Genomic DNA, 57,671 nt, shown 5'->3' with positions numbered 1-57,671 from the left:
ATAAAAGTATCAATGTCAATATTTTAATATAATTATTTTCTAATTCCTAATTTTTCAATAATTTCTTTATATCTATTAACATCTTTTTTAACTAGATAATCTAAAAAGTGTCTTCTTTGAGCAACTTTTTTTAATAAACTTCTTCTTGTAGGAATATCTTTTTTATGCATTTTTAAATGTTCAGTCATATTAGAAATTTCAGCTGTTAAAATAGCAATTTGCACTTCTGCTAAACCTGTATTTTTTTCTGAACCACCAAACTCTTTAATTAATGCTTGTTTTTGTTCTTTAGAAATCATATTTTTCTCCTTGAATTGTATTTAAATGTCTATCAAAGGCATATTTGAGAAAGAATAATGTCTTTGGTAAACTACTAACTTTTAAATATTATCATAAACTAACTATTTTGTCTTAGTTATTAAACGTTTTTTAAAAAAATATAAAAATTGTAAAATCATTAAATAATTTTTATAAAATAACAATTAGAGAGTCTAGGATTACAAAATGAAAAAAACTATTATTTTCTTAACACCAATTTTATCATTATTATTAGTAAGTTGTAAACCAGGTATGCTAAATACTATCAATCAAAATAATTCAAATAATAAACTAAACAATAAAACTTTTAATAATAAAAATAATGATAAACAATCTAATTTAAATAATATTAACTCAATAAAAAAAGATAAAGCTAATAACTCATCAACTAATAGCAAAAATAATGATTTTAAAAATCTATTAGATGAATCTAATAAAAAAAGAATAACAAAACAAACTAATAGTTTTAAAGTATCAAATACGCCTTATAAAGTAAGTGATTTAACAAATTTAACAATTCTTACAAAAAATACAATTAATCTAACAAAATATCAAGATATAGATTATATTGATTTAGATCAATTTTTAGATTTATTTAAAGATATTTTAGAAATTAATCAAAAAACTGAAGAAGTAATTTATAACAATAATTCATATTTATTAAATAAAGAGCTTAAAAAAGAAATTAATAATAACTTAATTACTATTAAATTAATTAATAAATATCAATCAAAAGATAAAAATAAAACAAATGATTTTATAATAAGTGAGTTTATTAAATTTGATTTTTTAAACAAAAAAATAATCATATCTAGTGTTAATTTTTATAACTTAATAAATTCTTATCAAAATGAAACTAACTTAAAGTATCATTATTTTAAAACACTAGAATCTAAACCTTTAATCATAGATTTAAATAAATACAATATTTATATGTTTCATACTAATAACAACTTATATTTACCATTAATTGTTTTAAATCAAATATTTTTAAGTGAATCAGAAAAACAAATTTATTTTAATAATAAAAATCTTTTTATATTTGAAGTTTTTGACCTTTATCAACATAACAATAATGAAACTAAGAAAAAACTAAGTTCTAATAAACAAGACATTAAATTATCAAATAAGTTAAAAGAGTTTCAATATAACTATTTATGATTTTTATTAGATAATTTTTATCCTTTAAAACTAGAAAATAATAAATCTTATAAAGATTATTTAACAAAATATAAAACTAGTTTATTAAAAGATAATTTAGAACATTTTAAAACAACTAATTTATTAATAAGAGATTTAAATGATATTCATACAAAAGTATTATTACAATCTCCACTTTATGATTTAAAAATTAATGATAGTGATTTATTTGTAAATGAAAATAATAGAAATGATAGAATTGCTAAATTTAGAAAATATGAAAAAGAATTATTTAGACTATCTAGTAAATTAAATGAAAAAGATATTAGATATACTAAAGATAATAAAACAGCTATTATTAAAATAGATCTGATTACAAGAGATACTATAAAAGGTGTTAAAAATCAACTTGAACAAATTAAAAACAAAAAAGAAGTTAAAAATGTTGTTTTTGATTTAACTTTAAATAAAGGAGGGAGTCTACTTGCAACTTTTATAATTATTGGTTTTTTAACAAATCAAAGTTTTAAATATCATAAATTATATCCAAACACAAATAATAAAGAAATCATAAATATTACATCAAATATAGGTAAATTTGATTTTAATTATTACATATTAAATTCACCTATTAATTATTCAGCAGGTAACACATTTGCATCAATTATTAAAACGAATAAATTAGCAAAAAATATTGGTTATAAAAGCGGGGGGGGAGCTAGTGAGGTTAGACTAGCTATTTTACCAACCGGTACAATAATAAGAAAAAGTTCTTTGTATACTTTAACTGATAATAATTGAAATTCTTATGAACTAGGTGTTGATCCTGATATAGAGTTTAAAAAAGATAAAAATTATAATTTTAATAATTTATTTGATTTAGAATATATTCAAAACATTATAAATAATGATCAAAAAGTAAAATAAAAGGAATTATTATGAAATTACTTTTAACAAGTTTATTTTTATTATCAAATACAATAGCTCCAGTTTTAACTAATAGTGTAAATATCATAGAAAATACAACAAACACACTTAGTTTAAAAGAATATAAACTTAATTCATTAACTAAAGATGTTAAAACTATGAAAAAAAAGAACATTAGTCTACATTTACACAAAGATGTTGGTTATGTTTCTATAAAAGAATTTTTAGATAGTATAGAACCAATTATTAAATTTAATGATATTAAACACGAATTTAAAAATAATAAAACAATAGTAACTTTAACTTCTAAAATTCCTAATTTAAAAATAGAATTTGATTATAAAACTCAAGATATTATAGTTTCTAATAATAATATATTTACTGAAATATTAAAAAATAAAGAGCGCGGAGAAGAAAAATTAAATTTAGAATTTCAGAATTTAAAAAATGAAAATCCAAATACACAATTTAAATATCATTTAAAAGATTATGATATTGAAATGCTAAAAGATCAAAAAGATATTTATTTACCTATAGTTTTACTAAACCAAATCTTTTTAAATGAATCAAATATTCAAGTTTATTTTAATGATGATGAAGTAAGCATTTTTAGATTTGCTGAGACATTAAGTAATTTTATAAATATTGTTAATCTTAAAGGGCTAAAATCTAGTCAAAAAACAACTATTCCTAAAACTTTAAAAGAATTTCAATATAAATATTTTGCATTTTTATTTGATCATTATTATGGAATCAAATTAAAAGATAATAGATTTTATAAAAATTATTTTCAAAATTATAAAAGCCAAATTACTTCAGATTCAAATGATAAACATTACTTAGCAACAAAACAATTGATTGAAGATCTTGATGATCCTCATTCAGCTTTTACTATGGATGGTTATTTTAATAAAGGTGAAGAATATAATAAAACTAAAATAGAAAGTAAAAGCAAAGTCAAAAGATACAAAAAGTGAAATGATACACTTCATTTATTAGCTCAACACGATCCAAGTAAAATTGAATATCAAAATAGGTTTCTTTCTGATAATAAAACTTCTGTAATTTCTTTTAAAAAATTTGAAATAGATACAGCTAAACAAATTGAAAAAAGTTTAAAAGAAGCTCAAAATAGAGGCATTAAAAACATTATTTTTAATGTAACTCAAAATGGTGGAGGATTTATTGGAGCTGCTTATGAAATTATGGGATTTTTAACTGATAAACCATTTAATGTTTATAATTATAATCCACTTTCAAAAGAACAAAAAGTTGAAACTATTAAATCAAAATATAATAAATATAATTTTAATTATTACATTTTAACTTCTCCTTATTCATTTTCAGCTGGAAATATTTTTCCTCAAATAACAAAAGATAATAAAGTAGCTAAAATAATAGGATATAAGACTTTTGGTGGAGCTAGTTCAATTGGTTATTTTATTTTACCAACTGGAGATATTATTCAACTAAGCACAAACAATGTTTTTACAAATAACAAGTTTAGAAGTTTAGAGTTTGGTGTAAAACCTGATGTTATGTTAAATGGTAGTGTTGAAACTAATGCTAAAGATTTATATGATGATAATAAACTTTTAGAACTAATAAATAAAGCTGATAAGATATCATTTAAAAATGATGATGATTCAACAATTAAACCAATTGACACTATTCCATTAAAACCAGATAAACCAAATAAAAATGAAATAAAACCAAAAATAAGTTTATCTAAACTAATTAAAAATAAAAATATAAAAATTTCAAAAAATGATCCAATAACTTTATTAAAAGAACTTTTTAAAAATAATCCTGATATTAATTTTGATCAAGAAATAAGAATTAGTTTAAAACAACCTAATAAAGCTGAAATTTATTTAGAAAATAACCCAAATGATAAAATAATAATAAATTTTTCTATTGTTAAAGATATATCTGAACAAAATCAAAACCTTAAAAATAATAAAACTAAATTAATTATCATAATTTCATCATCATTATTAGTAGTAATAGTTAGTTTATTATTAACATTTTTAATCATTAAAAAACTAAAAAATAAAAAATAGTACTTATATAAGTACTATTTTAACTTTAAATCTATTCCTAATAATTCTTGAGCTTTATCTACTAGATTTTCATCTAGTAGTTTTTTTATTTTTGTTGAAGAAATATCATTATCTCTTTTAAAAATAATAACATTTTTTTTACTAAAAGCTTTAATTAAATCATCAATATTTCCTTGTGATAAATAACCAAATTTAAAGTCCTGTCCTTCAACTATTTTTATAACATTTAATTTATTAATTAAAACATCAATAAACTGATCTTTAGTAGTTTTGATTAAACTATCATCAACTTTAATATCAAAAAAATAATCTAAATCAGATAAATTATTATTAATAAAATCTAATTTTTGCTTTTTTGTTGCTAAATTAGTATAAGTTATATTATCTTTAATTTTTTTATCAAAAGACATTACTATACTAGTTAAATTTTCTTGTTTTGCAATTTGAATTACTTTATTAATAATTTTTTGATGATAAATATGAAAACCATCAAAATTTCCTATTGTTATAATTGATTTTTTAATATTTAGTTTTTCTAATTTATTAAAAGGTTTATTAATATATATCATTATTTAATCCACCTCTTTTAATTTTAAAGATATTATTTTCATATTTTTGATAAACAGCTAGAATATTATTTTGATCATCACTAATAAAGACTAATTGATCTTTAATATCATTTAAAACTATTTTTTTACCTTGTTTAACATCTAAACTATTACAATAGTTAACAACTTTAAAATCATTAATTTTAACAGAATCATTTATTGAAATTAAGTGATTTCAACTTAAATCTTTTATATTAATTGCATTAGTTATATTAAAATTACCAGATAAAGTTCTATTAAGTTCAACTACATATCCAATTGTGTTTAAATCTTTACAAATATCAACGGCTAAACTTCTAATATAAGTTCCTTTACTACATTTAACATCTAAAAAAATTTCGTAGTTTTTTTGATCATAATTTAATAATGTAGTTTTAAAAATAGTCACTTTTCTACTTTTTATTTCAACATTTTGATTAGTTAAGGCATATTGATAAAGTTTTTTACCATTAACTTTTATAGATGAATAAATTGGTGGATATTGTTCATAAGAATAATTATTATATTTACTAATTACTTTATTTATTTGATCTAAACTAATATCAAAAGGAGTTTGAGTTTGAATTATATTTCCTTCACTATCATAACTATCAGTTAGTGTAAATAATTTGATTTTTACTTGATAAGCTTTATTAGCATTTAATAAATAATCACTAATTTTAGTAGCATTATTTACTAAACAAATAACAACCCCAGTTGCTAGTAAATCTAAAGTGCCACAATGACCAACTTTTTTAATGTTTAGCTTTTTTTTAGCTTGATTAATTAATTGATAAGTTGATATATTTTTTGGTTTATTTAAAATAAAAATACCTGATTGTTGCATAACTTAGTTTCTATTTAAAAATCCAAGTATAAAACTTGGAAATTTAATATTATTTGCTTTTTTCTTCTTTTAAAATTTTATCAATTTGATTAACTCTATCTAAACTATTATCATAAACAAAAGTTAATTCAGGAACAGTTCTTCAATCTAGTTTGCTTGCTAATATCATTCTAATTTCTTTTAAATTATTTTCTAATTCTTCTTCAATAGTTTGTATTGTTAAATCTTCAAAAATTGGAATAAATTGATAAAAAATTTTAACATGACTATTGTCAGTAGATAATCTAGTTTCAACAACTGAAATTGATTTTAAAATTTCGCTTTTCATTTCACGTTGCAAAATTAAGTTTAATTCTCTTAAAAGCAATGATTCTTTTCTTTTTTGAGTTTTTATATTTGCCATAAAATTCTCCTTTTGTTATTTAAATTATACCACTTACAAAAATTATAAATTTTATAAAAAATACAACCTAGTTTTATTTTATATAAGAATTTATCTATAATAATAAATTAGTGCTATTTGAATAATATTAAAAAATAAAAAAGCTGTTTAGTTTATAATTTAATTAATATAGAAAAGGACATAGTTTATGTTACAAAAACCTCGTGGAACTCAAGACTTTTTTTTAGATGAAACAAAATTATGAATTAAAGTTGAAAACAAATTAAGAGAAATTTTAAATAAGTTTAATTATAGTGAAATAAGAACTCCAATTTTTGAATCAAAAGAACTATTTATTAGAAGTATTGGTTCAACTAGTGATATTGTTTCAAAAGAAATGTATGAATTTGTTGATAAAAAAAATCGTAGTTTAGTTTTAAAACCAGAAGGAACAGCTAGTGTTGTTAGAGCTGTTGTTGAAAATAAACTATATGCTGAAGACTATTTACCTTTTAAAACTTATTATATTAGTCCAATGTTTAGATACGAAAGACCACAAAATGGAAGATATCGTCAATTTCATCAATTAGGAATTGAAGTTTATGGAAGCGATTCAATTCAACAAGATTATGAAGTTTTAAATATAGCTAACAATATCATTAATGATTTTAAATTAAATAAAAATATTAAAATTTATACAAACTATTTAATAACTGGAAAAAATAGAGAACAATACATTTTAGAATTAAAAAAATATTTAACTGATTTTAAATTATGTTCTGATTGTAATATTAGGATTGAAAAAAATCCTTTAAGAGTACTAGATTGCAAAATTGATGACAAACAATTTAAAAATGTTCCTAGTATGAAAGACTTTTTAACTGATGAAGAACAAAAAAGATATCAACAAACACTTGATTTATTTAAAGAAATGAATATTTTAACTATTCATGATGATAAATTAGTTAGAGGTTTAGATTATTACACTGGATTTATTTTTGAAATAAAATATGAATCTAAAAATATTGAACAAACTATTATAGCTGGTGGTAGATATAATAATTTAGTCTATGAAATTGGAAATATTAACTTACCAGCTTGTGGTTTTGGGATGGGATTAGAAAGATTTATAAATATTATAAAAGAACAAAATAACGAGCTAAATAGAAATGATCAAAACATTGATCTTTATACAATATGTTTAGATCAATCAGCTATAAAATTAAATCAACAAATTTTAGAATTATCTAGATCTATTGGTTTAATATCTGATAGTAACTACTATAATCTTTCTTTAAAATCTGCATTAAAAAAATCAGATAAACTGAATCCAAAATATCTAATTATTCTTGGTGAAAAAGAAGCAACATCTAATCAATTTATAATTAAAAATGAAATTAATAAAACTGAAATTAAAACAACATTAACTAATTTTGTTAATGATCTAAAATAAGGAGATATATGAAAAGAACACATACTTGTGGCGAATTAACATTGCAAAATGTTGATCAAAAAGTTATTCTACAAGGTTGAGTAAAAAAAATTAGAAAACTAGGAGCTATGGTTTTTATTGATTTAAAAGATAGATATGGAGTTACTCAATTAGTTATTGAACAAGAAAATATTAATTTAATTAATAATCTTAAAAATGAATATGTAATTGAAATTAGTGGAATTGTTGTTAAAAGAAAATCAGTTAATAAAGAATTAAGTACTGGAGATATTGAAGTTATTGTTAAAGATCTTTTAGTAATTAATAAATCTGAACTAACTCCTTTTGTTTTAGAAAATGATGTTAATGTTAATGAAGATACTAGATTAACTTATAGATATTTAGATCTAAGAAGACAAATTATGCAAAATAATTTAATTACTAGAGCAAAGATTAATCATATTATTAGAAACTATTTAACTGATTTAAATTTTTTAGAAGTAGAAACTCCTTATTTTGCAAAATCAACTCCAGAAGGTGCACGTGATTTTTTAGTACCATCAAGATTAAATAAAAATAAATTTTATGCTTTACCTCAATCGCCGCAATTATTTAAACAATTATTAATGATTTCTGGAATTGATAGATATTATCAAATTGTTAGATGTTTTAGAGATGAAGATTTAAGAATTGATCGTCAACCTGAATTTACTCAATTAGATTTAGAAATGAGTTTTGCAACTAGTGAAGATGTAATGCAAATTAGTGAATCTTTAATTAAAAAAATCTTAAAAGAAGTTAAAAACTTTGAAATTAAAGAACCTTTATTAAGATTAAGTTATAAAGATGCTATTGATTTATATGGTAGTGATAAACCAGATCTAAGATATGATTTAAAAATTCATACCTTAAATGATATTTTTAAAAATAGTGATATTAAAATGTTTTTAGATTCACAAAATAAATATATAAGAGCTGTTTGTATTGATCAATTATTAACCAAAAAACAACTTGAAGAACTTAATCAACAAGCAAAACAATTTCACTTTAATTCAATAGCTTTTATTAAAGTAGAAAATAATGCTTGATCAGGAAGTTTAGCTAGTCAACTAACTGAAATACAAAAAGAACAATTAATAAAAGAATTTGATATCAAAAATAAAGCTACTATTATTTTAAATATTGGAAAATATGAAGAAATTTCTCAATTAATGGGAGCTATTAGAATTAATTTAGCTAAAATGTTTAATTTAGAAACTAAAGATGATTTTAAATTATTATGAGTTGTTGATTTTCCTTTATTTGAATTTAGCGAACAAGAAAATAGATATGTAGCAGCTCATCACCCATTTACAAGTCCAAAAGAAGAATCATTAGCTGATTTTGATACTAATAAAAAAGATGCATTAGCTTGTGCTTATGATTTGGTTATGAATGGATTTGAAATAGGTGGTGGAAGTCAGCGTATTACTAATTCTGAAATTCAACAAAGAATGTTTGATGCTGTTGAACTAAGTCAAAAGCAAGTAGAAGCTAATTTTGGTTGATTTATGAACGCTTATAAATATGGTGCTCCTTATCATGCAGGAATTGCTTGAGGATTAGATAGAATTAGTATGATTCTAACTGATTCAAATTCTATTAGAGATGTAATTGCTTTTCCAAAAAACTCACTAGGAGTTGATATGATGAGTAATGCTCCTGATTTAGTAAGTGACAAACAATTAGATGAGCTAAACATAAAAACAATTGAATAAAAATAAAAAGTAGGCTTAGCCTACTTTTTTCCTGTCATATAATCATCAAAATTTCGATCTCAATCAAGTCGTTCCATTCTTTCTGAATAATATAACTTATTATTATAATCATATATGCCAATACTTGCTAATTGTTCAAATTCTAAAGTTTCAAATAACAATATTGAATAATATAAAAATGATTGAAAAATTATAAGAAATTTTAAAAATTTATTAGCTATTTCTAATTGTTCTGGATAAACTAAAAATCCATCTTCATTAATATCTTCCATAAAATCACTTATAGTTTCATCTAACATATAAATGTAATCTATATATTTTTCTTCATCTTTAAACTTAAGTGCTCTTGTTATTTTATTAATAAGGGTTTTTTGAACTTCTTTAAAATCAGCAATATCAACTACAATTTTTAAATCATAAAGTTCTTTTAAAAAATCTGGCAAAGCAGCTTTTGTATATGCTATATAAGCCTCTTTAATATTTAAATCTATGCCTGTTTCTTTTAAAAATCCAGATTTACTATCAATTTTTTTATAAAAAGTAGAAAAATTATCAAAAACATTTAACAATTCATGAAGTTCAATTATAAAAATTTCATAAAAATCTCGTTTAATATATCTCTTAAAATCAGCTATTACAAATGTTGGTATAACTTTCAAATACATTTCTTCAATTCATTTTTTAAAAGCTGAAATTTCTGGGTTTTTTGTTCATTCTTCAATTGCTTTTTTTGAAAATTCAGTTGTTAATTTACCTGATTCTTGAGAAATTGAATAAATCTCATCAACTAGTATTTTTAAAAAACTATAATCGTACTTAAACATATTTTCTTCCTTTCTATAATTAGGCAATATAATTTAATCATCTATTTTTAAAATTGCAACAAAAGCCTCTTGCGGAACTTCTACAGTTCCAATTTCTTTCATTTTTTTCTTGCCTTCTTTTTGCTTTTCTAATAATTTCTTTCTTCTAGATTTATCTGCAGCATGAAGTTTTCAAGTAACATCTTTTCTATAAGCTTTTATAGTTTCTCTTGAAATTACTTTATTTCCAATTGTTGCTTGTACTGGCACTTCAAAATTTTGTCTTGGAATTAATTCTTTTAGTTTTAAAGTTAAAGCACTTCCTCTTTGATAAGCAAACTTTTGATTAACTATCATTGAAAATGCATCAACCATTTCTCCATTTAATTTAATATCCATTCTCACTAATTTTGATTCTTTATAACCAATAAGCTCATACTCAAAAGAAGCATATCCTTTAGATATAGATTTTAATTTATTAAAAAAATCAAAAATAATTTCTGCTAATGGCATTTGATAAATTAAAATTCGCCTATTATTGTCAATCACTTCCATATTTTTATAAATACCAAGTTTGTTTTGGCATAAATTCATCAAATCTCCAATATATTCACTTGGTGTTGCTATTTTAATTTCAACAAATGGCTCTTCAATTTTTGAAATTTTTTGAGCTTCAGGTAGTAGTGCAGGATTATCTAATTCTATTACCTGTTTATTTGTTAAATGAACTTTATAAACTACACTAGGAGCAGTTGCAATCAACTCAAGATTATATTCTCTTTCTAGTCTTTCTTGAATTACTTCCATATGTAATAACCCTAAAAAACCACATCTAAAACCAAATCCTAAAGCTTGACTAGTTTCTGGTTCATAAACTAAAGAAGAATCAGATAATTCAATTTTTTCTAAAGCTTCTTTAAAATCTTGATATTTATTAGTATCAATTGGATAAATTCCACAATATACCATTGGCTTTAATTTTTTATAACCGTCAAGTGGTTCACTAGCAGGATTTAAAACACTTGTAATAGTATCTCCAACATTAACATCTTTAATAGTTTTAATTGAAGCAGCAACTCAACCAACTTCACCAGCTTCTAAAAAATCTTTTTTAACAATTTTTGGAGTTTTTATTCCTAAAGAAGTAACTTCATATTCAGCATTAGTAGACATTAGTTTGATTTTATCACCAACTCTTAGCATCCCTTGTTTTAATCTTATTGACATAACAACACCTAAATATTTATCATAATAAGAATCAAAAATTAAAGCTTTTAAAGGGGCATTGTCAATAGCATCGCTTGGTGATGGAATTTTTTCAACTATTGCTTGTAAAACATCTTGAACATTTAATCCAGTTTTTGCTGAAATTAAAGGGGCATTACTACAATCTAATCCTATAATTTCTTCAATCTCTTGTTTAACTTTATCAACATCAGCACTAGGTAAATCAATTTTATTAATTACTGGAATTATTTCTAAATTACTATCTATTGCTAAATAAACATTAGCTAAAGTTTGAGCCTCAACTCCTTGAGAAGCATCAACAACTAAAATAGCACCTTCACAAGCTGCTAAACTTCTTGAAACTTCATAAGTAAAATCCACATGACCTGGAGTATCAATTAAATTAAAAATATAATCTTGGTCATCTTTTGAATGATATTTTAGCTGAACTGAGTTTAATTTAATTGTAATTCCTCTTTCTCTTTCAATATCCATTGAATCTAATAATTGATCTTGCATTTCTCTTTTTTCAACTGTATTTGTTAGTTCTAAAATACGGTCAGCTAGTGTAGATTTACCATGATCAATATGAGCAATAATACTAAAATTTCTGATTTTAGATTTATCCATATAAAACCTTTCTTTAAATATGTATTGAGTGTGTATTAATAAAAGTAATTACTTGATTTTCTAGTTTTAAATTAGAATTACTAAACATCTTATTTTTAAGATCATCAATATAACTCAAACTTATATGATAATCTTTTTTTAAAAGTTGTTTTAATAACTTATATGATGAGTTTAAATATTTTTGTTCTTCTTGATAATTATTATCATTAACAATAATTAAAATAGGTAAACGCTTTTTTATTAAATTATTTTTTTTTCTTTTTAAACTAAAATACATTGTTTTATAAACATCTAACAGACTAATAATATCAAACTTTTTAGAAACAAAATCATCTTCTAAAATATCTAAATATCTATTTAATTTATTTACTAAAAAATTATTATTTTGATTAAACTTATTTAAAAATTTTTTAATAAAACTATATTGATGAAAACTACATTGATTTTTATTTTTAAAAAACAATTTAATAAATATTAATTTAAATATTTGTTTAATAATTGTTTTTTTATTTAACTCTAAATAATTAGATAAAATTAACCCATTTATAGTTTCAGAATATTTAATACTATAAGCTTTACTAAAAGCACAAGAAACTGAATGAGAAAACATGAAAATAGGTAACTTATATTGCTTTCTTATAAAATGATTAATTTCTTTTAAATCTTCAAGATTAATTTTTCAATTATTATTTAATATTCTAGCTTGTTTTCTAATATTTAAAGAGTTTTGAATTGAATTACAAACAACTATAATCTGATTATTATTAAGTACTTTAAAAAAGTTCTTATAAAAATCTATGATATTTAAATTACTACTTATAATATGTAAAACTGCCTTAGGTTTTTTAACTTTATCAAAAACATAAGTTTTAACTTGATGATCATCAATTGTTTGAATATCAATTTGTTTCATTTTAAACCTCTTTAAAAACAAATTCTAAAGTTGCTTGCTTTGCTAATTTATCAGCTAAATCATTATACTTATTATTAGTATGTGATTTTATTCATTTAAATTCAACACTAATTTGATCTTTATATTTATTAAAAAAATCTTTATATTCTTTTGTAAAATCTAAATTAGCTTTTCACTGATTTAAAGCTCATTTACTAACCCCTTGATAATCATGATAAATAATAACTTTTGAAATTTTATTAGCTATACAAAACATGATTGTTTGTTTAACAGCCATTATTTCTCCTGCTACATTTCTTAAATTAGCTAAATTAGAATCATTAAATCGTTGACTCAAATGAAATTCTCTATTTTTTAAAAAAACAACAACACCATAAGAAAAAGTATTATTTAAAGTATCATAACTACCATCAGTGTATGCTATACAACTATTTTTATCATTAGTAAAATTTTTTAATGGTTTTTGATCAGTATCATTTAAAAAATCTTTAGCTTGTTTTGAAGTTGAAAAAGATTTATAAACAGCATTAGAATAATTTTCAACTTGTTTTTTAGCTTCATCTCAAGTTGTATAAATACCAGTATTTCAACCTTTTTTTACAGCATAATACTTTTTAATCATAACTTTTCCTTTCTAATAAGCTCTTGCAAATATTACTTGTAAACAAGTGTCTTTTTTACAATTAAAACATTTTGCTTTAATTTCTTTTTTATCAAAAGGAATACATCTTGAGTTAGTTAAAGTTTTTGTTTTAATATCTTCTTCACATTCAACTCTTCCACAAAATGGAACTAATACAAAACCTTGATTTTGTTTTAAAATTTCAATATATTCTTCAATTGTATTAGCTTTAAAAGTTCTATTTTTTCTATTTTCTAAAGCATTATTATAAAGTGATAAATCATAATCTTTGATCATTTGATCAACTACTTTTTTGACATCTTTATAATCAATTTTAATTTTATTTTCTTGTTGATCTCTTCTTGAAATTGTAATTTGATTATTTTCTAAATCACGAGGTCCTATTTCAATTCTAATTGGTATTCCTTTAATTTCTGCTTCACTAATTTTAAACCCAAAGCTTTTATCACTATTATCTACATCTATTCTATAATCAGATAATTTTTCTTTAATATTTTCAACAACTTGATCAATTTGTTCGATATTTTTAATTTGAATAATTTGGATTTGAATTGGAGCTATTTTACTTGGTAAGACTAAACCATTATCATCACTATGAGTCATAATAAGAGCACCAATTAATCTTGTTGAAACTCCTCAACTTGTTGAATAAGCATGTTCTAACTTATTTTCTTTGTTTTGGAATTTAATATCATAAACTTTTGTAAAGTTATCAGCAAAAAAATGAGAAGTACCACACTGTAAAGCTTGACCATCAAACATTAAAGATTCAATGGTATAAGTATCTTTTGCTCCTGCAAATTTTTCTTTTTCAGTTTTTTTACCACAAATTACAGGTAGTAACAAAACTTCTTTTGCAAACTTTTCATAAATATCTAATATCTTTAAACAAAAATTTTCTGCTTCATTATAAGAACTATGAACAGTGTGACCTTCTTGTCATAAAAACTCAATAGTTCTTAAAAAAGGACGAGTAGTTTTTTCTCATCTCATCACATTACATCATTGGTTATAAATTAAAGGTAAATCACGATAAGAATTTATTTCATTACTAAAATAATCCATCATTAAAACTTCACTAGTTGGTCTTATAAATAAATTTTCTTCTAATTTTTTTTGTCCAACTCTAGTAACAGTTGCAATTTCTGGAGAAAATCCATCAATATGATCTTTTTCTTTATTAAACAATGATTCAGGAATTAATAATGGAAAATAAACATTATCTACATTTACTTTTTTAAATTCTTCATCTAAATACTTTTGAATTAATTCTCAAATTCTATATCCATATGGTCTAAAAATCATAGTTCCTTTAACAGAACCATAACTAGCTAATTTTGTATTTAAAACAATATCTGTATATCATTGTGAAAAGTCAATATTTCTTGGAGTTATTTTATCTAGTTGCTTTTTCATTATCATTATTACTTTCTATTTGATCTATTTCATTTTCATTTTTATAATATATTCTTATTCTATTATTTAACATAACTTCTTCAACATATTTTTTAGCTTGTTGATATGTTTGATAATCTCTAAATAATAATCATTCAATACTATCTATTTCAATTTTTTGATTAATAAATACTATAGATAAAGTTTTATCTCAAACTCAATCTTTACTAGTGCGTGTGTATAAACTATAAGGATTTATTCCAATTGTTAAAAAATTGTCATAATTAAATTTTTGATCATCTATTGATTCTTTTATTCACTTTCAAAATTGAGCTCTTGATGAAACATCAAATTCTAATCCAATTAAAAAATCTTTTTGCTGATATGATCAAACAATATATTCTTCATTAGATTCTAAATTAATGTTTTTAACTGGACAAATACCATGCTGTAAAATGTTTAATCAATTTTTAGAATTTGTATAAAATAAAAAATATTGAATATCTTGTTTTTTTATAAAGTCTAAAACATTTTTCTTTTCATTTTCTTTAGTAATAAAAAAAGGATATAAAATATTTTCAAAATAATTATGTTGAATTAAATCATTATCAGTTTTTCAAAATATTAATTTTGATCAAATAGATTTTTTGCTTTTTGATTTATTTTTAATATTTTTATCTACTTTTTTATTCATCATAACTCCATTTATTATTCTTAATATATTATATATTGTTTTAAATTGTTTAAATTAAAAGTTAATTTCTACTATATTAAATTAAAAATAAAAAAAGACTACTTAAGTAGTCTATTTAATTTCTAATGGCGGGTTAAGAGGGACTCGAACCCTCGCGCCGGAGACCGACCTAACACCTTAGCAGGGTGTCCTCTTCACCAACTTGAGTATTAACCCATAAAGTAATACTTTTTAATTATACACAAAAATATTAATAATTTAAATTAGATTCAATAAAGCTATTATGTTTTAGATAATAAAAACTATTTATCAAATAAAATACAAAAATTAGATAAAAATAGCTATTCTGATAAATAACTTTAGTAAAAATCAAACAAGATTGATTTAGTAAACTTTACTTAATATTTAGAATTACTTTTAATAAATTAACTTTTGGTTCTGCAAATTATTAATAAACTAAAAGCTAGTATAACTCGAAAAATAAAGCAAATACAGCAGTTCTAATCACTAATGCTCTATTATTTCTTAGGTTTGTTAATAAACACAAAGTTGAAAAAATAAATGTAACAATAAGTACTAGTAATCAAAATAAAATATTATTTTTTATTTATCATTCAAAGAATGTTAAAAAATCAATTTAGTAATAAATATCGAATTATTAATAATCTATAATCCTTAGTCATACAAATAGACTTTCATTTGAAAGTCTATTTTTGAGTTTTATTATTTTAATTTAATAACTTTCAAATATTATTTTCTTCTTTTTCATAATTAGTAACAGCTTCGTCAAATTCTCTATATAAAGCTTCATTTGCAGATTTAGGTAATAATTTTGATTCAAATTCTTCTATATTTTTGTATTGTGCTATTTATTAGGTATCAGTTCCCTATAAAGACTAGTAATTTTTCCAATTAAAGTAGATAAGACAGGATTGCTTTTTAGTTTTTCATCCTTTTCTGGTTTTTGAAATATAGAATCAACAAGTTTTAAACCATATTTTTTAATTGAATCAAAATTTTCTTTATTGCCTCTTTTGAATACATATTCTTTATTTTCTTTTGGTTGGTCAGATTGTATTTCATTTTTCTGATCTTTTTCTTCTTTTTTAGATTCTTCTGTATTTTCTATTTTTTCATTTTTACTTTTTTCTTCATTTTTTTGAGTATTATTGGTAGGATTTGCTATTTTAATGTCAATTTGTTTTGATATTTTACAAACAATCACTAAAAAAATAGTTGTAATTATTATTGCTGTAGTTTCTAATATATTCAGCACATAAATCTTTCTCCTAATTATTTTTTTCATATAAAGCGTTTTTAGGGTAAATAAGTAGTATTCTTGTGATCTAAACTATATTATTGCTTTAATATCTTTAAAATACTATCTTTTTGTTTTTCATATTCTGTAACAGTCTTATCTCATTGTTCAAACAACTCTTTTGAAAATTCATCAAATGATTTACTTGAACCTTTATTTTTTCATTTATCAGAATTAAATTCATTTTTAAATTCATCTATTGTTTTAAAACGACCTATTTTTTTATAAAGGTCTGATATATTTTTTACTAATCTTAATAATTCAGAATTTTCTAGTTTACTTAAATGTTCGTTATTTTCTAAAGATAGTAATAAATCATGAACTTCTGTACCATATTTTTTAATTAACTCAAAATTTTCTTCTTTTGTTCTTTTAGGTTGTTCAGAATTTTCAGGTTGATCAGCTTGTTCAGAATTTTCTTTAGGTTCTTTATTATCATCAGCTTGTTTATTTTTATCTTCTTCTTTATCTTCTTTTCTAGTTTCTTCACTAGGTTTAGTTTTATCACTTTCAGGAGTTTTTGGAGTTCTGTCGGGTTTAGATCGTTCTTCTTTTTTTGATTTATTTATATTTTTACAAGCAATTGATGTAATACTAGTCATACTAATTAAACTAATAGAACCAAATATTGTTAATAATTTTTTCATATAATGTCCTTTACAATTGGCTTTTATCTTTTGGCAAGACACATTATATATATATATATATATATAATGTCAAGTGTATTTTTACGATTGAGTTGGCTCGCCTAGTTTATGGTTAAACTGTCAGAATGAGATTTATTATCTTTTTAATCAACATTTATAGTATTTAGATTAAGAAAATAATTTAAGGTATAATGGTTATTTGCAAGTAAACATTTATTTCAAATAATAAAAACTTTTTCCTAATTATCTTTAAAAAATATTCAAAAAAACATTTAGAACATTAAATAATTGAAAAGTGTGTTAAATTGTTACTACTTTAAAACAAAAAAGTCTCTAGACTTCATATGCTAGAGACTTTTAAATATTACTTTTTCATTTATTTTGTATCATTGGAAGAAAATTTAAAAGCTAATGTACCAGAAAATTTTGTAGAACGAACAGTTCCAGTGTCATTGGTGTTAACATCTAACTCCTTTAATTCATCTTGCTTAACACCCATTTTTTTAGCTATTGTTTCTTTAATTTTTTTGATATTTGTATAAGATCTTCCATTCTTAATAGTGTTTTGAATTTTTCCTAAGTCAAGAAAACTAGTAAATGTGAACTCTATTTCTTGATTGTTTGATTTAGATGATATTACCTTAACTATTTTCTTTTCATAATCAACTTCAAATTTTTGTAACTCTGATGGAGAAATACTTTTTTTAGTTACTGCTTCTCTAATTGTTGCTTGAGGCAAAATATTTCTCTTATCTGGTTCAAAATTCCCTAAATTTTTGTCATTTTTTGGAGAATCTATTTTTTCTTCAGATTTTTATTATTTTTTAGATTCTTCTTTAGTCTTTTCTTATTTTTTTCATATAAAGCGTTTTTAGGGTAAATAAGTAGTATTCTTGTGATCTAAACTATATTATTGCTTTAATATCTTTAAAATACTATCTTTTTGTTTTTCATATTCTGTAACAGTCTTATCTCATTGTTCAAACAACTTATTTAAAAATTCTTCAGATGATTTACTTGAACCTTTATTTTTTCATTTATCAGAATTAAATTCATTTTTAAATTCATCTATTGTTTTAAAACGACCTAATCCTTTATAAAGTTCTGATATATCTTTTACTAATCTTAATAATTCAGAATTTTCTGGTTTACTTAAATGTTCGTCATTTTTTAAAGATAGTAATAAATTATAAACTTCTATACCATATTTTTTAATTAACTCAAAATTTTCTTCTTTTGTTCTTTTAGGTTGTTCAGAATTTTCAGGTTGATCAGCTTGTTCAGAATTTTCTTTAGGTTCTTTATTATCATCAGGTTGTTTATTTTTATCTTCTTCTTTATCTTCTTTTCTAGTTTCTTCACTAGGTTTAGTTTTATCACTTTCAGGAGTTTTTGGAGTTCTGTCGGGTTTAGATCGTTCTTCTTTTTTTGATTTATTTATATTTTTACAAGCAATTGATGTAATACTAGTCATACTAATTAAACTAATAGAACCAAATATTGTTAATAATTTTTTCATATAATGTCCTTTACAATTGGCTTTTATCTTTTGGCAAGACACATTATATATATATATATATATAATGTCAAGTGTATTTTTACGATTGAGTTGGCTCGCCTAGTTTATGGTTAAACTGTCAGAATGAGATTTATTATCTTTTTAATCAACATTTATAGTATTTAGATTAAGAAAATAATTTAAGGTATAATGGTTATTTGCAAGTAAACATTTATTTCAAATAATAAAAACTTTTTCCTAATTATCTTTAAAAAATATTCAAAAAAACATTTAGAACATTAAATAATTGAAAAGTGTGTTAAATTGTTACTACTTTAAAACAAAAAAGTCTCTAGACTTCATATGCTAGAGACTTTTAAATATTACTTTTTCATTTATTTTGTATCATTGGAAGAAAATTTAAAAGCTAATGTACCAGAAAATTTTGTAGAACGAACAGTTCCAGTGTCATTGGTGTTAACATCTAACTCCTTTAATTCATCTTGCTTAACACCCATTTTTTTAGCTATTGTTTCTTTAATTTTTTTGATATTTGTATAAGATCTTCCATTCTTAATAGTGTTTTGAATTTTTCCTAAGTCAAGAAAACTAGTAAATGTGAACTCTATTTCTTGATTGTTTGATTTAGATGATATTACCTTAACTATTTTCTTTTCATAATCAACTTCAAATTTTTGTAACTCTGATGGAGAAATACTTTTTTTAGTTACTGCTTCTCTAATTGTTGCTTGAGGCAAAATATTTCTCTTATCTGGTTCAAAATTCCCTAAATTTTTGTCATTTTTTGGAGAATCTATTTTTTCTTCAGATTTTTATTATTTTTTAGATTCTTCTTTAGTCTTTTCTTATTTTTTTCATATAAAGCGTTTTTAGGGTAAATAAGTAGTATTCTTGTGATCTAAACTATATTATTGCTTTAATATCTTTAAAATACTATCTTTTTGTTTTTCATATTCTGTAACAGTCTTATCTCATTGTTCAAACAACTCTTTTGAAAATTCATCAAATGATTTACTTGAACCTTTATTTTTTCATTTATCAGAATTAAATTCATTTTTAAATTCATCTATTGTTTTAAAACGACCTAATCCTTTATAAAGGTCTGATATATTTTTTACTAATCTTAATAATTCAGAATTTTCTAGTTTACTTAAATGTTCGTTATTTTCTAAAGATAGTAATAAATCATGAACTTCTGTACCATATTTTTTAATTAACTCAAAATTTTCTTCTTTTGTTCTTTTAGGTTGTTCAGAATTTTCAGGTTGATCAGCTTGTTCAGAATTTTCTTTAGGTTCTTTATTATCATCAGGTTGTTTATTTTTATCTTCTTCTTTATCTTCTTTTCTAGTTTCTTCACTAGGTTTAGTTTTATCACTTTCAGGAGTTTTTGGAGTTCTGTCGGGTTTAGATCGTTCTTCTTTTTTTGATTTATTTATATTTTTACAAGCAATTGATGTAATACTAGTCATACTAATTAAACTAATAGAACCAAATATTGTTAATAATTTTTTCATATAATGTCCTTTACAATTGGCTTTTATCTTTTGGCAAGACACATTATATATATATATATATATATATAATGTCAAGTGTATTTTTACGATTGAGTTGGCTCGCCTAGTTTATGGTTAAACTGTCAGAATGAGATTTATTATCTTTTTAATCAACATTTATAGTATTTAGATTAAGAAAATAATTTAAGGTATAATGGTTATTTGCAAGTAAACATTTATTTCAAATAATAAAAACTTTTTCCTAATTATCTTTAAAAAATATTCAAAAAAACATTTAGAACATTAAATAATTGAAAAGTGTGTTAAATTGTTACTACTTTAAAACAAAAAAGTCTCTAGACTTCATATGCTAGAGACTTTTAAATATTACTTTTTCATTTATTTTGTATCATTGGAAGAAAATTTAAAAGCTAATGTACCAGAAAATTTTGTAGAACGAACAGTTCCAGTGTCATTGGTGTTAACATCTAACTCCTTTAATTCATCTTGCTTAACACCCATTTTTTTAGCTATTGTTTCTTTAATTTTTTTGATATTTGTATAAGATCTTCCATTCTTAATAGTGTTTTGAATTTTTCCTAAGTCAAGAAAACTAGTAAATGTGAACTCTATTTCTTGATTGTTTGATTTAGATGATATTACCTTAACTATTTTCTTTTCATAATCAACTTCAAATTTTTGTAACTCTGATGGAGAAATACTTTTTTTAGTTACTGCTTCTCTAATTGTTGCTTGAGGCAAAATATTTCTCTTATCTGGTTCAAAATTCCCTAAATTTTTGTCATTTTTTAGAGAATCTATTCTTTCTTCAGATTTTTTTTCTTTTTTAGATTCTTCTTTAGTCTTTTCTTATTTTTTTCATATAAAGCGTTTTTAGGGTAAATAAGTAGTATTCTTGTGATTTAAACTATACTATTGCTTTAATATCTTTAAAATACTATCTTTTTGTTTTTCATATTCTGTAACAGTCTTATCTCATTGTTCAAACAACTTATTTAAAAATTCTTCAGATGATTTACTTGAACCTTTATTTTTTCATTTATCAGAATTAAATTCATTTTTAAATTCATCTATTGTTTTAAAACGACCTAATCCTTTATAAAGTTCTGATATATCTTTTACTAATCTTAATAATTCAGAATTTTCTGGTTTACTTAAATGTTCGTCATTTTTTAAAGATAGTAATAAATTATAAACTTCTATACCATATTTTTTAATTAACTCAAAATTTTCTTCTTTTGTTCTTTTAGGTTGTTCAGAATTTTCTTTAGGTTCTTTATTATCATCAGCTTGTTTGTTTTTTTCTTTTTCTTTATTAGATGGTTCTTCTTTTTTTGATTTATTTATATTTTTACAAGCAATTGATGTAATACTAGTCATACTAATTAAACTAATAGAACCAAATATTGTTAATAAGTTTTTCATATATTTCTCCACTGTCAACTAATGTTTATAATCTAAAGCTATGATATTTGATATTTTTCAATAAGAAGTGTTTTGATCGTTTGTTAGTGTTATTTCAAAACGTTTTCCTACTTTTTTATTAATTTCATTATCTGAAGTTAGTTTTCTAATTAAATAATATTTAATTTCTTTATCATTACTACTAATTAATTGAGTTTGTCATGAATCTTTTTTATAATAAACTCCAGCTTTTTTATATTCTAAATCTTTTAAAATAGATTGATAATTTTTTAAAGTAAAGTTTAAAATTGAAAAAATAGTTATTACTGATTTTTTATTTTCATTAGCTAATTGATAGTTTTCATCAGTTTTAGTTAATCCACCAATTAATGTAGCTAAAGCATAACCAATAGTATTTTTAATATATTGAGCTTTATTTAAATCAATTCCTAAAAGTAAATGTAAAGGCGAGTATGAAAAGTCACTTTTAATTTGTTTTAAATCAATAGTTTTATTATCTGTTTCACTAAACTTAAAAGTAATTGAGTCTCAATTATAAAAAGATGCTTCTGGTCTTCCTTTGTTATTTTCATCATTTTTATGATCAAAAGAATCTAAATCATCATATAAAGCTTTAATTAAATTCTTTTTTTCAACTTTTTTATTATTAGAATAAGTAATATCAACTGTAGTACTTAAAGCTTGTAAGAAATATCCAATTGAAGATAGATCAAAACTCAATGATTCATTTTGATTATGATTAATAAACTCATTAATGTATTTACTAATAATTTGTAATAACTCTAATATAGTTAAATTCTTTAAGTTTTCTATACCTAAATGTTGTAAAACAATATCTGGTAATTCAATTTTAAAATCTCTAATGTTAATAAGATTTTTAAATAGTGATTCTTTAGAAATAATTTTTTTTGAATAATCAGCAAGCGCTTGTTTTATCTGACTAACACTAGTAATTTTTTTATTTCTATCATATCTAACTAATCTAATAACTGGTAATAAAAGCTTATCATCATCAGCTTGATTTGTTTTTGGAAATAAAAATTCAGCTAGTTTAGTTGTAAAATCGTTAGCAAAATTAGTGGTAGTAGAATTTTTAGGATAAATATTTGAAATTAAATCATAATTTAAAAGAGTATTAACACTTTGATATTTTTTGGGTAAATATTCAATTATTTTTTTTACATACTCATCAAATTGTTTTAAAAATTCTTTAGTATCATTAATAAAACCAAATTCTTTTAAAAGATCTAAAATGTCTTGTAATGGTTTTACTCCATCTTCAACTTTTTTAATAAATGAACTAAGTCCAAATGTTTTTAAGAAATCTTTAAGTGAATCTAATTCATTTGGTAAATTAATAACTCCATAAATACCTTTAATATTTGCAATTTGTTTTAAAAATGTTATTCGTAAATCAATATTTAACATTTTTTGATTACTAAATAGTTCATTACCAATATCTATAAGTTTTGTAATTTCTTCAAAATTACCTTTAAAGTCAATCACTGGACTTGAATCTCTATATAAAACATACTTTAAATAATTAAATGTATTAGAACTAGTAGCTGAAATAGAGTTTCCAATTTGTTTGAACAAATCAAAAATTTTTGTAATTAAACCATCTTTTCCAAAAATATAAATATTAGCATCTACATAATACAATTTAGTAAAAAACGCTCTGGTAAATATTTGAACAGTTAATCTATTATATTCTTCTTTATTTGGAATGTAGCCAAAATCTACTGAATGCGAAAATGAATTAACATTCTTTTTTAAAAAATTCATTATTGTATCTCTAATTTTATTTCTTAACTGATACATATTTTTTTCAATATAATCTTCTAAACCTTCAATTGTATCTTTAATTAACTTATTAGTTTTTAAAATAGTTTTTTGTACAAAATTTATAAGATCTAGTATAAGACTACTTGTTCCAACATTTTCTGGAATTTTGTGATGATCAAAATAAATCTTAGATTTATCTGCTCTTTTAAATAAAAAATCTAATAGTCTAGTTGTATATTTTTGACTTTCTAAAACTTTAGTCAAACCATTAATTAATAAACTAAAATCTAATTTATTATTAACTAAAGTTTCAAATTTTTTATCTTCTATTTTTTGATTTAACAACTGATTTGGATCTGTTAAGTCTTCGTTAACTACATAATACATAGTAAAATACAATTCAGACTGAACATATCTAAATAAATTGTCAACTATTTTTAAATAATCAAATTTAAAAAAATAATCTTTTAATCTATTAAAAATATTTTTAAATTTATCTATAATTTCAATTTTGTCCTGTTTGTTTCATTCTTCTTTAACTATTTTAGTAACATTTTGAATTACAAAATCACTTAAATCATCAGCAAAATGATCTTCATTATGTTTTTCATAAGATTTATTAGTTAAACTAGTACTAATTAAATTAATATTCTTATTAAAAGCTTGTTTAATAGTTAAATCTTTATAATAGTCTTTTTCTATTTTTTTAGTTGAAAAAATCTTTGTTAGTAATTTGATAAGTGGTTGATTATTGTTAGTAAAATCAACAATTTGTTTAAGAAATTGGTTATTTTTTATTTTATTTAAATTATCTTGATTTTTTATTACTTGAGATTGAAATAAAGATAACCCTAAAGAAGCAAAAGAAGGAGAAAACCCATTTAAAAAATCTTCTGAAGATTTACTTAAAGCTGTAATTTTATCAATATTTTTAGGAATAAACTCTCCATTTTTTAAATCTGAAATATCAGTTAAACTTTTATCATCATTTCTATATTGTAGCTTTAAATCTTTTTCAATAACATCAATTGATTTTCCAAAATAAGTTCGATAAATATCTGATACTTTATTTTTTAAACTAGTATTGCTATTTTCTGGTTTTCAAATAAAATTTTTACCAAATTCTTGTTCTAAATATTGTTCACTTAATTTTTAATTAACATAATCTTCATTTAAATCTTCAACATTTTTTAAGATTTTACTTTTAGCTAAATAAGAACTTGCATCAATATAGTTTTGAATTTTATTAAGATAATTTTGCTTTGATGAATCTACATAAGATTTAATAAAAATAAAAAATCCGCTAACAAAAGCAAAAACCACTATTAAACTAATTATTAACGGTTTTGCTTTTTTAACAGATTTTTTCATATTACCCCTACATAAAATTTTTTTTCACAGATAGTTTATATAGTGCTAAATTACTTATCAATACTTGATTTTTTAAATAATAATCTATATAATTAATTACTATTATTTTTATTTTTATTTTTTTATTTTTAAAAAATAACTCATTAATATTTGTATTTTGAATAAATACTTATAAAATCTTATCGATATTATTTTATAAATAATTAGATATGGACAAGCAATAGATGGGTAATTTATTTTTAATGCTTAAACAAGGCTTAAAATGAATCTTAAAATTTAAATTACAACTAATTATCATTATTTTTTTAACTTTTATAGCTTCTAGTATTTTAACAATCTCTTTTACAACTAACAAACGTTTAAAAATTGCATATGATCAAATAGTTAATAATTCTAAAAGTCAAAAATTTGATTCAACTTATCAAATAGTTGTAGGAAATAAAGCAAAACCAGAAAATGGTGATCCTTTATTTATTCCTATTTTTGATTTTATAAACAAAGAATATACTGGATTTAATGATGAAGGTTTTAGTAATTTTAATTTATATTTCAATAAGTTTTATGGACAAGAAACTTTATTAACTAAAGTAATTAGTTCAGATGAGTTTAAAAAAATTTGAACTAGTGAAAAAAATAAAAATTTATTTTTAAAAGATCAAGAAGATGAAGAAGTAGCTAAAAATCAAGAAGACTTTGATTTTGAAATCAATGACTTATTATTTAGTACAATGATTGATTTATTAAATAAAAATGATCAAGCAATTAATAACACAGTTATTAGTAAATATACTAAAACTAATCCAAATTGATTTACATACTTTTTAAAAGATAATAAAGCATTTACTTGATTAGAATTTTTAAATAATAAACAATTAATTAGTAAATTAGAAAAAGAACATCCTGAAGAATTAAAAATTTATTATTATTCTTATTATGCTTTTGAATCTTTTTCTCAATATTTATTTAAAACAATTAGAACTTTTATAAGACATGATAAATGAAAAGATCAAAAAGATAATATATCTAAAATTGTGTATGAGTTTTTATTTGGAATTAAATTTGAAGAAAATTTAAATTATTTATTTAGAGAAAAATACATTACTACAAATCAAAATAAATACACTACTCATTTTAATAAAACTGTTTTAAAAACAGAATTTGAAAAAATGAATTTTTTAAATAAAAACAAAGAAGATAATTTTTTTAATGACATTATTGATAAAGGTTTTAAAGGAATTTTAAGGCCACTAATTGTTTTTATAAAAGAAGAAAATAAAAATATTGAGATTGAAAAAGTAGTTCAATATAGTGAAACAAATGAATTAAGAGGTTTTTTATCAGGTTCTAATATTTACACACAAAATGTTGATAAACTACCTGAAATTTTTAAAAATAATGATTTAGTTGATTTATTAGTTTTAAATACTAATCCTTTTTTAAATATTACTAATAAAGCTTCTGGTTTTTTTATTTCTAATCAAGATATTAATAACTCTACAAGTAAAGAGTTTTTAATAACTAGTGCATTTTTAACTCATCACAAATTAATTGCAATTGCTAATGGATATGATTTATATATAAGACCTGAAGTAATTTTTAATGATCCAATTACTAAAAAAACTTTTAGAATTGTTAATATTTCAAATCAAGATCATACAAATTATTTAGTTTTAAATGGAGCTAATTCTTTAAATGCTAGTCAAATTACTATTAGTAGACAATTTGCTAAGGCTAATAAAATAAAAATTGGTTCTAGTCTTAATTTAGGTCAAGCAGTTGGATTAGTAGTTTCAGGATATGCTGTTGATACATATTCATTTTTTCCAACTTCAGATCCAAATGTTCCTTTACCAAAATCTGATTCAGGAGGATTGGTTTATGCTAGTGATAAAACAATTAATCAAATTATTGGTGATCAAACCGATCCAAGTAATAATGACCAAACAACAATTTATAATTTCTTTTTAATTAAAAAAAATAATAAAGCTAATTTAAAAAATGTTTATTTAGATCATTTTTCAAAATCTAGTAAAATTAGAGAAAATATCAAAGCTTATAATGATCAAAATCAAGCAGATACTTTTTATAAAACTTTAAGTTTTGATAAGTCTTGATATTCATTAAATTGAACTTTATATCAAAAAACTACTTTTTGATATTCTTTAGCTACTTTTTTAACTTCTAGTTTAATTGCTCTTATTTCCGCTTTAGCTGTATTTGTTGGAGTTATTAAATCAGTTCAAGCTAATGCAAAACAAATAGGTATTTTAAAAGCAAATGGAGTGTATAGTAAAACTATAGCTATTTCTTATGTTTGATATGCTTTAATTTTAGTTTTTATTCCTATTCCAATAGGTTGAATGTTAGGAACAATTTTACAAGTACCATTTGTTGGAATTTTTAAAGATTATTTTAGTTTAAAAGTTGAAGTAATTGAATTTGATTGAATCTCAATCATAATTAGTGTTATTGTTTTTGGAGTTTTAATTGGATTATTTTCATTTATTGTTGCTGTAATTAATATTAATAAACCAGTATTAGAAGTTATTAATCATACTAAAAAATGAGCAAAACCAAAATTTACTGATTGATTATCTAAATATTTATTTAAAAGGTTAAGATTTAATACTTTATTAATGTTAAAACTAACTGAATCTGGAAAAAAACCTTTTAGTTTACTACTAATATTATTATTTATAGCAACTTTATTTACTTCAGTAGGAATTGCAATTCCATCAATTGCAATACATACTAAAGATACTTATTTTAAAAATATTAATTATAATAATGAGTATCAAATTTTTAATAACGTTACTAATACTCCGTTAGGAAAAGATGTTATTAATCTTTGAAATGGACATCAAAATTTAGATAATAGTTATAAAACAATTAAAACAACTCATCAAAACATTAGTTATTATGATGATCCAAATAGTTATACTTTATCAGTACAAAACTCTTCAATACTACCTAATTTAATTTATAAAATAGATAATAAAAATTCTAACAAAGCTGAAATTTTAACTCCTTATAAATCATTTATTAAAAATTATTTAGAAAGTGGTATTTCTGATTTATATACTAATTTATTAGATTGAGTAGTTTATCAGTTAAGTATTGCAAATAGTAGAAGTATTTCAATTGGAACTATTGAACAATTATATGCATATATTTTAAATGATGCAGATCTTAACAAACATTTTGAAAATGATAAAGCAAAATTAGATTTTTTAAATATCACAACTCAACCTTTAACTCAATTTGTTTCAAGAATATTAGAAGTTGTTTTTGATAATAAAGTTCAAAAAGACACTGAATGAAAAGAAAAAATTTTAAATTTAGTTTTAGGTTATGCCCCACCTTTTATTAAATCTTATTTAACAAATGACTCTAGAAAAACACAACTAGCTTTTGGTTTTCAATCTCAAAATGTTATTAGTCAAAAAGATCAATTAGCAACTAGTTTTATACCATTTATAAATGATAAAAAAACTAATTATCAAATTTTAGGATTAGATAAAACTCAAAATAGTTTTAAAATAGAACAAAAGCTAAAAGATCAAGTTTTTTTATCAAATAATGATATTCAAAATATTTATCAAATTATTAATTCTCCTTATACAAATAATGGAGCTGATCTAGTTTCAAATAAAACTAAACAAGTTCTTTATAATAGAAAAACTAATACTTTAATAGTTCCAACTATTTTAAATCAAACTTTAAATCAAAATCTAAAACATAATCAAAATATTTTAGAAAATATTAGTTCTAAAAATTATCAATTAATGTATAAAACTAAATCTAATGATTTTAAAGTTCTACCAAAACAAGCTTGATTGTATGATGATTCTGATTATTTACAAACTAAGTATGTAACTAAACATAATAATTGAATAGATCAACCAATTCAAAGTATTAATACTAAAAATAATTATTCATCTTATGGTTATGAAGTAGTTGATTTTAATAACACTAAAAGTTATTATTTAAACCCTTATAATTTAGATGTTAATAAGTTTACTCAAAGACAAGTTATAGATCTTTATTCAGATAAATTAGAAAATAATAACGATTTGAGTATAGAAAAACAAGTTGATAATATTGTTGAAAATTCTCCAATATTTGGTGATTTTGCTATTAATAATAATGGAGAAATTATAAAGTCATTTTTAAGACCATATTATCAGTTAAGAAATTTAAAATTATTTATTCCTATTTCAAATGAAATTAGTTGAGAAGATTTTGCAAAATATAGTTTAGGTTGAGGAAATAATAAAGAACCAAATGATGATTGAAAAGCTAATTTAGATAAAACTGATCAAAAAACTAGAGAATACATTCAACCAGCTTTAAAAAAATTGAAGTCTGAACAAGTTCCGCTTTCAGTCAAAAATGCTTGAAACTCAATTTTAACTAATAATCAAATAACTGAATATTTAGAAATAAGACCTTATGATTTTTCAATAGAACAAGAAAGAAGAATTAATAGGCGTCATATTTATTTTGCATTTACAAACAATTATGAAAAAATTAAAGGTGTTTTAAAATCTTCTCCAACTATTGCATTAGATAATTTAATTTTAAATGGTAGTGCATTATTTTATAGAAGAGCATTAGGTAAAAGACAAAACATACCAGCTATTTTAAAACTAGAAAATATTAAAGTAAATTATGTTAATAAAAATCTTAAAATTAAATTAAAAAATGTTGGAGTTAGTGATATATATGGTAAGTCATATGCTATTGTTGATTCAGATTTAGCAAATATGATTTATGGTTATGATATTAGTAGGTCTATAAATTATGATTATAAACCATTTAATACTTCTAAAATAATTGCAAAAAACCAATTATTTAATACTTATAAAACAACAACTTGACAAAAACAAAATAATTTAGATCCTTGAAATAATACTTATTTAAAAACAAAGGATGTATTTAATTATTCACCACATTACTATTACAATACAATTTTGTCAAATACAACTGAACCTTTAACAATTACAAGTTCAGTTTCTATTATTCCTGAAAAAAGATTAGGATTAGCAATTATTGATTTATTAAATTTAAGTGATTATAAAACTGCAATTTCTAACATTAATCTTATAACCCAAACTAAACAATTAATTGACCAATTGACTAAAACTTCAATTTATATAGCAATTATTATAATTACTGCTATTGTTTTATCTTCTTCATTATTAATTATCTTAATAACCGGAATATATGTAAGTCAGTATAAATCATTTATGATAATGTTAAGATCAATTGGTTATACAAATAGTCAAACGATTTGATATGTGTTAGGTATTACTAAAATCTTTAATATCCTAATTATTCTTTTAACAATAAGTATTATTTTTATATCAATTATAATTTTTAATAAGTTATTTATTAATGATATTTCTATACCTATTGGAACACAATGATGAACACCATTAATTTGTGTAATTTTAATTCTTTGTTCATTTTTTGTTTCAATTTGAATTTCAACTAGAAAAATTAGAAAAACTCAACCAAATGTTGTTTTAAATGAAATTGAATAACATTTATTAATTAAATTAAAATTTAATTTCTTTTAATAAATAGATCTTTAAAAAGGTCTATTTTTTATTTTTTATAAATAATAAAAAAATAATTTAGCTACATTTTTTACAAAATTCATTAAATATATATATAACTGTTTAGTTGTGTGAATATTAGATAAAAAAGCAACAAATTGAAAGGCCATTTAATGAAAAAACTATTAACAGTTTTGGGTTCAGTGACATTAATTGCTACAATTGGAACTAGTGTAATTGCATGTAAAACAACTGATAGTACAATTAGTGAAACTCAATTAGCTCAAAAAGTTCAAAATATTTGAAACGATAATTTTAAAGATAAAATAACTAGTGCTAAAAATTATTCAATGATTGTTGAAATGGTTAAAGATAAATTAAATAATCCTAAAGAAAAAGAATTAATTGATTTATCTAATAAAGATGAATCTAGAAATAGACCTATTAAAAAACAAGGAAATCAAAAAATTAATATTAAAATTGGTGAAAGAAATATTAGTTTAGATTTTGGTGAGGTTAAAGAGGGTAAAAAATTAACAAAATATAGAGATCCAAAAACTAATGAAATAAAAACTACAGACGCAAAAGATTTTTCAGATAAATCAAACACAGAATTAAATGAAGTAAAAGAAATTATTGAAATAGGATATTATGAGCATAAAGACAATCATGATGCAGATAAATTACATATAAGAGCTGTTGCTATGCCAACTTCTATTCAAATTGTTCCAAAAGAGTTACCAAAAGAAATTACTTCAACTAGATCTATGTTCTGAGATGCAAAAGAATTCAATCAAGATATATCAATGTGAGATACCTCAAACTTAGAAACTATTGATCAAATGTTTGTTGGTGCTAAAAAATTCAATCAAGATATATCAAAATGAGATGTATCAAATGTAAGAATAATGGAGTATACTTTTTCTGAAACTGAAGATTTTAATCAAGATTTATCTAATTGAAATGTAAGTAATGTAACAAGTACATTAAATATGTTCTCTAGAACAAAAAAATTTAATAATGGTAATAAACCACTATTGTGAGGAAAAAAAACAAGCAAATTAGAAAATGCAAATGAAATGTTCTTGCTAGCTAAGGAATTTAACCAAAGTGTTAATGATTGAGATGTAAGTAATGTTAAAAAGATGAGAAGCATGTTTCGTGAAACTGAAAAATTTAATCAACCTTTAGATAAGTGAAAAACAACAAACGTTGAAGATATGGGTAATATGTTTATGAAAACTAAAGAATTTGATCAAGATATTTCAAATTGAGACATTTCAAAATTAAAAAACATAGAAGCAATGTTTTTAGGAGCAGAAAAATTTAATCAAAACTTATCTAACTGAAAAACTGATAATATAAAGGTTTATGCCGGTTATCATAATGGTGCTAAAGTGTGAAAAAAGGAAAACAAATTAAAATTCAACAGCACTTCTACTTCTATTAATTCAACACATAAGAAAAAATAATTTTAATGAGTTTTACAAACTCATTTTTTTATGCTCTAAAACTTATTTTATTAAATAAAGCTTTTAATATATAAAGGATTTAATTGGTTATCATCTTTTATATTAATAAAATACTTTTTTAAATCTAAATAGTGTTTAATGTAATCAAATTGATAATCATTTACTAATTTAAAATCTTTGTATTTAGAAATTAAATTATCAATTTGATTTTGTTCTATTAAACTAATATCTAATAATTGTTTGGCATTATTATAAACACTTATATAATATTTATTACTTCTAGCGTCAATACATGAAATAACATTATCTAATCCAGCTTGATATAATAAAGAATTTATTATAAAAACTTCAAAATTATTATTTAAGACTTTTAAAGTTTTAACTATTGTTAAACCAACTCTAACTCCTGTATAACTACCAGGACCAATTGTTAAATAAAAAGCTTTAAGATCTTTTATAGTTATTTGATTTTTTAATAAGAACTCATTTAGTTTTAAAATAGCAATATCTGAAAGTTTTTTATTATTTGAAATAATTAAAGAATCAATAATTTGATGATCTTTTTCTAAAATATAAATTAACTTTCAATTAGTAGTATCTATAAACAAATTCATTTTATTCTCCTATAAAAAATAAACGTTTATTTTCATCTATAATTTTAATTTCAATAATTAGCTTATTAATAGTATTTAAATCTAAGTTTAAATTTTCATATCATTCAATAATATTTAAACTATCTAAAAATTCATCTAAATACATTTCTAATTCACTATCATTATTTAATCTATAAGCGTCCATATGATTGATTTTTAAATCATTTACAAAATATTGGTTCATAATTACAAAACTTGGAGATGTAATATTTTGTTTTACTTCAAATTGTTCTAATAAAGCTTTTGTAAAAGTAGTTTTACCACTTCCTAAATCTCCTTTTAATAAAACATAAAAAGGAATTTGTTTGTTTTGAATTATTTTTTTTATTTTTTTAGCTAATTTATAAGTTTGTTCTAAATTATTGATTTTAACTTTCATATAAACCTCATTACTATTTATTATAAAACTCTTTTTTAACACTATTTTAGTATTTTTAACTTACTAAACATTTTTTATTTTTTTCTAATACATTAATAGGAGATGGTTAAAATGTTTTTAGCTTTATTATCAAGTATGAACTTATCTAATAATAGTGATAATCTAAATACTCAAAAATATATTAAAATTGAAAATTTTAGATCTGAATTTAATCTAGTTGAACAAGTTAATATAACTAGAACTATCAAAGCATCAGATACACCTAGTAAAAATAGTGATTCTAATTTTTATTTATCTAAAGGCTTAGCTAATTTTTATAATGAAAATGTTGAAAATATTTTAAAGAGTTTTAATTTTAAACTATCTGATGAATATATTTCATTTATAAAAGATGGAATGAAACTTGAAATTAGTTTAACAGTTAATTTAGATGTTATTACTACAAATGATCAATATCTAAATAATAAATATGATCTAACTTTTTATTTATCAAATGATAGTTTTATAAATCAAAGTACAAAAAATACAACTTGGAAAAATATTAGATATCAAACTATAGATAAAAATATTACTAATTATATTGATACAAATAATCATTGACAATTTTCTTTTAATAAAGATTTGTACTTATTTAACTTAAAACACGTGTTTAATAAAAAGCAAAACTTTAGATTTATTGATTTTAACAACTTACATAGTTTTAATTCACTCAAATATAGTATTAATGATATAAAATACCGCTTTTATACTCCTATTTCTTTATATAAAACAATAAGAGAGTTTGACTTTAACATTAATAAAGGTAATGTAAGTATTGATGATATTAAAAAACAAATTTATTTACAACAAACTAATTTTAAAAACTCTGAATTTTATAAACAAAACAAAGTTTTATGAGATGGATTATATGATAATTTAAAACTAGAGCACCAACAAGAAAAAAAGTTAAAACGTTTTATTTGAGATGATAAAGTTAATCTTAAAATAACATTACCAGTAAAACAAAAATACAAAAAATATCTTAAAGATATTTATTTTATAACCAAATATTTTAAAAAAATTGATTTAAATTGATTAATTGAAGTTGATGAACTATTAGTAAGTAAAAATGATTTAAAAAATATTAATAGACTTTTTCCTGATTTAAATTTATTATTTTTAACTGCTTTACAAACTGAAGTTAAAAATAATTTATTAATTATTAAACCCAAACAAGAATATAAAAATAAATTTTATAATCAAAAAGAAATTCGTTTAAATTTTAAAGATGAAAATATAACTGAAATAAAAAAAGACAATAGCATATATAATAAACCAAATACTTTAAATCAAAATCAGCAATTAGATATTAAAAATAATTTCACAACCTCAGTTAATAATTTTGATCAAACTAAATTAATCTATAAAAACCCTTATTTATACATTATTATTGCTATTATTTTATTAGTACTAATTTGTTTATTATTTTTATTAAATAAAATTATTGCAAAATCTTTGAATAAAAAAAGTAAAAGTACTTAAATGATAAAATAATATTTATAGGTAGGTTTATGAAAATAAAAGCAGTAGGTCTTTCAGAAAAAGGTAATTTTAGAAAAGAAAATCAAGACTATTTAAATTATTATAAAAACAGTGATGGTTCATTTTTAGCAATTATTTGTGATGGTATGGGTGGTCATAAATGTGGTGAAATTGCTTCAAGACTAGCAGTTAATACTTTTGTTGATCTTTTTAAAAAATCTAATTTTAAACAAAAAGAAAGTAAAGAAATTTTTTCATGATTAGAAAATAGTATTTCTTATATTATTAATGTAATGAAAAAATATGTAGAAAGCTTTATTGAAGCAAAAGATATGGGAACTACATTATCTGCTATTTTAATAGCAAATAATAATGCTCATATTATTAATATTGGAGATTCAAGAATTTATCATTTAAAAGATCAACATTTTAACCAAGTAACAATTGATCAAAATCTAATGAATTCTAATTATGATATGCAAAAAATCAAAAAACAAGATCAAAAATATTATGGAACTAAATTTAATGAAAATACTTATTGAAAAAGTTTAACTAGTGCTTTAGGACCAACAAAAAAACTAAAAATAGATAGTTACTTTTTAAAAGATAGTAATGGTTTATTTTGTTTAACAACTGATGGTATATATGATTTTATTGATATAAAAACTTTTAAAGATTATTTAGATTTAAAATCTTCACTAAGAGCTAAAGCTAAAAACATTATTAAATATTCTATTAATAATTTATCAACAGATAATTTATCAATAATTTTATTAGAGGTTGTGTAATGCAAAAAACTAAAAAAGATCTTGGAATAGATAAAGACGCATTATTAAATCAAATTGTAAACAATCGATACAAATTAGTTAAATACTTAAACTCTGGTGCTTTTGCAGTTGTTTTTAAAGCACTTGATTTAGATGCTTCTGTTTTAGAAAAAAAAGATGTTTTTGTAGCAATAAAAATTATTTTAAAAGCTAAAAATAAAAATATTGAAGCTATTAAAAAACGTTTATTTTTAGAAACAAGTACTTTTGCAAAATTATCCTTTTCTAAAAATATTGTTAAGACGAAAGATGTTTTTAGTTGACAAAATTATTATGTAATTGTAATGGAATTGATTGATGGTGCTGATTTAAGTAAAAAATTTAATGCTTATAATAATGTTTTATCTAACAAAGAATTTATTTATTATTTTTTACAAATTACTAAAGGTTTAAAAGAAATTCATGATAATGATATTATTCATAGAGATGTTAAACCAGCAAACATTTTAATTGGAAATGACTCAAGAGTAAAAATTTCTGATTTTGGAATTTCTAAAATTAAAAGTATTATTTTAGATGATAGTCAAAATCATATTTCACCAGGAACTCCAAGATATACAGCACCAGAACAGTTTTTAAATTTTGAATCAAGAAAAGATGCCTTTTATTTTGAATCAGATATTTATTCAATTGGTGTGATTATGTATGAGTTTTTAACAGGTGGTATGTTATTTTTAAACTATGGATCTAATACTGCTAGTTCTAAAGAAAGAGAAAGAGCTAATTTTCAACAACATATTTTAAAAGAAGTTGTTAGACCTAGAGAAATTAACCCAAATATTTCTCAAGCATTAGAAAATATTATTATGAAATGCTTAGCTAAAGATTATAAGAATAGATATCGTTCATTTGATCAAGTTATTGAAGATCTTGAACAAGCAAAACAAGAACAAAATGTTAATCTTGATTTTCCAAATATGTGGTGAGAAAATGAGAGTTCTTTAAATATTAAAAACAACAATACCTTAAAATATCAATATTTTTTTAAAAATACTAATTCTAAATATTTTATTTTTTGAATTTTAATAGTTATGAGTATTTTTATTATTTTTTTAATAGCATTATTTTTGAAATAAGGTGAGTAGATGCAAGGAATTTTAGTTAAAAAAGATAGTAATGAAAGTTATGTGTTTTATGAAAATAAAATATATAAAGTATATGCAAAAGGTAATTTAAAAAAAGAACTAAAACCTAAAGTTGGAGATGTTGTTGAATTTAGTATTTTAGAAGACGGATATGGTTATATTAAAGAAATTAAACCAAGAAAAAATAGTCTAGATAGACCAAAAATTGCTAATGTTGACCAAGTTTTAATAGTTACTGCATTATATGAACCTTTATTTTCATCATTTTTATTAAATAAATATATTATGATGTTAGAAACGCTAAAGATTAAACCTATTTTAATTTTTACTAAAGTTGATTTATTAAAAAAGAGTTCTTATTATCAAGAAGTTATGCATAAAATTAATTGGTATGAAAAAATGCATTATCAAGTTTTAATCATTAATAATAAAGATAATTTAGAAAATAAAAACACAATCATTTTAAAATTAAAAGAACTTTTAAAAAATAAAATTAGTGTTTTTACAGGACAAACTGGAGCTGGTAAATCTACTACTTTAAATAACTTTTTAGATATTAATAAACAAATTAAAACTAATGAAATTTCAAAAAAACTAAATAGAGGAAAACATACTACAACTAGTATTCAACTTTATAATTTAGAAAATAATATTTTTATAGCTGATACTCCAGGATTTTCAGCATTTGATTTAAATAATATTGATATTGAGCATATTTTATATTCTTGAGAAACGTTTATTCCTTTTTTAAACAAATGTAAGTTTGTTGATTGTACACATACTCATGAAACTAAATGTGTAGTAAAAAAAGCTGTAGCTGAGCACTTGTTACCAACATTCATTTATAATGATTATGTAAAAGTATATGAAGAATTAAAGCAAAATAGAAAGAATAAATATTAAGATGAAAAAGTATATTATTGCTCCATCAGTATTATCAGCTAATTTTATGGATCTAAAAAATGAATTAGAATTATGTAAAAAAAATAATATAAATTGAATTCATTATGATGTTATGGATTTTGATTTTGTCCCAAATTTAACTTTTGGTTCTAAAATTCTACACGATATTAAAAAAAATATTGATATTAATGTTGATGTACATTTTATGGTTAATGTTAAAACAAAACAATTTGAAGACTTTTTTTTAGATTATATAAAAGCAAAACCAGAAATGATGACAATGCATATCGAATCATTAAAAGACAATAATACAATTAATAAATTTATTGATTTATGTAAGCAAAATAATATTTTAGCTTCTCTAGCTATTTCGCCAAACACTGATGTTAGTTTAGTTTATCCTTATTTAGATAAATTAGATAATGTCTTAGTTATGAGTGTTGAACCAGGATTTGGTGGTCAAAAATTTATTACATCTAGTTTAAAAAAAATTGAAATTTTAGATCAATTAAGAAAAGAAAAAAAATATAAATACACCATTGAAGTTGATGGTGGAATTAATGAACAAACTTCAGTTTTAGTAAAGCAAGCTGGAGTTGATATGATAGTAGCTGGTAGTTATTTATTTGGTAGTGATGATTTTACAAAAAGAGCAAAAGGACTATTTAATGAACTATAAAACTATTTTAATTGTTACAGCAAAAACTAATTTAAATCTTGAACCTTTTAATAATAATTCAACTTATGTTATTGGAGTTGAAAGAGGTTGTTTGGATTTAATTAGTAGAAATATGAAAATTGATTATGCAATTGGAGATTTTGACAAAGTAACAGATCAAGAATTAGAACTAATTAAATCAAAAATAAAAAACGCTGAAATTTGAAGTCCTGAAAAAGATTATTTTGATGGTGAATTAGCGATTTTAAAAGGTTTAGAAGCTAGTAAAGATGCTAAAATTATTTTTATAGCTAATCCAACAAAAAGATATGATAAAAACTACTCTATTTTTCATTTTATTTTCAAATATAATCTTACTTTTATTAATGATGATTCAATTTTATTTAAATTTGACAAGGGAACAAATATTTTAAAGTTTGAAGATTATCAAGATTATACTTATGTTAGTTTTATTTCAAAAGATAATACAAACATTACAATTAAAGACCTTAAGTATGAGTGTGAAAATTTAAGTTTATCTGCATATAGTAATTCTTGTTTATCTAATGCTTTTTTACCTTATAAAGATGGAATAATTTCATCTAATAACCCAATAATTTGTATATTAACAAAATAAATCACTTTGCCTCACTAGAGGCATTTTCTAACTTTATAGTTTTTTTATAATGTTAAAATATTATATAGTTATTAAGGAGAACTTATGAAAAAACAATTAAGCCCTAAGTATAATCACATCTTAGTTGAAAAAACTAAATATCAATATTGACTAGATAAAAAATTGTTTAAAGCTAATCCTAATTCTAAAAAACCTAAATTTTCTATCATCTTACCTCCACCAAACGTTACTGGTAAATTACATATTGGACATGCTTGAGATACTAGTTTACAAGATGCTATTATTAGATTTAAAAAATTAACTGGATATGATACTTTATTTTTACCTGGTATGGATCATTCTGGAATTAGTACTCAAGTAAAAGTAGAACAAAAACTTAAAAAACAAGGTATAGATAAAAATAAATTGGGTAGAGAAAAGTTTTTATTAGAAGCTTGAAAATGAAAAGAAGAATATGCAAGTATTATTAGAGAGCAATGAGCTAAATTAGGTTTAAGTTTAGATTATTCAACTGAAAAATTTACTCTAGATGAAGATATTAATCAAATTGTTAAAGAGATTTTTGTAAAGTTCTATAATGATAAAATAATTTATAAAGACAAACAAATAGTTAATTGAGATCCAGAACAAAAAACTGCTATTTCTAATGTTGAAGTAATTTATAAAGAAACTCAAAGTAAAATGTATTATTTTAAATATATGTTAGAAAATTCTGACAAATATTTAATAGTTGCTACAACTCGTCCTGAAACTATGTTTGCTGATCAATGTTTAGTTGTTAATCCAAATGATTCTAGATATCAAGAATATATTAATAAAAAAGTAATTAATCCAGTTAATAAGCAAGTTATTCCAATTATAAGTGATGAATATGTTGATATTGAATTTGGAACTGGAGTTATGAAATGTACTCCTGCTCATGATTTAAATGACTATCATTTAGCGATTAAACATAATTTAAAAATGCCAATTTGTTTAAATACTGATGGTTCAGTTAATCAATTAGGTGGAAAATATGAAGGTTTAGATAGATTTGTTGCTAGAAAAGAAATCATTAAAGATGCTATTAAAGAAGATTTGTTGGTAAAAGAAGAAGACATTATTAATCAAGTTGGATTTAGTGAAAGATCAAATGCTATTGTTGAACCATATTTATCTGATCAATGATTTGTTAAAATGGATAAGTTTAAAAATATGGTAATTGATTTACAAAATTCAGATAATAGAATTAATTTTTTTCCAAATAGATTTAATGATGTTTTAAATAGATGAATGACTAATGCTCATGATTGATGTATTAGTAGACAATTATGATGAGGTCATCAAATTCCTTGCTGGTATCACAAAAAAACCAATGAGATGTATGTTGGAATTAATCCTCCAAGTGATATAGAAAATTGAACTCAAGATCAAGATGTTTTAGATACTTGATTTTCATCAGGATTATGAGCTTTTTCAACACTTTTAAATAATAAAGGTTTAGAAAGTGAATATTTTAAAAATTATTTTCCAACTAGTGTTTTAGTTACAGGATATGATATTATTTTCTTTTGAGTAGCTAGAATGATTTTTCAAACTTTAGAATATACAAAACAAATTCCATTTAAAGATGTTTTAATTCATGGACTTGTAAGAGATGAATTAAATAGAAAAATGTCTAAATCTTTAGGTAATGGAATAGATCCTATGGATGTTATTAATAATAATGGTTGTGATTCGTTAAGATTATTTTTATTAACTAATTCAACTCCAGGTCAAGACATTAGATATTCAAATGAAAAAATTTTAGCTAGTTGAAACTTTATAAATAAATTATGAAATGCAAGTAGATATGTATTTTTAAATTTAGATGTTCACTTTGAATTTGATCCCAACTTTTATAAAACTGACTTAGAAATAACTAATCAATGAATTTTGACTCAACTAAGTAAAACACAAACTTATGTTTATGAAAAAATGAACAAATATGAGTTTAGTTTAGCTGGAAATCATCTTTGAGATTTTGTATGAAACAAATACTGTTCTTGATATATTGAATTTAGTAAAGTTAATTTAAGTAATGATAAATTTAACTATCAAACTAAGCAAACTTTATTTTATGTATTAAAAGAAATTTTGATTATGCTTCATCCTTTAATACCATTTGTAAGTGAAGAAATTTATTTAAATATGATGCTAAAAGAATCTATTCTTTTAGAACAATGAACTAATTTAAATTCTGATTATGATACAAGTTTTATTGATGATGTTATTAAAATGATTACAAGTATTAGAGAATTTAGAAATACTAAAAACATTAAAAATAATATTTGTTTATTAGCAAATATTTCAAACACTAATGATAAGCATTCTTACATATTTGAAAAGCATTTTTTACAAATTAATAGTTTTTTAAAAAACTTTTGTAATACTAAATTAGATAATTCTATTAAGATATCTAATAAAACTAGTTTATCAATTGATGAGTATTTTATTGAAATTTCAAATGATTCATTTACTAATAAAGATGAGTTAATTAAAGAATTAGAAACTAAACAAATTCAATTAACTAATGAAATTTTAAGAAGTCAAAAAATTTTAAATAATCCTGAGTTTATTAAAAAAGCAAAAATACAAAAAGTTGAACAAGAAAAATCTAAATATCAAACTTATAAAGAACAACTAGAAGCAATTAATAAAAAAATTAATGATTTAAAAGCATAACTAGTTTAAAATCTCTCTAAGTTAAGAGAGATTTTTAATTGTTATAAATTTAGAAAGTTGTTAAATAGCTATTTTCTATAATAACAGTATCTAAGATATAATTAAATATAGTTAAGGAATATTATGAAATATAGTTTTATAACAAACAAATACGAAGAATCAGGAGACATTTTAAACCAGTTATTAGATATATTAAAAGATGCAAACTTTACTAAAGATGAAAAAGAACCAGACATTTGTTTTGTCATTGGAGGCGATGGTACTTTTTTGTATGCAGTACATAAATATCAATCTATTTTAGATAAATTAATTTTTATACCAATTAAATTTGGTGGAATTGGTTTTTATACTAATAAAAATAGAGTTGATGATTTAAAAAATGTTGATTTATATAAAATTATTAAAGACCCAAACATTACTGAATTAGGACTAATTGAAGTTAATTACGATAATCAAAAAGTTTATGCAATTAATGAAATAAAAATTACTAATCAAGTAAGACCTTTAACATTAGATATTTATATTAATAATGAATTTTTAGAACAATTTAAGGGTACGGGTTTAGTTTTTTCAACACCAAGTGGATCTACTGGATTTATAAAATCAGCTAATGGAGCAATTATTTATCCTGTAGTTTCACTTTTTGAAATGCAAGAATTAATGCCTATTTCAACTAATAAATTTAGAACTTTAAATGCTCCAATTATTTTTTCAGACAAAGAACATATAACTTTAAAACTTAAAGATTTAACAAATGTTACTTTAAGTGCTGATACTTATGAATATGCATTTAAAAACAAAGAATTTTTAATTAAATTAAGCAGAAAAAAAATTAAGCTTTTAAATTTAAATAAAGATAAATTTAATAAGATCCAAATTTTAAGAGATATTTTTGTTTTAAATGACAAAACAAAAAACTAAACAGGAGGGAAATGAAACCATTAGTTGTAATTACTGGAGCAAGTTCAGGAATTGGATTAGCTTGTGCTAAATATTTTTCAAAAAAAGGCTTTCCATTACTAATACTTGCAAGAAGAAAAGAAATATTAGATAATCTAAATTTACCAAATACTTTAACTGCTAAAGTTGATGTTAGAAATTTTGAAGAATTAAATCAAGCTGTTAAAAAAGCTGAAAAAGTTTATGGACCTGTTAATTTATTAATTAATAACGCTGGAATTATGCCAATGAATCAATATATTGATCAAAGTTTAGAAGATAAATATAATACATTAGATATTAATGTTAAAGGTGTTATTAATGGAATGGATGCAGTTTTACCAAGTATGTTAAAACAAAATCACGGAACAATAGTAAATATTTCTAGTGTTGCTGGAAGATATACTTATGCTGATCATTCTATTTATAATGGGTCTAAATTTGCTGTTAATGCAATTACAGAACAAGTTAGAAGAGAATTAAGTGATACTAATATTAGATTTAGTTTAATTGAACCTGCAATTGTTGATACTAATTTATTATCAACAACTAAAAATCAAAAGATTTTAAATAGTTATATATCAAGAAAAAATAGTTTAAATGGTGGCTTAAAACCTGAACAACTAGCTGAAGTTATTTATTATATTTACTCATTGCCACAAGATGTAGTAATTCCTGAACTAATGATTTCTCACACTAATCAAAAAGTATAAGCTAACTAAAAATACATAAATAAATCTAAATATATATTAGTGTCTAGTTTTATAATATATATTAATTTTAATTGCTTGTTATTAACATTTAGAATATTCATATTGAAAGGATATTAGAATGCCAGATATTAAATTTACTGCTCTTGGTGGTCAAGATGAAAGAGGAAAAAATCTTTATGTTTTAGAAATAGATAATGATTTTTTTATACTTGACGCCGGGGTTAAGTACCCTGAAAAAGGCATTTTAGGAATTAATACAGTGATTCCTAAATTTGACTATATTAAACAAAACAAAAAAAAGATAAAAGGGATTTTTTTAACAAATCCTAGTGCTTATAATATGGGAGCTATTCCTTATTTATTAAAAGAAATTGAAGCGCCAATTTACTGTAATGAAATCACTGAATTAATTGCAAGAATTAAATTTCAAAAATTAAGAGTAAAAAATAAAGATCATATACTAAAAGTTGTTCATGATAAAGATATTTTAAAAATAGGAAATACTAAAGTTGAAATTTTTAGAACAACTTCATCTTCACCACAATCATTTGGATATGTTTTTCATACTGAATTAGGTTCTATTGTTTATGCTGGTGATTATATTATTGATGGAAAAGAACAGTCTTATTTTTCAACTGATTATACTCATTTATCTCAAATTGCAAAAAGAGGTGTTCTAGCTTTAATTAGTGATGCTGAGTTTGCTTCAAGAAAAGATTTTACTGTTCCAAACCATAAAATAGATAAATACATATTAGCTCCATTTAAAGAAAAAAACACTAAAATTATTGTTGCCATTTTTGAAGAAGATATTCATAAATTAGGCCAAATATGTATGGCAGCTAAAGAAAACAATAGAAAAATAGCAGTTTATGGAAGAACAATGGATGCAGTTTTAAGATCTAATTTAATCCATGAAAATCTAGTTATAAAACCTGAAGATTTAATTTCAATTCAAGAATACGTTAATTCAAATAATGGAGTTTTAATAATTTCAGGAACTGGTGATGATCTTTATTCAAAATTAGCAAAAATTGCTACTTCTAATGATAGTTTAGTTGAATTTACAGAAAAAGATCTAATTATTTTAACAAACACACCAGTTGCTGGAGTTGAAAAACGCCATGCTCAAATTCTTGATGAACTTGCAAGAACTGATGCTAGATTACTTGCTTTAAGTGATAAAAACATTTGATCTATGAGAGCAAGTTATGAAGATATTAAAATGCTAACTTCTATTTTAAATCCAAAATATTTTATTCCGATAAAAGCTTTATATAAAGAATTTTTAAATGCTGAAAAAGCAGCTATTGAAGCTGGTGTTGATAATCAAAATATTAGAATTATTGATAATGGTGAAATTTTAAAATTATCAAAAAATCATTTAGCAATATCAGAACATGGTGCTGAACATGGAAATGTTTATGTTGATGGTTCTGGAATTGGTGATGTTGGTTCTATTGTTTTAAATGAAAGAAAACAATTGGCAACTGATGGAGTAATTATAGTTGGAGCTACTATTGATAGTAGAAATAAAGAATTAATTTCTCTGATTGATACACAAATGAGAGGTGTTTTATATATTCAAGAAGATAATCCTATCTTTAAAATCTTACAAAGAGAAATTACTAACTTAATCATTGAAGGACAAACTTTATATAAAAAAGATCCTAAAAAATATGATTTAAATGAAATTAAAAAAGATATTACATCTAGAATTAAACAATTAATAAAACAAGAATCAGGAAAAACACCAATTGTTTTAGTAATTATTAATGAATCTGATGGTAAAGGTTATATTCCTAAAAATAATAATAAAAAAAGATATAACAACTCAAACAAAAATAATAAATCTAAAAAAGATAAATCTTAATGATTTATTTTTTTTATAAAATTAAATCTAATATTTATCAAATAAAATTTATAGACCATACTACTATATAATTAAAATGGATTATTTTATAGAAAAGCGGTATAAGATTGTGATAGATGAAAAAAAGATGTCTCTAAAAGAGTTTGTCTGAATGGGGTTTAATTATACAGTTGGTGTTGGTTTTATAGGTAATTTAGCAATTTTTTCTAATATTAAAATTCAAAATCAAATAAATCAAAATTCAACAGGATTACATATTTTTTGAATTTTTGCACTATTAGGATTAGTTGCTTCAATTTGTGCATTAGCATTTGCAAAACTTTCTACTATTCACAAATCAGATAATAACGGTGGAACTTATTTGTATGCTAGAACAACTTTTGGTAGATTTATTGGATTAATAGTAGCATTTATTCAATATATAATGTTGCCATTTATTATTGCTTATCAAATTTGAGGTCTTTTAAAAACCTTTTTAATAACAGATTTATCCAGGATTAAGTTGGGGATTTGATAAAATACCTGGTCTTGGAAACTGAAGTTCATTAGTTTTAGATATTCTAGGCATTATAGTTTATTTTGCATTTGCACTAGTAATATTTGGTGGAATGAAATGATTTAAAAGAATAGCAAATTATTCATCAGCTATTAAATGAGCCACTTCACTTGTTTTAATTTTAGCTGGTATTGTTATGGCTTTTATGAATGGTTCAACTAATTATCAAATGTGAAATAATGATTTTAATCAATCAATTAAAACATTAAGTTTTAGTGCTTTTTCTAAGGCATTTGTTTCTTGTTTTTTCTTTTTTTCTGGATTTGAATCATTTGCAACAGCTGGTAAAAATATTAAAAATCCAGAAAAGAACTTATCAAAAGGAATTATGATTATTATGTTTATTTCATCAATATTTTACATAGTGATTATGATGATCTTTTTTGCAGCAGTAAACCCAAAACAAGGGTTTAGTCAAAATATGACAACTGGATTGTGAAATATGCAACCAATAATACAAATAAAATGGTTATCTGTTTTAGGTATTATTATAATGTTTATTTCACAAATTGCTTTAAGAGCAAATACTTCTGTACAAAATGCTTTATATGGTGGAACAATGCTTCAGCCTATGGCTGTTGAAGGATATATTTCTGAAAAATATAATAAATTAAATAAAGACAATATTCCTGTTAAAGCTTCTTTATTAAATACTTATGTAATACTTTTAATAACATTTTTATGATTAATTATTCCAGATATTATTTATGGTTTTCAAAAACCCAAAACTGAATTAATTTTTAATGTAGCTCAATTAACAGAAGCATCAAGTGCTATTATAATTTCTTTATACATTATAAGTGTTTTAGCATTATTAAAAGTTGCTATTCAAAAATACATTAAGTTACATATTTGAGAATGAATTAGTTTTAGTTTAGTATTAATTTTATTAATTGTGTTATTTTTTTATCATTATTATGAATTATTTAATATAATTGCTAAATATGTTAAAAATGATATAAACATAAAATTAAAGGATTTAATAGGGGCTGTTGTTGAACTATTATTCATTATCGTTTCACTAGCATTTGCAATAATTTGATACTTTGCATATTATAATAAAAAACTAAAACAAAGATTATCAACTAGTGAAGGCAAAAAACTACAAAAAGAGCTTGATAAAGAATTTATTTTAATTAATACAAATAAAGCATTTAAAACAAAAATTAAATAAAAATCTTAAGTAATTGTTTAGTATTTTTATAATCATATTAGAAAATATATAGGAATTTTTTATGAAAAAGATAAGAAAAAATCAAAATTTTGAATCTAAAGTGTTTTTTATTTCTAAAATTAGTAATTTTAAAAATAATTTAATTGCCATAATTATTTTTATATTTTTAATTATTAGTATGTTTAGACTAACACTAGTCGGACAATTTTTTGATGATATTTTCTTTTCTTTTTTATTTGGATGATTTAAATATTTAATTTATTTCTTATTATTTGTTTTTGACTTTTGTTTATTTAAAAAACTAATAGTAGCAATTAAATTAAAAACATTTATAATAATTAGTTTTTTTATAATAGTTTTAGCTAGTTTTTTAACTTTAAATTTTATAATTTGACAATTTATTAACGAGCAAACTATTTCTAATAATTACAAAATTTATGCTTTATGACAAAATGATATTTTAGTTCAAATAATTAAATTTTATAATTATCATTGGTATACAAATTCAGTTTTTACAATAGATTTTAAAAACTGAATAAACTATTTTTTAAATAAAGATACTTATTTTAATCTATTTTTATTTGGTGGGTTTATTTCATTTTTTATTTGCGGAATCTTTTGATATATTACTTTGCCTGCTAGTTATTTAACCTTAATTGTTTTATTAATAATTTCGCTTGTATGATTAGTGACTGACGATCCATTTTACTTATTAAAAAATAAGACCAAAAAAATATCTTTGAAAAACAATAACGCTTTAAATAATCAAATAGCTACACCTAAAATAACTAAATATTATGATGTTAAAGATTTAAAAATTTTTGAAAACAAATTAGATGATAATTTAGAACTACCAGTTTATAAAAACAAAGAAAAAAATTTACTAACAAACTTAGAAAATATACTATTAGATACTAATTTTGTCGATAAAATGTTATTTTTAAAACTAGAAAAAACTGATTTTAAAAAAGAGCAAGAAATAATCAATGATTCTACAAAAAATCCTACTAGTCAGTTTAAAAATCATCATAAAGAAGGTATTTTAACAGATAGTCAAATTAGTCCTTTTAAAAGAAATAAACCATCTAAAAAAATAAGTGATGATGAATTTTTTAATGAGCTATTTGAACAAAAGTAGGTAATAGTATGAATTTAAAAAAACAAGTTGGCTTACTAACAAATAAACCTGGTTGTTATTTATTTTTAAATAAAGATAATGAAGTTATTTATGTAGGAAAAGCTAAAAATTTAAAAAAAAGAGTTAGTACTTATTTTAATAAAGCTTATAATATAAAAACAACAAGACTAATTAGAGAAATTACTGACTTAAAATATTTTATTGTTGATAATGAAAAAGAATCATTACTTTTAGAAAAAAACTTAATTAAAAAATATCGTCCTAAGTATAATGTTTTATTAAATGATGATAAAACTTATCCATACATTGCGATTACTAATCAAAAAGATCCAATGTATAAATATGTTAGAAAGTATGAAAAAAAAGCTCTAAGAAATTATGGACCTTTACCAATTGGAAGTAATGCTAGATCTATTTTATTAACCATACAACGTTTGTTTCCTTTAAAAATGTGTAAAGGTGATTTGAAAAAACCTTGTTTGTATTATCATTTAAATCAATGCTCTGGGGCTTGTTTTAAAACAGTTGATCCTAGTTATTATGAATATCAAATAAAACAAGTTGATAAATTTTTTAAAGGTGAAATTAATCAAGTAAAGCAAACTTTAGTAAAACAAATGCAAAAAGCTAGTGATAATTTACAATTTGAACAAGCAAAAAGAATTAAAGACCAAATTACTAGTTTAGATTTTATTACTACAAAACAAAATGTTGATATTGTTACAAATAAAAATATTGATGTAATTAATTATGAAATTAGTGAAGAAAAAATTTGTTTTGTAATGTTATTTTATAGATTGGGTCAATTAACTTATAAAGATGAATATATTCAAAATTATGAAGGTCAAGATCTAGATGAATTATTAAATAGTTATTTACAGCAAATTTATCAAAAAAATCTTTATCCTGATGTGTTATTAATACCAAATGAAATTGACTTGTTAGATTTAGATGAAAATTTGTTAGAGTTTAGTTCTTATAGTTTTAATAATCAAGATGATGTGTTTATAAAATTAGCAAAACAAAATGCTATTGATAGTTTAAATAAATCTATTATTTCAAATAATGTTAATAGTGGAGATGAGCTTGAAATTTTAGATCAACTTCAACAAGTATCAAATATTAACAAATATCCAAAACGTATTGAAATTTTTGATATTTCAAATATTTATAATCAGTTTATAACTGGAGCTTGCATAGTTTATATTAATGCAAAACCAGTTAGAAATGAATTTAGAAAATATAATATTGATTCTCAATACACTTCAGATTATGCAAGAATGAAGTTTATGTTAGAAAAAAGGTTTTTAAAAAGAAAAAAAGAAAAAGAACAACTACCAGATCTTATTATTGTTGATGGGGGGATTATTCAAATTCATGCAGCTAAAGAAGTCTTAAATAAATTAAATTTAAAAATTAATGTAATTGGTTTAAGTAAAGATAATAATCATAAAACTAGATACTTAATTGATATTTTTGAACAAACTATTGATATTAAAAACTTCAAAAAATTGTATAATTTTTTAACTAGTTTACAAATTAGAGTTGATGAATATGCAAAATCTGGATTTAGAAAAAAATACCACAATCAGTTAAATGATCAAATCCTTTTAATAAAAGGTGTTGGTAAAAAAACTAATTTAAAATTATACAAGCATTTTAAAACAATTGAGAATATTAAAAATGCTGATTTTGATGAACTAAATAAAATTATTAATAATAAAAAAATTACTAATTTAATTATTAGTAATTTTAAAAAATAGATTTCTAAATATATTTTAATTTTAGATTTGATATAGTAATAGATATTTATTAGTCTTTATTATATAATTAACTGGTTATAAGGAGAAGGACATGTCAAAAGAAATTATTTTAACTCAAGAAGGATTAGAAGAATTAAAAGCAGAACTTAAAAATCTTTTAGAAGTTACTAGACCTAAAGTTATTGAAGAACTAGTTGAAGCACGTAATCAAGGTGATTTATCTGAAAATGCTGATTATGATGCTGCAAGAAATAGACAAGCTGAAGTTGAAGCAAGAATTAAAGAAGTTGAAACTTTAATCAATAGAGCTAAAGTTATTGATGATTCTAAAACTCATTCAACTGGTGAAGTTAAAATAGGATCAACTGTAGAATTTCTTTCAAGTCTAGATCATAAGACAAAAGAAATAAAAATTGTTGGAGCCATTGAAGCCGATCCTTTTTCTCGTTTAATTTCTAATGAATCGCCAATTGCTAAAGCTATTTTAGGTAAAAAAATTGGTGATACTGTTGAAATTAAAGATATTTTAAAACCATATAAAATTACAATAAAAAGTATTAAATAATCAATGCTATTGTTACTTTCAATAGCTTTTTTTATAAATAATAAATAAAAGGGAGTAAAAATGAAACCATTAGTTGTAATTACTGGAGCTAGTTCAGGAATTGGATTAGCTTGTGCAAAATATTTTTCAAATCAAGGCCATCCTTTATTAATTGTTGCAAGAAGAAAAGAAATTCTAGACGATTTAAATTTGAAAAATACAATAACTGCTAGAGTTGATGTTACAAATTTTGATGAATTAAATTCTGCTATTAAGCAAGCTGAAAAAATTTATGGTTCTGTTGATTTGATGATCAATAATGCTGGAATAATGATTTTAGAAAAATATAAAGATCAAAGCATTGAAGATAAATATAAAATGATAGATGTTAATGTTAAAGGTGTAATTAATGGAATGGATGCAGTTTTACCAAGTATGTTAAAACAAAATCATGGAACAATAGTTAATATTTCTAGTGTTGCTAGCAGATACACATATACTGATCATTCAGTTTATTGTGGATCTAAATATGCAGTTAATGCAATTACTGAACAATTAAGAAAAGAATTAAGCAATACTAATATTAGATTTACATTAATTGAACCTGCTATTGTAAATACTAATTTATTAGATAGTACAAAAAATCAACAAATTCATAATGATTATCAAAAGTCAATTGATGAAATTAATGGTGGATTAAAACCAGAACAAATTGCTCAAACTATTTATTATATTTATTCATTACCACAAGATGTTATGATACCTGAATTAATGATTTCTCATACTAATGAATCAGAAGTTTAATTACAATTTATTAATAAATTCTCTAATCAATAAATTAACCGATCTATTAAATTCATTTTCTAATATACAATAATAAACTACTTTTAGATAATCAATTTCTTTTATTTTTTTAGTTTTAAATAATCTAGTTGCATATTTACTAGTTCATCTAATAAATTCACTAGAATTAAATGATTGATTATTTATTTTTTTTTCATTATACAAATCTTTTAAATTATTTTTATATTCACTTGGAATTAGTTTTAAAACTTCAGTATTAAATCTTTCAAATTTATCATTTAAAGTTTTATTAGAAATTTTTAAAACTGATTCTTTTTTATTTAGAATTTCTTTTTCATTTAATTGGTTATAAAAATCAATCATAATTAAGATTGCAAAGCACATACCAATCAATTTCATATAATTTTTAATTTGTTTTTGAAATTTAACCAATAGCTTTTTATTTGTAATTATATGATTTAATTTTGGATTAAAAAAATGTAAATAATTATTAATTGTTCTAAAAAACTTATCTAAATTTACTTGTTCGATATTATCAAAATCAATGTAATCATTTGGGTTTAAATTAAAATGAGTAATAAAATTTTTGATTTTAAAAATAAGTTTATTAGCTTTTTTATTTCATCAAGGATTAATATGAGTATATGAATTAAGATCTTTAGTTTTAAGTTCTCTTAGTTTATAAATTTCTATCATTTCTAATGCTCTTTTCTATATTATATATTAAAATAAAATATTACTAGTAATGTATAATTAAGGTAGTTTAAAGGAGTTTTTATGAATAAAAAAGAGATTTTTGACACTGATTTTTTTGAATCGGGTTTAGCTTATATTTTAACTAATTTAGATTTTATTCAAGAAGAACTAGAACAAGAAAATTTACAAACTAATTTAATAAACAAATTAATAAATGATTTTGAAGATGTTCAAGAATATGAAACATGAGATACCTTAACTAATAATTTAATTCAAGCTGAAGATCAAATCTTAGAACAAATTTTAAAAATAAAAGACTCAACAAAATTCAATTTATTAAATAGTTATTTTTTAGCAAAAAGTCTTGCTGTTTATTTAAAGTCTAATAGTTTTTTAATAGAACAATTAGAAAAATTAGAAGCTAATTCACCTGATAATTTATCAGAAGATAAAAAAGAAGAGTTTCTTAATAATTTAAAACAAGAAATTTTAAAAAATAACTCAGAATTATATAAACAAAACCAAAGAGTGTTTATCGAGATATTTGAAAAAAAAGTTGAATTTAAAAAAATCTATCAACTTTTAATTAAAGAAACCGAGTTTGAAGATTTTAATTGTGCAAATGAACTATTATTTAATATGCTAAATAATAATTTAAAATTTAATAACAAACAAGATTTATTAAAATTAGAAGTTTTAAATAATGCTCAATCTTTAATGGATTTTCTTACTTTTTATGAATCTAGTTTATTTGATAATGAAGAAGAATAAAAATGTCTAGTAAGATAATTGGAATAATAATTTTTACAGTTTTTTATTTTATTTTTTTATTAATAACTTTTATATTAACTTATTTTTATCAAATTAAAAATAAGGATTTTATTGTTTTTAATAAAAACTATCTAAAAGAGTGAAATAAATATAAGTTTGATAATAAAAACTCAACACTGAATCAAATTGAATTTGAATATCAATTACCAAAAAATGAAATTGGATTATTTCAAAAAGAACTTTTAATATCTGGAATTAATAAAAAAACTAAAAATTATAAAGATTATTTTGATGATGATTATTTAATATTAAAAAAGAGTTTAAGCTTGTATCAAACTACAAGCTATGATTTTAAAAAAACTAAGTTATATCTAACTAATTTACATTTAGTAATTGATGATAATAACCAATTTTATAAATATAAAATTAGTGAAATTAAAAGTTGTAGTATTTGTGTAATTAAAGATAAAAATCTTTTACAAAAAGGTTGTGCATTGCAAATAGATGATCAAAATCTAACAATTTTAGGTGATGTTTTTTTACTAGTTTTATCTATTAAAAAACTAAAAAAGGAGTTTTAAAATGAAAATTGATTATACTGCAAGTATTTTTTTAAGTTTTACAGTTTTTATATTAACTTTAATATTATTTTTAATAAATTTTTATTGGTTATACAAAGTAAAAAAGATTTATAACCAAGTAAAAGATCAAAACCTAAAATTCAATTTTAATGAGAATAGATATTCAAATATTAAATCAATAAACATTTTTAGTTGCGTTATTTCATTTTGTGTTTTATTGATTTTTACAATTTTAAAATTTAAAAATTTATTAAACAAAAGTTTTTTATATGAGTGAATAATAATAGGTTCAATCATTTGTGAATTTATTATGTTTATGATTTTAGTTTATTTAATATCTAATTTAATATTTGTTAAAACTGAAAAATATTTAGTTGTAGTTAATAGATTAATTGATTTAAGATCTGTTTTTAAAATTGAAATTTCAAAACGATTTATAAAAGTTATTTATATAAATGCATTTCATACAAAAAGTAGATTTTGATTTTATAACACAAATAATTTAGATCAATGATTTGAAACACACTTTAAAGAATTAATCAGAAAGGATAAACAATGATAAAACAAGCTAGTTTTATAACTTCGGCAGCTAACAAAAACAATTGAATTAATGATGATGTTAGTGAAATTTGCTTAATTGGAAGAAGTAATGTTGGAAAATCTAGTTTTATAAATTCACTAACAAATAATAATAAACTAGCAAAAATCTCAAATACTCCTGGAAAAACTAGATTATTAAACTTTTTTGAAATTAATAAAGGGGAGTATCGTTTAGTTGATGCTCCAGGTTATGGTTATGCAAAAGTTGATGATAATTTAAAAATTCAATTTGCAAAAATGATGGAAGAATACTTTATTAATCGTAAAAATTTAAAAGGTGTTTTTTTATTATTAGATCTAAGACACAAACCTAGTAATGATGATGTAATGATGTATCAATTTTTAAAACATTATAATATTCCAGTTGTTATAATTGGTACTAAATTAGATAAGTTAAAAAGAAATGAATATATTAAAAATGAAAAAATGATTAAAGAAACAATAAATTTTTATCAAGAAGATGACTTTATAAAGATTTCTAATTTAAATAAGACTAATATTATAAAGTGTTATGAATTAATAAATAAACTTTTAGGGAGTAAATAGTTTTATATATGGATAATTTAGAGCAAAAAACGATTGATGAAGTTCAAAAAATATTAAATACAAATATTAAAACTGGTTTAACAAATCAAAAAGCTAGTGAATTATTAATAACAAATGGTAAAAATGAATTAGCAAAAAATAAACAAACACCTGCTATTTTAATATTTTTAAAATCTTTAATTCAACCAATACAAATAGTTTTATTCATTGCAGCTATTATTTCAGTAATAGCCCCATTAATTTCATCAAAACATTTTGAAGTCAAATTTGATGATTTTATTGACTTTATAGTAATTATGGGCGTAATTATTTTAGATGCAACTTTAGAAACAATTCAACAAATTAAAGCAAGAAAATCAGTTGATGCTTTAAAATCATTGTCTAAGCCTTCAGCTATTGTTTTAAGAGATTCAACTGTTAAAGAAATTGATGCTTCTGAATTAGTAATTGGTGATATTGTAATATTAGAGGCTGGAAAATATGTTCCTGCAGATTTACGCTTATTAGAATCCAATGATTGTATGGTTGAAGAATCAATTTTAACAGGTGAATCATTACCAGTTGCAAAAAATATAAAGCCAATTAAACAAACTAATATTCTAGCTGATAAAAAAAATATTTGTTTTATGTCTACTTTTATAACTTCAGGTAGAGCAATTGGAGTTGTTATTAAAACTGGAATTGATACTGAAATTGGAAAAATTTCTAAAACAATTTCTGAAAATGAAGAGCAAGTAACACCATTAGAAAAGAAAATGAATAGATTTAGTTATTTAATTTCTATTCTAGCTATTATAATAAGCTTTTTTGTATTTATTAGTTTTATAATTAGCTCAAATAAAAGCAATTGGGCAACTTATTTAATGATTTCAATAACATTAGCAATAGGTGTTATTCCTGAATCACTTTCTGCTATTGTATCTATTGCCTTATCTTTTGCTACAAAAAGAATGGCGAAAAATAATGTTATTGTTAAAAAGCTAGAAAGCATTGAAACTTTAGGATCAGTAAATGTAATTTGCACTGACAAAACAGGAACATTAACTCAAAATAAAATGGCGATTAAAAAGCTAATTTGAAACAATGAAATTATTTTATCTGATCAATTTATAAACAAAACTAAAAATGAATTAGCTAAAACTTTATTTTTAAAATCTTTAGTTTTACCAAATGATTCAATTACTGAAAAAGATGAAAGAATTGGAGATCCTACAGAACTTGCATTAGTTGATTTTGCTGAGCATTTAAAAATTGATGAACAAGAATTTAGAAAAAAATATCCAAGAGTCTTTGAAATACCTTTTGATAGTGAAAGAAAACTGATGTCAACTGTTAATATTTTAGAAGATAATAAGAGATTTATTTTTACAAAAGGTGCTTTAGACCAAATACTAAAAAAATGTTCAAAAATTTTTATTAATAATAAAATTGTTAAATTAACTAATACTTATAAAAAAGAAATTAAAAAATTATCAACATCTTTAAGCGATGATGCTTTAAGGGTATTAGGATTTGGATTTAAACAAATTTTAAGTGATGAACTACAAACTGAAGAAGATTTAATTTTTATTGGTGCTGTTGGAATGATTGATCCCATTAGAAAAGAAGCTTTAATAGCAGTTCAACAAGCAAAAGCTGCCGGTATTAAAACAATTATGATCACTGGAGATCATGCCACTACAGCTTTGGCAATAGCAAAAGATTTAGACTTAGCTTATACTCAATATGAAGTAATGTCTTCAGAAAAATTAGAACAGTATACTGATCAAGAACTAGAAAGTGCAATTGATAATATTAAGATTTTTGCAAGAGTAAACCCTGAACACAAAGTAAGGATCGTTCAAGCTTTACAAAAAAAAGGATATATTGTTTCAATGACAGGTGATGGAGTTAATGATGCTCCAAGTTTAGCAATAGCTGATATTGGAGTTTCTATGGGTGTTAGCGGAACTGATGTTGCAAAACAAGCAGCAGATGTAATATTGACTAATGATGATTTAAATACTATGATGACTGGGGTCTTAGAGGGACGCAATGTTTATCAAAAAATTAGACGTGCAATTGTTTTACTATTAGGCTTTAACTTTGCAAATGTAATAAGTATTGTTATTATTTCATTACTATTAAAAATTTCACCTTTAAACGCTACAAATATTTTATTTGTTAATATTGTAGTTGACTCTTGTTTAGCATTTGGAATTGGAATGAGTCCAATTGATAGAACTCTTTTAAAAAATAAACCTCAACTAAGAAATAAGAGCATACTTAATGAAATAATCTGACCATTATTTAAAGTAGGTTTATCTTTATCAACTGCACAAATAATCTCGTTTATAATTGGGATGTCAGTGACAGATCTTGATCATTATAATAGTTTAAAAAATTATACTAAAGCTAATAATTGATTCTTGTTTATTCAACAAAATAGTAATCTTTTATTAACCAATTTAGATGACATGCACGATTTTATAGTATTTGGAAGAACTAGTATGTTTATTACAAGTATCATTTCACCAATTCTATTTACTCACCTAATAAAACTTACAAATTGAAAAGAAACTAAAAAAATTGATTGAACTATTTCAAAACCTTTAATTTATGCTTGTGTTATTGCCTTATTAATTTCAATAATAGTATTTTCAATACCAGTGTTTAATTCAAAAGTATTTGGTTTAGCAAGCATTAATGATACAAAACAATATACTAATTGAAGCTCTAAAAATATGTGAATTCTATTTTCAAGTTTAGGATGTGGTTTAATTCCTTTTGCATTTATATTAATAACTGATGCAATAGAATTTTACTCATATCATTTATCAAATAGAACTTGAGAAAAAAGACAAAAACTAATAAAACAAATAATAGATCAAGAACAAAAAGAAAAAAAAGAAGATAAAAAAAATCAAGCAAAATTATAGTGCTTGATTTTTTTATTTAATAACTAATTAATGTGATTCTAATGAAGTTTTAATAGCGAATTTTTTCTGTGGGTAGAATTTTGAAGCTTGTTCATAAAAACTAATCTTATCTTGTAAAAATTGCATTTTTTTATTATGCAATTTAGTTAATCTATCTTTTCCAACAGAACCTTTTAATTCAGATTTTGCTAACATATGTTTTTGCTTTTGAGTATTTTTAAATTCAGCTTTAAGTGATTTATATTTAGCTTTGTCTTGTGCAGAAACTGATTGCTTCATTTTTTTATTTTCATTAACTAATTTCTTTAATAATTGT

General features: G+C 21.9%; 51 protein-coding genes and 1 tRNA gene (1 of these 52 cut by a window edge). 27 read left to right on the top strand and 25 right to left on the bottom strand.

All coding sequences use genetic code 4. The features are described from left to right. Positions 1-32 precede the first annotated feature (32 nt). A complete protein-coding gene (gene rpsO, locus MSB_RS01675; protein WP_013447650.1) occupies positions 33-299 on the bottom strand; it encodes a 30S ribosomal protein S15 in 267 nt (88 codons plus the stop codon). Positions 300-504: 205 nt separating this feature from the next. On the opposite strand from rpsO, the gene MSB_RS01670 reads away from it, so the two are divergent. Beyond that, on the top strand, positions 505-2,385 hold the full coding sequence (locus tag MSB_RS01670; protein ID WP_013447649.1) for a S41 family peptidase: 1,881 nt from the start codon (positions 505-507) through the stop codon (positions 2,383-2,385). Between the two features lie 11 nt (positions 2,386-2,396). Then, entirely contained in the window at positions 2,397-4,448 is a 2,052-nt protein-coding gene (locus MSB_RS01665) for a S41 family peptidase (protein ID WP_013447648.1), read from the top strand. Between the two features lie 14 nt (positions 4,449-4,462). Here the strand turns inward: MSB_RS01665 and MSB_RS01660 are convergent, their stop codons facing one another. Genes MSB_RS01660 through rbfA form a run of 3 tightly spaced genes read right to left on the bottom strand, consistent with a single transcriptional unit; the run spans position 4,463 to position 6,285 of the window. Continuing rightward, complete coding sequence (locus MSB_RS01660; RefSeq protein ID WP_013447647.1) at positions 4,463-5,017, bottom strand: nucleotidyl transferase family protein; 555 nt, start codon at positions 5,015-5,017, stop codon at positions 4,463-4,465. Beyond that, entirely contained in the window at positions 5,004-5,882 is an 879-nt protein-coding gene (gene truB, locus MSB_RS01655) for a tRNA pseudouridine(55) synthase TruB (protein ID WP_013447646.1), read from the bottom strand. The genes MSB_RS01660 and truB overlap by 14 nt, the downstream gene beginning before the upstream one ends. A gap of 49 nt (positions 5,883-5,931) precedes the next feature. Continuing rightward, positions 5,932-6,285 (bottom strand): 30S ribosome-binding factor RbfA, encoded by a 354-nt coding sequence (rbfA, locus tag MSB_RS01650; RefSeq protein ID WP_013447645.1) that lies wholly within the window; start codon positions 6,283-6,285, stop codon positions 5,932-5,934. A 187-nt stretch (positions 6,286-6,472) separates the two neighbouring features. Here rbfA and hisS point away from each other — a divergent pair, with 187 nt between their 5' ends. Together hisS and aspS are read left to right on the top strand one after the other, a co-directional pair. Next, the gene (gene hisS / locus MSB_RS01645) at positions 6,473-7,717 is read left to right on the top strand and encodes a histidine--tRNA ligase (protein WP_013447644.1); all 1,245 of its coding nucleotides are present in this window, start codon (positions 6,473-6,475) and stop codon (positions 7,715-7,717) included. An 8-nt stretch (positions 7,718-7,725) separates the two neighbouring features. Beyond that, positions 7,726-9,453: an aspartate--tRNA ligase gene (aspS, locus tag MSB_RS01640; protein WP_013447643.1), complete on the top strand. Its 1,728-nt coding sequence runs from the start codon at positions 7,726-7,728 to the stop codon at positions 9,451-9,453. Between the two features lie 20 nt (positions 9,454-9,473). On the opposite strand, the gene MSB_RS01635 is transcribed toward aspS, so the two are convergent. The 17 genes from MSB_RS01635 to MSB_RS05160 form a co-directional block, all read right to left on the bottom strand. Continuing rightward, on the bottom strand, positions 9,474-10,277 hold the full coding sequence (locus MSB_RS01635) for a hypothetical protein (protein ID WP_013447642.1): 804 nt from the start codon (positions 10,275-10,277) through the stop codon (positions 9,474-9,476). A gap of 33 nt (positions 10,278-10,310) precedes the next feature. Continuing rightward, the gene (gene lepA / locus MSB_RS01630; RefSeq protein ID WP_013447641.1) at positions 10,311-12,113 is read right to left on the bottom strand and encodes a translation elongation factor 4; all 1,803 of its coding nucleotides are present in this window, start codon (positions 12,111-12,113) and stop codon (positions 10,311-10,313) included. Positions 12,114-12,126: 13 nt separating this feature from the next. Beyond that, on the bottom strand, positions 12,127-13,026 hold the full coding sequence (locus MSB_RS01625) for an alpha/beta hydrolase (protein ID WP_013447640.1): 900 nt from the start codon (positions 13,024-13,026) through the stop codon (positions 12,127-12,129). Position 13,027: 1 nt separating this feature from the next. Beyond that, complete coding sequence (locus MSB_RS01620) at positions 13,028-13,648, bottom strand: ribonuclease H1 domain-containing protein (RefSeq protein WP_013447639.1); 621 nt, start codon at positions 13,646-13,648, stop codon at positions 13,028-13,030. A gap of 12 nt (positions 13,649-13,660) precedes the next feature. Next, the gene (proS, locus tag MSB_RS01615; RefSeq protein WP_013447638.1) at positions 13,661-15,085 is read right to left on the bottom strand and encodes a proline--tRNA ligase; all 1,425 of its coding nucleotides are present in this window, start codon (positions 15,083-15,085) and stop codon (positions 13,661-13,663) included. Beyond that, a complete protein-coding gene (locus MSB_RS01610; protein ID WP_013447637.1) occupies positions 15,066-15,758 on the bottom strand; it encodes a hypothetical protein in 693 nt (230 codons plus the stop codon). Before MSB_RS01610 ends, proS begins: the two co-directional genes overlap by 20 nt. 126 nt (positions 15,759-15,884) lie before the next feature. Further along, positions 15,885-15,974: transfer RNA gene (locus tag MSB_RS01605), tRNA-Ser, on the bottom strand. 649 nt (positions 15,975-16,623) lie between these two features. Beyond that, positions 16,624-17,034 (bottom strand): hypothetical protein, encoded by a 411-nt coding sequence (locus tag MSB_RS04920; protein WP_013447636.1) that lies wholly within the window; start codon positions 17,032-17,034, stop codon positions 16,624-16,626. 80 nt (positions 17,035-17,114) lie between these two features. Next, positions 17,115-17,723 carry a lipoprotein gene (locus MSB_RS01595; protein WP_013447635.1) on the bottom strand — a complete coding sequence of 203 codons (609 nt, stop codon included), beginning with the start codon at positions 17,721-17,723 and terminating at the stop codon, positions 17,115-17,117. A gap of 376 nt (positions 17,724-18,099) precedes the next feature. Beyond that, a complete protein-coding gene (locus tag MSB_RS01590; protein ID WP_013447632.1) occupies positions 18,100-18,462 on the bottom strand; it encodes a hypothetical protein in 363 nt (120 codons plus the stop codon). A gap of 171 nt (positions 18,463-18,633) precedes the next feature. Next, a complete protein-coding gene (locus MSB_RS01585) occupies positions 18,634-19,242 on the bottom strand; it encodes a lipoprotein (RefSeq protein ID WP_013447634.1) in 609 nt (202 codons plus the stop codon). Positions 19,243-19,616: 374 nt separating this feature from the next. Continuing rightward, the gene (locus MSB_RS01580) at positions 19,617-19,979 is read right to left on the bottom strand and encodes a hypothetical protein (RefSeq protein ID WP_013447632.1); all 363 of its coding nucleotides are present in this window, start codon (positions 19,977-19,979) and stop codon (positions 19,617-19,619) included. 171 nt (positions 19,980-20,150) lie between these two features. Next, positions 20,151-20,759, bottom strand: a complete 609-nt coding sequence (locus MSB_RS01575; protein ID WP_013447633.1) for a lipoprotein — start codon at positions 20,757-20,759, stop codon at positions 20,151-20,153. A 378-nt stretch (positions 20,760-21,137) separates the two neighbouring features. Beyond that, positions 21,138-21,500, bottom strand: a complete 363-nt coding sequence (locus MSB_RS01570) for a hypothetical protein (protein ID WP_013447632.1) — start codon at positions 21,498-21,500, stop codon at positions 21,138-21,140. A gap of 171 nt (positions 21,501-21,671) precedes the next feature. Further along, a complete protein-coding gene (locus tag MSB_RS01565) occupies positions 21,672-22,184 on the bottom strand; it encodes a lipoprotein (protein WP_013447631.1) in 513 nt (170 codons plus the stop codon). 18 nt (positions 22,185-22,202) lie between these two features. Next, positions 22,203-25,076 (bottom strand): STREFT protein, encoded by a 2,874-nt coding sequence (locus MSB_RS01560; protein WP_238523228.1) that lies wholly within the window; start codon positions 25,074-25,076, stop codon positions 22,203-22,205. Between the two features lie 45 nt (positions 25,077-25,121). Next, positions 25,122-25,340, bottom strand: a complete 219-nt coding sequence (locus MSB_RS05160) for a hypothetical protein (protein ID WP_013447629.1) — start codon at positions 25,338-25,340, stop codon at positions 25,122-25,124. A 224-nt stretch (positions 25,341-25,564) separates the two neighbouring features. Here MSB_RS05160 and MSB_RS01555 point away from each other — a divergent pair, with 224 nt between their 5' ends. Further along, on the top strand, positions 25,565-30,886 hold the full coding sequence (locus MSB_RS01555; protein ID WP_013447628.1) for an ABC transporter permease: 5,322 nt from the start codon (positions 25,565-25,567) through the stop codon (positions 30,884-30,886). 188 nt (positions 30,887-31,074) lie between these two features. Then, positions 31,075-32,373 (top strand): BspA family leucine-rich repeat surface protein, encoded by a 1,299-nt coding sequence (locus tag MSB_RS01550; RefSeq protein WP_013447627.1) that lies wholly within the window; start codon positions 31,075-31,077, stop codon positions 32,371-32,373. Positions 32,374-32,423: 50 nt separating this feature from the next. Here the strand turns inward: MSB_RS01550 and tsaB are convergent, their stop codons facing one another. Next, positions 32,424-32,987, bottom strand: a complete 564-nt coding sequence (gene tsaB, locus MSB_RS01545) for a tRNA (adenosine(37)-N6)-threonylcarbamoyltransferase complex dimerization subunit type 1 TsaB (protein WP_013447626.1) — start codon at positions 32,985-32,987, stop codon at positions 32,424-32,426. 1 nt (position 32,988) lies between these two features. After that, positions 32,989-33,405: a tRNA (adenosine(37)-N6)-threonylcarbamoyltransferase complex ATPase subunit type 1 TsaE gene (gene tsaE / locus MSB_RS01540; RefSeq protein WP_013447625.1), complete on the bottom strand. Its 417-nt coding sequence runs from the start codon at positions 33,403-33,405 to the stop codon at positions 32,989-32,991. A 111-nt stretch (positions 33,406-33,516) separates the two neighbouring features. Between tsaE and MSB_RS01535 the strand changes: the two genes are divergently transcribed. The 16 genes from MSB_RS01535 (at position 33,517) to MSB_RS01460 (ending at position 51,243) form a co-directional block, all read left to right on the top strand. Further along, positions 33,517-34,926 carry a hypothetical protein gene (locus MSB_RS01535; RefSeq protein ID WP_013447624.1) on the top strand — a complete coding sequence of 470 codons (1,410 nt, stop codon included), beginning with the start codon at positions 33,517-33,519 and terminating at the stop codon, positions 34,924-34,926. A 29-nt stretch (positions 34,927-34,955) separates the two neighbouring features. Further along, on the top strand, positions 34,956-35,714 hold the full coding sequence (locus MSB_RS04915) for a PP2C family protein-serine/threonine phosphatase (protein WP_013447623.1): 759 nt from the start codon (positions 34,956-34,958) through the stop codon (positions 35,712-35,714). Beyond that, entirely contained in the window at positions 35,714-36,829 is a 1,116-nt protein-coding gene (locus tag MSB_RS01525) for a serine/threonine-protein kinase (protein WP_013447622.1), read from the top strand. The genes MSB_RS04915 and MSB_RS01525 overlap by 1 nt, the downstream gene beginning before the upstream one ends. Positions 36,830-36,838: 9 nt before the next feature. Beyond that, positions 36,839-37,741: a ribosome small subunit-dependent GTPase A gene (rsgA, locus tag MSB_RS01520; RefSeq protein WP_013447621.1), complete on the top strand. Its 903-nt coding sequence runs from the start codon at positions 36,839-36,841 to the stop codon at positions 37,739-37,741. A gap of 1 nt (position 37,742) precedes the next feature. Beyond that, positions 37,743-38,420 (top strand): ribulose-phosphate 3-epimerase, encoded by a 678-nt coding sequence (gene rpe, locus MSB_RS01515; RefSeq protein WP_013447620.1) that lies wholly within the window; start codon positions 37,743-37,745, stop codon positions 38,418-38,420. Beyond that, positions 38,410-39,036: a thiamine diphosphokinase gene (locus tag MSB_RS01510; protein WP_013447619.1), complete on the top strand. Its 627-nt coding sequence runs from the start codon at positions 38,410-38,412 to the stop codon at positions 39,034-39,036. Before rpe ends, MSB_RS01510 begins: the two co-directional genes overlap by 11 nt. 84 nt (positions 39,037-39,120) lie before the next feature. Then, positions 39,121-41,739 (top strand): valine--tRNA ligase, encoded by a 2,619-nt coding sequence (locus MSB_RS01505; RefSeq protein WP_013447618.1) that lies wholly within the window; start codon positions 39,121-39,123, stop codon positions 41,737-41,739. Positions 41,740-41,862: 123 nt separating this feature from the next. Beyond that, positions 41,863-42,660 (top strand): diacylglycerol kinase catalytic domain-containing protein, encoded by a 798-nt coding sequence (locus MSB_RS01500; RefSeq protein ID WP_011387144.1) that lies wholly within the window; start codon positions 41,863-41,865, stop codon positions 42,658-42,660. Positions 42,661-42,671: 11 nt separating this feature from the next. After that, positions 42,672-43,391 carry an SDR family oxidoreductase gene (locus MSB_RS01495; RefSeq protein ID WP_013447617.1) on the top strand — a complete coding sequence of 240 codons (720 nt, stop codon included), beginning with the start codon at positions 42,672-42,674 and terminating at the stop codon, positions 43,389-43,391. A gap of 118 nt (positions 43,392-43,509) precedes the next feature. Next, on the top strand, positions 43,510-45,264 hold the full coding sequence (locus tag MSB_RS01490; RefSeq protein WP_013447616.1) for a ribonuclease J: 1,755 nt from the start codon (positions 43,510-43,512) through the stop codon (positions 45,262-45,264). A gap of 127 nt (positions 45,265-45,391) precedes the next feature. Next, entirely contained in the window at positions 45,392-45,781 is a 390-nt protein-coding gene (locus MSB_RS01485) for an amino acid permease (RefSeq protein WP_231833536.1), read from the top strand. A 91-nt stretch (positions 45,782-45,872) separates the two neighbouring features. Beyond that, a complete protein-coding gene (locus tag MSB_RS01480) occupies positions 45,873-46,994 on the top strand; it encodes an amino acid permease (RefSeq protein WP_013447614.1) in 1,122 nt (373 codons plus the stop codon). Between the two features lie 61 nt (positions 46,995-47,055). Continuing rightward, positions 47,056-48,132, top strand: coding sequence for a hypothetical protein (locus MSB_RS01475; RefSeq protein WP_013447613.1), 1,077 nt, complete (start codon positions 47,056-47,058; stop codon positions 48,130-48,132). A gap of 8 nt (positions 48,133-48,140) precedes the next feature. After that, positions 48,141-49,895, top strand: a complete 1,755-nt coding sequence (uvrC, locus tag MSB_RS01470) for an excinuclease ABC subunit UvrC (protein WP_013447612.1) — start codon at positions 48,141-48,143, stop codon at positions 49,893-49,895. A gap of 91 nt (positions 49,896-49,986) precedes the next feature. Continuing rightward, the gene (gene greA, locus MSB_RS01465) at positions 49,987-50,460 is read left to right on the top strand and encodes a transcription elongation factor GreA (RefSeq protein ID WP_013447611.1); all 474 of its coding nucleotides are present in this window, start codon (positions 49,987-49,989) and stop codon (positions 50,458-50,460) included. A gap of 60 nt (positions 50,461-50,520) precedes the next feature. After that, positions 50,521-51,243: an SDR family oxidoreductase gene (locus tag MSB_RS01460; RefSeq protein ID WP_013447610.1), complete on the top strand. Its 723-nt coding sequence runs from the start codon at positions 50,521-50,523 to the stop codon at positions 51,241-51,243. On the opposite strand, the gene MSB_RS01455 is transcribed toward MSB_RS01460, so the two are convergent. Next, positions 51,244-51,939 carry a hypothetical protein gene (locus tag MSB_RS01455; protein ID WP_013447609.1) on the bottom strand — a complete coding sequence of 232 codons (696 nt, stop codon included), beginning with the start codon at positions 51,937-51,939 and terminating at the stop codon, positions 51,244-51,246. It abuts the gene before it with no gap. Between the two features lie 81 nt (positions 51,940-52,020). Between MSB_RS01455 and MSB_RS01450 the strand changes: the two genes are divergently transcribed. The 5 genes from MSB_RS01450 to MSB_RS01430 are packed head-to-tail and all read left to right on the top strand — an operon-like array spanning position 52,021 to position 57,355. Further along, on the top strand, positions 52,021-52,710 hold the full coding sequence (locus MSB_RS01450) for a hypothetical protein (protein ID WP_013447608.1): 690 nt from the start codon (positions 52,021-52,023) through the stop codon (positions 52,708-52,710). Positions 52,711-52,712: 2 nt separating this feature from the next. Next, positions 52,713-53,291 carry a hypothetical protein gene (locus tag MSB_RS01445; protein ID WP_013447607.1) on the top strand — a complete coding sequence of 193 codons (579 nt, stop codon included), beginning with the start codon at positions 52,713-52,715 and terminating at the stop codon, positions 53,289-53,291. 1 nt (position 53,292) lies between these two features. Beyond that, the gene (locus MSB_RS01440; protein ID WP_013447606.1) at positions 53,293-53,853 is read left to right on the top strand and encodes a hypothetical protein; all 561 of its coding nucleotides are present in this window, start codon (positions 53,293-53,295) and stop codon (positions 53,851-53,853) included. Further along, the gene (gene yihA, locus MSB_RS01435) at positions 53,847-54,437 is read left to right on the top strand and encodes a ribosome biogenesis GTP-binding protein YihA/YsxC (protein WP_013447605.1); all 591 of its coding nucleotides are present in this window, start codon (positions 53,847-53,849) and stop codon (positions 54,435-54,437) included. Before MSB_RS01440 ends, yihA begins: the two co-directional genes overlap by 7 nt. An 8-nt stretch (positions 54,438-54,445) precedes the next feature. Further along, complete coding sequence (locus tag MSB_RS01430) at positions 54,446-57,355, top strand: cation-translocating P-type ATPase (protein ID WP_013447604.1); 2,910 nt, start codon at positions 54,446-54,448, stop codon at positions 57,353-57,355. 27 nt (positions 57,356-57,382) lie between these two features. Here MSB_RS01430 and MSB_RS01425 read toward each other — a convergent pair whose 3' ends face one another. Beyond that, positions 57,383-57,671, bottom strand: partial view of a PTS sugar transporter subunit IIC gene (locus MSB_RS01425; protein ID WP_013447603.1) — the final stretch only. Its footprint extends 1,775 nt past the window's final position; 289 of the gene's 2,064 nt are visible here — the last part of the coding sequence; its start codon lies beyond the right edge, outside the window — the gene reads right to left on this strand; it ends in the stop codon at positions 57,383-57,385.

Origin of the sequence: Mycoplasma leachii PG50 (assembly GCF_000183365.1) — a bacterium.
Taxonomy (GTDB): Bacteria; Bacillota_I; Bacilli_A; order Mycoplasmatales; family Mycoplasmataceae; genus Mycoplasma; species Mycoplasma leachii.
The sequence above is the reverse complement of the archived record's forward strand: the minus strand, read 5'-3'. Positions and strand labels throughout refer to the sequence as shown.